A 53,788-nucleotide genomic window follows, 5' to 3' on the forward strand; every position below is an offset into this window, starting at 1 on the left:
CCAGGATCAAACTCTCCATAAAAGTGCCCCAAGACCCGAGGATCTTGAAACGTTTTAAAGAAAGAGCGATTCGCTCATTTGTTCAAACAGTTGCAATGGGTTCGAAAACCGCACTGCGCTGGCTTAATTTACTCACTCGTTGTTCAGTTTTCAAAGGGCATTGATGTTCATTTGTTTCAGCCGCCTTGTTTTACAGCGACTCTTATATCTTATCACACTCTCAAGTTCGTTGCAAGCTTTTTTTCTAGCAAGTTTGTCATGCTGATGTTAGCAGAGCTCGTTTCCTTGGAGCGAAGACTAATTTACCACATATCGTTGACCACGTCAATAGTTAGTCCAATAAATTTCTAACGGGAAGTACGATGGCGTGCATACCTAGAGATTTCCTTAGGCGATGCTAGACGAGCATACATCCGAAAAATCACTTTATAACGGGCTTCGATTGCACTCTTGAGCTCGGCGTGAAGCTGCTGATCCTTCAGCTCATACAGCATCTCGTCGAGCTCTTTGCGCAGAACGTAATCCAATTCTCTGCATTCCCTCTCGTTAAACAAAAACCCGAGCATCCCACTGGCCCCTTTCCCTTGCCTCCCTGTCCTGCGACCGAAAGTGCGGGTGATTGAACAGCACGGTAAGAAATTGTTTTACTGTTATGCACAGAAACTGGGGTTTTTATGAGGGAAATGGTAAAAATTATTTCGTGACCAGCCAGAAGGTAAAAATCCCTTCTATAAGCGCAGCGACCGCCAGCAGCACGATAACCAGTCCGCACATAGGAACAGTGGACCGAAGAAAGGCGGATACTTTGGGCCGAAGCGCGAGCCTGCGTTTGCTGCTGAACAGGCTGCCGAAAGCCTCAAGCGTCAAAAAGCCGAAGCGTAGCCCGAAGGCACTGGCGGCTATCACCGTCGGAATTTCGATGATACCATGCGGCACGATCGCTTTTAAGAACGAGATCCATTGCGCTGCATTGGTGTTCGCCGAAGCCAGATAGCCCAGCATTAACCCATTGGACATAAGGAAGTACAACGGCAGCAGGCCAAAGGCCGCACCCAAATAGATCATGAGGATGGACAAAAGCGTATTATTGAGAAAAATAAAGCCGACCAGCTTCCAATGCTGCGTCTGCCCGCCCAGCATGGGTGCTATTACTTCCTTCAGTTGGTCCATCTTATCCCGCATAATGGCTTCGAAACCGTCCGGATTCAGATACCCAAGCATTGCACCGGCCAAGAATACCAACGCGGAGGCAACAAAATAATGCTTCATCGTCCCCATTTGACGCCATAGTGCCCGAAATGACATGTTTGTTTCTCCTTTTTTCCCATAGAAGGTTTATTAGATTACAAGCATATCCCCCTTGTCCACGCATACATTAGGAAGTAGACAAGGAAACCAAGCCCTTCCCCGGTGGAGGGGCGAGTATAGGAGGATGTGCGGTGAATTATTTTTATGTGCTAAACGGTAAACGCATCAAGCAATATCTCACCATCGCGGTGGCCGTCCTGTTCGCCGGGGGAATTGTGTACGCCGAGAAGGACAATGTATCGGTATTCGCTCCCAAAGAGCCGTCCGCCATCTACAGTGTGCAGACGGAGAAAAAGCTGATCGCCCTCACCTTCGATATCAGCTGGGGAGAAAAGCGTCCCGACCCGATCCTCAAGGTACTTGAGGATAAAAAGGTGGACAAAGCCACATTCTTTCTCTCTTCTCCCTGGAGCAAAACGCATCCCGAAATTGTCAACAGCATTGTCAAAGCCGGATATGAAATTGGCAGTCATGGCCATAAGCATGTCAACTACAGCAGTCTGAGCGACGAGGAAATCCGCAAGCAAATTTCCACCGCGCATACCATTCTTACCGAGGAAACAGGCAAGGCCCCCAATTTGATCCGGATGCCGAACGGTGACTTCGACAAGCGGGTGCTGCGCATTGCTAACGAGCTCAATTATACGGTCGTTCAGTGGGACACGGATTCTCTCGACTGGAAGAACCCGGGTGTGGACACGATTATCAACCGGGTTGTGAAAAAGGCGCATCCCGGCGATATTGTCCTTCTGCACGCCAGCGACTCCTGCAAGCAGACCCATGAGGCGCTGCCCGCAATCATTGACCAATTAAGAGCACAGGGCTATGAATTCGTCACGGTTAGCGAGCTGATCGAGCAAAGCCAGGTATCCAAAAAGCCCGTCGGCGATCAAGCATTGTCTATTTCGCTCTGATCGCCAAACTTGCCCCGCCCCACTCCTATATAGCTAGCCGAATATGAGAAGAAAAAAGAGCGCTACCCGGCGGTAGGCTCTTTTTTGTTGCCCACGATGCGATGGAGCAGCATGATTTGCCAGGCATTGCAAACGAAAAGCGGAGTCAGCATAAACAAGTCGGACGATATACTGTTCAGCTTGAGCGCAGGCACCGCCTCAATGGTTGTCGCTACGAACAGGAAGAACAGAGTCGAGATAAAGGCCGATTTGTTCGTTTCCTTGACCTTCCAATAGGTAACGGCCAGAGACAGGAACAGCAGAACGACCGGAACAAGCGAGAAGTCGATCACGTTCTGTCCCTCTACCTTGAAATTGGTGTATCGCAGATAAATAAAATCAAAGAACGTAATCAGGATGAGCATCACTTGCAGAATATCCCACAATAAACGGGATTTGAAAATTCCGATGGCAATATAGCGTAACACCAGGTATGAAAAAAAGCCCATCTGGCTGAGGACACTAATGGTGGCCCCTCCCAAGATGACAAAAATGATGGTCTCTACATTGAATCCCGCGGCCGACACCTCGAGGAAGCTGAATTCCTCGGAATAAGCGATCAGAAAGATTCCAAGCACCAGCGAAGCCAGCGTTCCGATCGCAAGCGTCGTCCAAATCCAATGCAGCAGTTTCTTGAGCGTCAACGTTCTTGTACCCCTTTCCCATTAAGCATGCGCACCGTTCATAATTGTACCAACGTTGACAGCAAAAAGCTATTTGGTTCGGACATATTCGGTGGGGAAGACAGGCAAATTAATGTTAATCATCCTCGGAAGGGAGCATGCAGCGCGATGAAGCTTAACCGGTTGTCCCTTATCTCCAGTGTTGGACTGATTCTCGCCCTCCTTACGTCATGCGGACAGCAGCAGCAATCCGGGCAGCAATCCCAAAGCTACAAGGATATGAAAACTATGGTACTCGACGTATTGAATACAGAAGATGGCCATAAGGCGATATCCGAGGCGCAGAAAAAAAATACCGATAAGACGACCCAGTTATTGTCCACTGGAGAAGGACAAAAGCTCCAAATGGCGGTCAAAGAAGTTCTGACCGACCCGAATCAGTCGAAGCTGCTTGAGCAAACGATGAAGGACCCTAAGTTTGCCGGCGCTTTCGCCAAAGCGATTCAGAAGGAGAATGCTCAACTGCATAAGGAGCTAATGAAGGATCCCGATTATCAAAAGCAGATGCTGGAGCTGATGAAGAATCAGGAATTCGAGAATTTGCTCCTCGATACGATGCGCAGCCAGCAATACCGGCAGCAGGCCGCTCGCATTATGCAGGAATCTATGCAGAGCCCGCTCATCCGGATGCAGATCGTCGAGATGCTGCAAAAGGTCGTAGAAGAAGAATCCGCCAAGCAAAAGCCGCGATCCGACCAACAGGGACAGGGGAAAAAAGGCGGCGGCGGTGGTGGAGAAGGCGGCGGGGAAGGCGGAGAAGGCGGCGGCGGTGGTGGTGGTGAAGGCGGCGGTGGTGGCGGAAGCGGCGGAGGCCAAAGCTAACTACGCTTACCAAAAGTGGTTCGGCTATCCTTTCCCAGCCCCTTGCGAGCTCCCAGCTTCCACCGGGAACCCGATAAACAAAAAAAAGGACTGGGCTTCCCAGTCCTTTTTGTTACAAACCTACTGCAGTCCGTCCTGCAGAGACACTAGCTCAGTTTATCGATCACCCGGTCCGCCACTTCGAGGTACATGCGGCCAGTCTCCGTGTCTTCCTTATAGACGGAAGGAGAGAAGTCCGGCTCGGCAATGTGATTCTCCGGCGCGCGAAGCGGAATCTGTGCGAGCAGCTCGGTATGCAGCTCCTCGGCAAGTTTGGCTCCTCCACCGCGTCCAAATACGTAATCTTTCTCTCCGTCCCGGGTTTGGTAGTACGACATGTTCTCTACGATCCCGAGAATTTCATGATTGGTATGGAGCGCCATGGCGCCCGCCCGCGCCGCGACGAAAGCAGCTGTCGCATGCGGCGTCGTCACGATGATCTCCTTGCTCTGCGGGATCATCTGATGGACGTCCAGCGCCACGTCCCCTGTCCCCGGAGGCAGGTCCAGTAGGAGGTAATCCAGCTCGCCCCATTCCACTTCGGAGAAGAAGTTGCGCAGCATCTTGCCCAGCATCGGGCCGCGCCAGATGATCGGGGCGTTGTCTTCTACAAAAAAGCCCATGGAGATGACCTGTACGCCAAATCGCTCGACCGGAATGATCCGCTCGTTGACCAGCTGCGGACGCTCCTCGATTCCCATCATATCCGGCACACTGAAGCCATAAATATCGGCGTCAATGATCCCCACCTTCTTGCCTCGGCGAGCCAGCGCAACGGCCAGGTTGACGGTTACCGTGGATTTGCCCACCCCGCCCTTGCCGCTTGCTACAGCAATGAATTTGACCCGGGATTCAGCCGATAGAAGCGGGGCCTGTCCCTGCTTCGGGGCGTGCGTCGTCTGCGGCTTGTCCTGCGGAGCTCCGGAAGCTGAAGCTACGGCCTTACCCGCTTCCTCGCGCTCATGCTCGCTCGCCATCCGGAACCGGATATGTACATCGGGAATACCGAGCGCTCCCAGCGCTTCCTTCACATCTTGACGATATTGCCCCCGCAGCTCCTCTTTATCTTCCGACAGGAGAAGCGTAAGGGCAACTTGGTTCTCTTTTACCATAATATCCTTAACGAATTGCAAGTCGGTAATCGGCTTATGAAAGGCCGGATCGTGAATATGCTTCAACGCGTCGCGAACTTCGTCTCTTGTAACCATGAGTCACCTCAACTATTGGGTTATAACCATTACTCCTTATTATAAACAAGTTCATTGCGGAGTACCAATCTTTTCACCCGTGCTATATTTGAGGATCCCCTGGTAGATCGATGCGGCAAGCTTTTGCTGATAGCTCTTTTGCCCAAGCAGCCTAGCCTCTTCGGAATTGGACAGGAAGCCTACTTCGACAAGAGCGCTCGGCATGGTCGCTTCTTTGAGGAGGAATACTTTGTTATCGGTCTTGGCGACACGGTCGGTATTTTCCAGGTTGCGCTTCATCTCCTGCTGAATCCATGCAGCGAGCTGCTTGTTATCGGGATGGGAAGACGGATTGTAGAAGGTTTGCGCCCCTCTCCACTGATCGGACGGAATGCTGTTTAGATGAATGCTGATCATTAGATCGCCGCGCTCGTTTGCAATCCTCTCGGCCCGCTTGTTCAAATCCTCGGTTTTCCGGCGGCTGTACCCTTTAGTTCCGGCTTCGGCCAAATCGGTATCCGTCTCCCTGGTCAGCTTAACCACCGCTCCCGCTTCCTGCAAATAATCGCGCAGGAACATGGTAATGGCCAGGGTCACTTCCTTTTCGACGAGCCCCGCCTTGCTTTTGGCTCCTCCATCCGGTCCTCCATGTCCCGCGTCCAGAACGATGACCTTGCCGGACAACGGCATCGTCCAATAGGTCCAGGTTTTGGCGGCAGGGAGCTGGTACGTAAACAGGTAGACCATCATCATCGCGACCAGCGCCGACAGGCCGATCTTCAGTCCGCCCTGCAGGTTCATCCAGACAACGACTCGCTTCGGAAATTTGCTGCGCATAACCATCCACCTCATGTCCCAGACTGTTACATCCTATGGACAAAGGCGGATGATTATGACAAGCTTTCCTCGCCGGCGACGGATCGATCTAGGAAGACTGGGAGACGAGTCCGCCCATTCCGCGGATCAGCACCTCCGCTACTTCCGGTCTTGTAAACTCGGGAGGCGGACATATGCCTTCGCGCAGCAGCCCCCTTACCTTGGTTCCGGAGAGGTGTAGATGGGCGCTCTTGTCGTGGGGACACGTCTTGCTGGAGGCCATATTGCCGCATTGCGTGCAGTAGAAGCTGTGTTCGAAGAACAGCGGAGTAATGCCGAGCTCCTCTGAGGTAAAGTTGCCGAATATCTGTTGGGCCTCATAGGTGCCGTAATAATCGCCAACACCGGCATGATCTCTACCTACGATAAAATGGGTGCAGCCATAATTTTTGCGTACGAGCGCATGAAAGACAGCCTCCCGGGGACCGGCATACCGCATGGCCGCGGGGAATACACCAAGAGCTACCCGGCTCTCCGGATAATATTGGCGAAGCAGCACTTGATAGCTTTCCATCCTAACATCGGCTGCTATATCGTCAGCCTTGGTCTCCCCCACGAGAGGGTTAAGAAACAGGCCGTCGACAATCTCCAACGCACTCTTCTGGATATATTCATGCGCCCGGTGAACCGGGTTGCGCGTCTGGAAGCCGACAACCGTTCTCCATCCTTTGGCGGCGAACAGAGCTCTCGTCTCCTCGGGGGTATAATAAAATTGCTGGAATTGGTCCGGAGTCGGACGGTTAAGTACCGTGACGGTGCCGCCCAGATAGACATTCGACCTAGCGTAAAGCTTAGCGACGCCCGGATGCTCCTCGCTGTCCGTTTTGAAGACCTGCAGCGCCTCTCTGCGCAGGTCTGTCTCATAGATGCTCTCTATCTGCATAACGGCATACAAAATCCCGTCCGCCTCACCGACAAGAGCGACCCGCTGCCCTGCCTTCAGCTCCTTGCTGCGGACCGGATCGACCGGAAGCGTGACCGGAATGCTCCATACGACCCCATTTGCCAGCCGCATCGAATCGACGACAGTTCGGTAGTCCTCCTCGTTCAAAAAGCCGGTTAACGGCGAAAAGGCACCCACTGCGATCAAATCGAGGTCGGATATACTCCAACTGCTAATCGGCAGCTTCTCAAGTTCGGCGGCCTGCCTCAGCAGTTGCTCCCGTTCGACGCCGTATGCAAGCCGGTTAACCAGCGGTCCGCCATGCGCATCCTTGTTTATGCTCATATTGAGTAGCCCCCTCATCATTTGTGCAGGCCGCACTCGGTTTTCTCAAACCCGCTCCAGCGGCCGGCACGCGGGTCTTGGCCGGCCAGAACCGGTTTGGTGCACTTTTCGCAGCCGATGCTTGGATAATTCTGGTCATGAAGCGGATTATAGATCAGATTGTTCTCCCGGATGTAATGCCACACTCGCTCACTCGTCCAGTCCGCTAACGGATTGAATTTGACCAGCCCAAATTTGACGTCATATTCTACTTTTCGGGCATTGGCTCTCGTCGGTGCCTGATCTCGGCGAATGCCGGTGAGCCAGGCATCGTATTTGCCAAGGATGTCGGTGAGCGGATCCACCTTGCGGATGCCGCAGCATTGGTTTGGATTGCTAGCCCACAGCTCCTCCCCATGCTGCACCGCTTGCTCTGCCAGCGTCAGCTTGGGCAGCACCTGCAGGAAGGAGCGCCCATATCTGGCTTCCAGTTTGTCTCGCGTCTCATAGGTTTCCGGGAAGTGAAGATTCGTATCGAGGTAAAAAATATCAGTCGATGGGCTGATTCGATGCAGCATATCCACCAGTACGACGTCTTCCGCACCAAAGCTGCACGCAAGAGTCAGCTTGGGATACGTCTCGACGGCCAGGCGGATCACCGCTTCGGGGGAGTCGTTCTCTAGTTGGTCGGCGGCAGTTTGAATCCATTGTTCCTTCTCCAGCAGATTCATGGTAATTCTCCTTTCGCCTAATCCTAAGTATTCTTATGGGAATTATTACATAAGGTCATTATGCGGCTTGGCATTCTATCTGTCAATCCAGCTAGAACTCCTTTCCTCACAGTATGAGGGCATTTGCCGGGTGGTGCCTGCCTTCCCTTCCCCTGCCCTTCGTCTTGCTTTCTCTCGCTCTCGGCTTCGCTTTGTTCTCGTTCGTCTGTCGGCTTTCTCCCTTCTACTGTTGCTGTCCAAACAAAAAAAGACCTTTCCTGGCATTTCTGCCAAAAAAGGTCTTTTGCAGGTCGTCGATTAACGCTTCGAGAATTGAGGCGCGCGACGAGCGGCTTTCAAGCCGTATTTCTTCCGTTCCTTCATCCGCGGGTCGCGGGTCAGGAAGCCAGCTTTTTTCAGTTGGCCGCGCAGTTCCGGATCTGCTTTAAGCAGAGCGCGGGAAATGCCGTGACGGATCGCGCCGGCTTGGCCGGTGGTTCCGCCGCCGTGAGCGAGAACAAGCACGTCGTATTGGCCGATGGTTTCGGTCAAATTGAGCGGTTGTTTCACGATCAGCTTCAGTGTTTCCAGACCGAAGTACTCGTCCAGTTCCCGTTTGTTGATCATTATGCGTCCTTCACCCGGTACGAGACGTACACGTGCTACCGAGTGTTTCCGACGGCCAGTTCCATAGTATTGTACTTGTGCCACGAAACAGTCCTCCCTTTCTTAACCGCGAAGTTCCCAGACTTGAGGTTGTTGTGCTTGATGCGGATGCTCGGATCCGGCATATGCTTTCAGTCTCAGCTTCATGCTGTTGCCAAGACGAGTCTTCGGAATCATGCCATGAACGGCCAGTTCGATCATACGCTCCGGCTTGTTCTTAAGCATATCGCCTGCAGACGTTACTTTCAGACCACCCGGATGGAGCGAGTGACGGTAGTACTTCTTGTTTTCCATTTTCTTGCCGGTCAGCACGATCTTGTCGGCATTGATTACGATGACGAAATCGCCTGTATCAACATGAGGCGTGAATTGCGGCTTGTGCTTGCCACGGATGAGGCTGGCAACTTCGCTCGCAAGACGGCCCAGGGTTTGGCCTGCTGCGTCAACGATGTACCAATTGCGTTCTACTTCGTTAGGCTTCGCCATATATGTGGTACGCATCTGCTTAATCCTCCTAAGCGTTCAAAAATTGCTATCTTACTTGTTTGTTCATTTCATTGATTTCAACGGTTCAGTGGTTCGTTCATGACTCGGGGCTGTGGGATAGCCAGACATGAAACACCAACTAATATCTTACTATATCCGGCCCCGTTTGGCAACAGCTTTCGTCTACTTTCAAGTCCGTGCTGTCATACTCTACATTCCAGAGCATAAGACCCCGGGCTACTGCCGTAGGCCCTGCCTGTCTTCTGTCCTTGGCCTCTATGATCGTCTTCATCTGCTTCGGTTCCCGTTTGCCCGTTCCGACTTCCAACAGCGTCCCGACAATGATTCGGACCATATTATACAAAAACCCGCTGCCGGTCATGTAGATATGGATCACACCTGCCTCACCATCATCCGGAGCAGGCTCCGGCAGGAGTTCAATGCCAGTTTCGAATATGGTGCGCACGTGTGATTCAACCGATGAGCCCGTGGAACAGAAGGAAGAAAAGTCATGCTCCCCTTCCAGAAACCGAAGCGCCTCCCGCATCGCTTCCACATCAAGCTGCGCCGGATGATGAAAGCGGGTCGAGCGGTGAAAGACATCTCTCCACTTCGTCCGTTGGATGGAGTACCGGTAGGTCTTACGCTTGGCCGATCTTCTCGCATGAAAAGACAGTGGAACGAGCTCTGCCCGCTGCACCACGATATCGTTCGGGAGGCGGGTATTCATCGCGAGCGCCCACCGCTCGATTGGAATGGAGGATTCCGTCACGAAGTTGACGACTTGCTTGCGGGCATGAACGGCAGCATCGGTTCGGCCCGATGCTGTGATCTTGACGCGTTCTCCCGTGAGCTGACGAACCGCCTCTTCCAGCTCCCCCTGCACCGTAGGCAGATTGGGCTGGATCTGAAACCCCGCGTACGCTGTGCCGTCGTAGCTCACGTCCAGCATAATGTTCCTCACTAGCATTCTCCCGTCCTTCGGTACCAGAACCGCGTAACTCTCCGGGAGGCGAAACAGCCAAGCCGGCAAGAATCTCTTCCGTGCCTGGCGCTCTCCTCTCCTGCATACAAAAAAAGGGCTTCAGCAGAATCAGAAGATTCTGTCCACCCTTTCCCTATCCCGTCGTTAAGCCCGATCTACCAGTTCCAGATAAACCATAGGAGCTGCATCTCCGCGGCGAGGTCCCAGCTTCAGGATACGAGTGTATCCGCCCGGACGCTCGGAGTAACGAGGTGCCAGCTCAGCAAACAGCTTCTGGATTGCATCCTGCTCTCCGTTAGCTGCTTCACGACGAACATAAGCGGCAACTTGACGACGAGCGTGAAGATCTCCGCGCTTTGCGAGAGTGATCAGCTTCTCGGCAATGGATCTCACTTCTTTCGCCTTAGCTTCCGTTGTTTGAATACGTTCTTGAATGAACAAGTCAGTGACCAGGTCACGGAAAAGAGCCTTCCGTGCGCTGGAATCACGACCCAGCTTTTGGTATGCCATGGTGTGAATCCCTCCTTCTAAGTCGGATCTTTAGTCTTCCGCGCGGAGGCCCAATCCGAGTTCTTCGAGCTTCTCTTGAACTTCCTCGAGAGACTTGCGGCCCAGGTTGCGGACCTTCATCATGTCTTCCTCGGTTTTCGTGATCAGCTCTTGTACCGTGTTGATGCCAGCACGTTTCAAGCAGTTGTAGGACCGTACGGAAAGATCCAGTTCCTCGATGGTCATTTCCAGTACTTTTTCCTTTTTATCTTCTTCTTTTTCGATCATGATCTCGGCATCTTTGGCCTCGTCGGTCAAGCCGACGAACAGCATCAGATGCTCCGTCAAGATTTTTGCCCCGAGACTTACCGCTTCTTCCGGACGAATGCTGCCGTCGGTCCAAACTTCGAGGGTAAGTTTGTCGTAGTTGGTAACTTGACCAACACGGGTATTCTCAATACTGTAGTTGACGCGTGTAATCGGAGTGTAGATGGAGTCAATCGGAATGACGCCGATCGGCTGGTCTTCTTTCTTGTTCTTGTCCGCACGCACATACCCTCTGCCACGATTGGCATGGATCCGCATGCTGAGGCGTGCGTCATCAGACAAGGTGGCGATATGAAGGTCCGGATTGAGGATCTCAACGTCACTGTCGGCGCGAATATCGCCGGCCGTGATTGCTCCTCCCCCGTCTGCGTCAATTTCCAGTATTTTTTCTTCGTCGGAATGAATCTTTAACGATAGGCCCTTAAGGTTAAGGATAATCTCCGTAACGTCTTCCATCACACCTGGGATGGTCGAGAACTCATGGAGGACCCCTTCGATATGAACGGAGTTAACGGCCGCTCCCGGTAAGGAAGAGAGTAAGATACGACGAAGCGAATTACCGAGTGTCGTGCCGTAACCGCGCTCCAGAGGTTCGACTACAAACTTGCCGTAGCTGCCTTCTTCGTTCACCGTTACGGTTTCAATTTTAGGTTTTTCGATCTCTATCATTAAATTACCCTCCTTCGAAAACGTCGCTCCACAGGATACCAATTACAAAAAACATGTAGTATGCCTATCCTTCAACTCCATTATTCACAAGTTTGGGATAAATATACTACGGGTACGATCCTAATTAGACACGACGGCGTTTCGGAGGACGGCAACCATTGTGAGGAATCGGAGTTACGTCTTTGATCAGGTTAACTTCCAGACCAGCTGCTTGCAGGGAACGAATCGCTGCTTCACGGCCGGCGCCAGGTCCTTTAACCATAACCTCGACAGCTCTCATGCCATGCTCCATTGCTGCTTTCGCTGCAGATTCGGCAGCCATTTGAGCAGCGAACGGAGTGCTCTTACGGGATCCTTTGAAACCGAGGTTTCCGGAGCTAGCCCAGGAAATCGCGTTTCCATGCGGGTCCGTAATGGTCACGATCGTATTGTTGAAAGTAGAACGGATGTGTGCTACTCCCGATTCAATATTCTTCCGGTCACGACGTTTGGTGCGGACTACTTTTTTTGGTTTAGCCATTGTGCGTTATCCCCCCTTATTATTTCTTCTTGTTAGCTACAGTACGACGAGGACCTTTGCGAGTACGGGCATTCGTCTTGGTGCGTTGTCCACGAACCGGCAGACCGCGACGATGGCGCAGGCCACGGTAGGAACCGATCTCGATCAGACGCTTGATGTTCAGGGAGATTTCACGACGCAGGTCGCCTTCTACCTTTACATTCTTGTCGATCGCTTCACGCAGTTTGCTTACTTCGTCTTCCGTCAGATCGCGAACACGGGTACTAGCGGATACGCCAGTCATGCTCAGGATCTTTTGGGCAGTTGTTTTGCCGATTCCGAAAATGTACGTCAGGGCAATTTCCACGCGCTTGTCGCGGGGCAAGTCAACTCCAGCAATACGTGCCATGTTAAGACAGCACCTCCTTAACCTTGTTTTTGTTTATGTTTCGGGTTTTCGCAAATGACCATTACATTGCCTTTGCGCTTGATCACTTTGCACTTTTCGCAAATAGGTTTAACCGACGGTCTAACCTTCATGATTGGTTACCTCCTAAAATGTCTGCAGAGCAAACCTACTGTTGTCAGGTTTAGCTGGGTTTGCGGAGCAAACCTAGTTCGTATGCATCCCAGCTTGCCATGCAAACTGAGAGTAAGCCAGTTATTCTTGCGAGCACGCTAAGCGTCAGATCTACTTAAAGCGATAGGTGATTCTTCCGCGTGTCAGGTCGTAAGGCGAGAGTTCTACCGTCACTTTGTCCCCAGGCAGGATACGGATAAAGTGCATCCGGATCTTCCCCGATACATGGGCGAGGATTTTATGACCGTTCTCGAGCTCTACCTTAAACATGGCATTGGGAAGAGGTTCGATAACCGTGCCTTCCACTTCAATGACATCTTCTTTGGCCACAGTCATTCTCCTTTCTCTTGTGCTTCCGTCTGCCGGCTGGCGGCAAACTTAGTGAGCGCGTACCGCAGCTTGCCGTTGGTTACGCGGCCGGTTTCCGTCAAACTAGAGACAACCTCGCTGCTGACGGCGTCCTCCAATTGAAGATGAAGCAGATTCTTCTTCTTCGGCTGGTCGGCTTTGCGCTTGTCGCCGTCTGCGATAAGTACGAAACGCTCATCCGCCACGGCCAGGATGACCGCGTATTGGCCGGTTTCGCGCCCTCGCAGAATTTTGACAATCTGTCCGATGCGGGGAGATCGGCTACTGCCCATCGGTCCCACGCTCCAGCTTGGTCAGAATTTCATACCCATCCGCAGTAATCGCGATCGTGTGCTCGAAGTGCGAGCAGTACGAGCCGTCCACCGTCACTACGGTCCAATTGTCCGTCAGCGTCTTGACATATCGTTCGCCGGCGTTCACCATCGGCTCGATCGCCAGAACCATGCCGGGCTTCAAGCGAGGCCCGCGGTCCGGAGGTCCGTAGTTCGGAATCTGAGGGTCTTCGTGGAGATCTCTCCCCACTCCGTGTCCTACATATTCGCGTACGATCGAGAATCCGGCTTCTTCCACTGTACGTTGAATGGCATGCGAGATTGAAAATAAGCGCACATCCGGCCCGGCTTTCGCCAGTCCGTCATAGAGAGCCTGCTCCGATACCTTCAAAAGCCTGGCGGCTTCCTCCGAGATCTGTCCGACCGGATAGGTCCAGGCGGAGTCTCCATGAAATCCTTGATATTGAGCGCCAATATCGAGGCTGATGATATCGCCCTCTTTCAGTTTTCGGGGTCCCGGTATCCCGTGAACCAATTCTTCGTTAACCGAAGCACATATACTTCCAGGAAAACCGTTGTAACCTTTGAAAGATGGAACTGCGCCTTGGCTGCGAATATACTGTTCCGCAATCTGGTCCAACTCTTGAGTTGTGACGCCGGGCCGTATGGCCTGAGCCAGCAACCGATGCGTCTCCGCCACGATGCGGCCGGCTTCCCTCATCAGGGTGAGTTCGGACTCCGACTTACAGATAATCATCAAGCTTGCCCTCTCAGCAGGGAATGGATTTCATTCGTCACTTCATCGATTTCCTGTTCCCCGTCCACCTGGCGAAGGATTCCCTTAGCGCGGTAGTAGTCGAGAAGCGGAGCTGTCTTCGTTACATATTCATCCAGACGGGTTCCGACACTTTCTTCGTTATCGTCCGAACGCTGGTACAACTCTCCTCCGCATTTGTCGCAAACACCTTCGACATGCGGCGGATTGAAAAGGACGTGGTATGTGGATCCGCAGGATCTGCAGATTCGCCGTCCCGTCAGTCTTGCCAACAACCGATCCCGATCCACCTGAAGGTTGATCACATGATCGATTTGTTTTCCCATGGAAGCCAGAATTTCGTCAAGCGCTTCGGCCTGAGAGAGCGTCCGCGGAAAACCGTCGAGCAGGAAGCCTTTGTTGCAATCATCTTGTTGCAGCCTCTCCCTGACAATGCCGATCATAAGATCGTCAGGAACCAAGTGCCCCTGATCCATGAACGTCTTCGCTTTCAGACCGAGCTCGGTGCCGAGCTTGACTGCAAGGCGAAGCGCATCGCCTGTCGAGATGTGAGGAATCTGGAACTCATCGACGATCCGTTCCGCCTGAGTTCCTTTTCCCGCACCGGGAGGACCCATAAAAAGAATATTCACTACGTGCTACCCCCCTGAAGGTGACCGACAAAGCCGTTTCCATCCGGTCAACTTTCGTTTCCCGTCCGAATCATGGTCCGACTGGGATTACTTATTGATAAAGCCCTTGTAATGGCGCTTGATCAATTGGCTCTCGATCTGCTTCATCGTTTCCAAGCCTACCCCAATTACAATCAGGATCGAAGTTCCTCCGATTTGAACCGAAGTCGGCAGTCCGGCCAGCTTTCCGAAGATCATGGGGAGAATCGAAATCAAGGCCAGGAAAAGGGCACCCGATAATGTAATTCTCGACATTACTCTCGTCAAATAAACCGAAGTGGTCTTCCCGGGACGAATCCCCGGAATGTAACCGCCGTTCTTCTTCATCTGATCCGCCATTTGCACAGGATTAATCTGTACGAAGGTGTAGAAATAGGTGAAACCGATGATGAGCAGAATATACAAAACCATACCCAGCGGTGCCGAATAGTTCAAGTTGTTGATAATCCAGTCCGCCACCATGTTACCGCGCCAGAACTGCGCGATGGTCGCCGGGAACAAAAGAAGGGACATGGCAAAGATGACCGGAATAACGCCCGCCGCGTTAACCTTGAGCGGGATATGGGTCGATTGCCCTCCATACATTTTGCGTCCGACTACACGCTTGGCATACTGCACGGGAATCTTCCGGACGCCCTGCTGGACGAAGATGACCCCGGCAATAATCAGGACGATCGCAACAACGATCAAGACCGCTTTAACAATATTCAAGAACAAGGCGCCGCCGGCATCTACAAACAGTGTCATGTAGATTTGCCGGGCATGCGTCGGAATGGCAGCAACGATACCGGCAAAGATGATAATCGAGATGCCGTTTCCGATTCCATTCTCGGTAATTTGTTCACCAAGCCACATCAAGAAAGCAGTACCGGCTGTCAAGACTATAGCGATCAACGCGTACGTAGCGAAGCTCGGGTCAACCACGAGATTCCCATAGTACCGGTTGAAGCCGATCGAGAGGCCGAACGCCTGAATCACTCCAAGTACGATGGTTCCGTATCTTGTTATCTGCGTCATCTTCTTTCTTCCTGCTTCCCCTTCCTTCGCCCATTGGGCAAAGCGCGGAATAACATCCATGGAGAGCAGCTGCACAATGATGGAGGCCGTAATGTACGGCATAATCCCCATTGCGAAGATAGAGAATTGGAAGAGCGCACCACCGGAGAATGTGTTCAACAAACCGAATACATCCGATTGCTGCTGGTCCGTCGCTTTCAGAATGTCGGTATCGATGTTGGGCACCGGAATAAAAGCACCGACTCTGTAGACGATCAGCACAAGAAGAGTGAAGATGATTCTTTTGCGCAGATCGGCTACCTTCATGATGTTGGATATGGTTTTAAACATTAAATCACCTCGGTTTGACCGCCGGCAGCTTGAATTTTTTCTACAGCAGACTGCGAGAATTTATTGGCTTTTACCGTAAGTTTAACCGAGAGCTCGCCTACGCCCAGGATCTTGATGCCGCTCTTCGGGTTCTTAACGATCCCAGAAGTCAGAAGCAGTTCCGGGGTCACTTCCGTGCCTTCAGCGAAATCATTCAAGCGGTCGAGGTTAACCACCGCATACTCTTTACGCGAAATGTTGGTGAATCCGCGCTTCGGAAGACGACGGTACAACGGGTTCTGGCCGCCCTCGAAACCGGGACGAACGCCGCCGCCGGAACGAGCTTTTTGACCTTTGTGACCTTTACCCGAAGTCTTGCCGGTTCCGCTGGCGATCCCCCGACCAACACGTTTGCGTACATGACGGGATCCTTCCGCTGGAGTAAGTTCATGCAATTTCATCGTGCGCACCTCCTTATAGATTTTGCAATGCTATCTAGCATCCGAACAACGCCCAGACGCCTATCTTACGCTTCGATTTCTTTTACGTCAACCAAGTGGCTGACCTTCGTAACCATTCCCCGAATGGCTGCATTGTCAGGTTGAACGACGCTTTGATGCAGCTTACGCAGACCCAGTGTCCGAACGGTGAGGCGTTGATCCTCCGGACGACCGATCAAGCTGCGCTTGAGGGTGATTTGAATTTGCTTAGACATGGTTTCCCTCCTAACCTAAGAGCTCTTCTACTGTTTTGCCACGGAGCTTAGCAACATCTTCAGCACGCTTCAGACGCTGCAAGCCTTCCAGGGTAGCGTTGACCATATTGATCGAGTTGGAAGAACCCAGGGATTTCGTCAGGATATCGCCTACGCCAGCCAGCTCGAGTACAGCACGAACCGGACCACCGGCGATAACACCAGTACCTTCGGAAGCCGGCTTCAACAGAACACGGCCAGCGCCGAAACGGCCTGTGACCAGGTGAGGGATCGTAGTGCCGACCAGCGGAACATGAATCAGGTTCTTCTTCGCATCTTCGATGCCCTTACGAATGGCATCGCCGACTTCGGAAGCTTTTCCGATTCCTGCGCCAACCCAACCGTTGCCGTCGCCGACTACTACAAGTGCGCTGAAGCTGAACCGGCGTCCGCCTTTAACGACTTTCGCGACACGGTTGATGTGTACTGTTTTGTCTTTCAGATCTAAAGTATTCGGATCTACACGCAAGTCCTTTTACCTCCTTGTTGAGTATTGGCTATTAGAATTCAAGACCTTCTTCGCGAGCGGCATCAGCCAGTGCCTTCACGCGTCCGTGGTACAGGTAGCCACTGCGGTCGAAAACGATTTGTTGTACGCCTTTTTCCTTAGCGCGCTTAGCGATCAGGGCGCCGACTTGACGAGCAGCTTCAACGTTGCCGCCGTTCTCAACCTTCAGCTCTTTGTCTACCGTCGAAGCCGATACAATCGTTACGCCTTTTACATCGTCGATCAGCTGAGCATACATGTGCTTCTCGGAACGGAAGATGTTCAGACGAGGACGCTCGGTCGTACCTTGGATTTTCTTGCGAACCCGCAGGTGTCTTTTCAGACGGGCTTGGTTTTTATCGCCTTTGGTAATCATGCGGTTATTCACTCCTTTCCGATCTACTGGAGGACTTTAAGCGATCTTACTTCTTCTTACCGGCCTTGCCTTCCTTGCGGATAATCCGTTCGTTTTCGTATTTAATCCCTTTGCCTTTGTACGGCTCAGGCTCGCGTACGGAGCGGACTTTCGCGGCAGTAGCGCCAACGAGTTCCTTGTCGATTCCCTTGACGATGATCTTGGTGTTCGACGGTACTTCGAATTCAATGCCCTCTTCCGGTTGAATTTCTACCGGGTGGGAGTAGCCCACGTTCAGAACGAGCTTGTTGCCGTTCTTGTTCGCACGGTAACCGACACCGACCAGGTCAAGTGTCTTGGCATACCCTTCTGTAACTCCGTTCACCATATTGGCGACTACAGTACGGGTGGTGCCGTGCAGAGAGCGATGCAGTTTATTGTCGGAAGGACGCTCGACCAGAATCGAGCTTTCTTCTACATTGACTTTCATATCTTTATGAAGTTCCCGGGACAGAGTGCCCTTCGGACCTTTGACTGTGATCAGCGTGTTGTCCAAAGTAACGGAGACTCCGTTTGGAACGGTAATTGGTTTGCGGCCAATTCGAGACATGGTTACACCTCCATTCGTTTGCCTATTGCATTACCAAACGTAGCAGAGAACTTCTCCGCCTGTTTTGGATTGACGAGCTTCTTTGTCCGTGACCAGACCACGGGATGTCGAAAGAATCGCGAGACCGAGGCCTCCGAGCACTTTCGGGATTTCTTGGGACTTCGTGTAGACGCGCAGTCCCGGCTTGCTGATGCGCTTCAGGCCGGTAATAACGCGCTCGTTATTCGGGCCGTACTTCAGGAATACACGAATGATCCCTTGTTTGTTGTCCTGCACGTATTCCGCATCGCGGATGAAACCTTCACGTTTGAGGATTTCAGCAATTTCTTTCTTGATCGTCGATGCAGGAATTTCAACAGTTTCATGACGAACTGTATTGGCATTGCGAATGCGTGTCAGCATATCAGCAATTGGATCAGACATTACCATATTGCGAACCTCCTTCCCGAACTAGGGTGATTACCAGCTTGCTTTTCTTACGCCAGGGATCTGGCCTTTATAGGCTAATTCACGGAAACAAATTCTGCAGATTTTGAACTTCCGCAGAACGGAATGCGGACGACCACAGCGCTCGCAGCGAGTGTAGGCTTGCACCTTAAACTTCGGCTTGCGTTGCTGTTTGACGATCATCGAAGTTTTTGCCACTACCTTTCCACCTCCAATAAGTTATGTCGCACTTATTTCGTGAAAGGCATACCCAGTTGAGTAAGCAATTCACGGGACTCTTCATCCGTTTGAGCGGTTGTCACAATAACGATGTCCATACCGCGAATCTTGTCCACCTTGTCGTACTCAATCTCAGGGAAGATCAGTTGCTCTTTCAGTCCGAGCGTGTAGTTGCCGCGTCCGTCGAATGCTTTGGAGGATACTCCGCGGAAGTCACGAACACGAGGCAGAGCCACATTAAAGAGTTTATCCAAGAAATGGTACATGCGCTCGCCGCGCAGCGTCACTTTCGCACCGATCGGCATGCCTTCACGAAGCTTGAAGCCTGCGATCGATTTTTTAGCACGGGTAACAACTGGCTTTTGGCCGGCGATGGTTTGCAGATCTTCCACAGCGCTATCCAGCACCTTGGAGTTTGCAACGGCGTCGCCTACCCCCATGTTGATAACCACTTTCTCGATTTTCGGCACCTGCATAACGGTGTTGTAGCTGAATTTTTGCATCAGCGAAGGGGTGATTTCGTTCAGATAACGATCTTTCATTCTAGCAGTCATGCAACTTGGACCTCCTTTCCGGTTTTATCGTTTAGTCGATTACTTCGCCAGACGCTTTCGCGATCCGTACTTTAGTTCCATTGTCCAGCACTTTGTAGCCTACGCGAGTCGGCTTGCCGCTCTTCGGATCGATGAGCATGACGTTCGATACGTGGATCGAAGCTTCTTGCTCGATGATTCCGCCTTGCGGGTTTTGCTGAGAAGGCTTGGAGTGCTTCTTCACCATGTTGATCCCTTCGACCAAAACGCGGTTTTGACGCGGGTACGCAGCGATGACGCGGCCTTTTTTGCCTTTATCTTTACCAGTGATAACAAAGACAGTGTCGTCTTTTTTCACGTGCAGTTTGTTATTATGCGTTTCAAGCTTTTTCTTTGGATTCGGCATGTTCGAGTACACCTCCTAAGTAACGGATGGGACATCCGCTTGTCTCGACCTTGGTGCCTGCCGGGAGATTAGATAACCTCGGGAGCCAAGGAAACGATTTTCATGAAATCTTTATCGCGAAGTTCACGAGCAACCGGCCCGAAGATACGGGTACCGCGCGGGCTCCTGTCGTCCTTTACGATAACAGCAGCATTCTCGTCAAATGTGATGTAGGAACCGTCTTTCCGGCGTGCACCACGCTTGGTGCGAACGATAACGGCCTTCACTACGTCGCCTTTTTTGACAACGCCGCCTGGTGTTGCTTCTTTAACGGAACAAATGATCAGGTCTCCGATGTTAGCTGCGCGACGACCGGTTCCCCCAAGAACACGAATACACATCAGTTGCTTGGCGCCAGAGTTGTCGGCTACATGCAGACGGGATAGAGGTTGAATCATTTGGGTGACCTCCTTTCAGGCTTCACTGGATCTATAGTTTCTTTTAGTTAGCGTTCTGGTTAAATGATTACAGCTTCTTCTACAATTTCAACCAGTCTCCACCGCTTGTCTTTGGACAGCGGACGAGTTTCCATGATCCGTACGACGTCGCCGATTTTGGCTTGGTTGTTCTCGTCATGCGCTTTGAACTTCTTCGTATATTTGATCCGCTTGTGATACAGATCGTGCTTTTTGTAGGTTTCAACAGCTACGACGATGGTTTTGTCCATCTTGTCGCTGACTACTTTGCCGATTTGCTCTTTACGATCGTTACGCTCGCTCATGAAATAGCCTCCTTTCTTATATCTGGTTCGACTTAGCTAATGCCCAGTTCCCGTTCACGCAAAATGGTTTTGGCACGCGCGATTTCTTTCCGTACAGTGCGGATTTGAGTCGGGTTATCCAGCTGGCCGGTAGCCAGTTGAAAGCGGAGGTTAAAGAGCTCTTCTTTAAATCCGGCGATCTTTTGCTCGATCTCAGCAGTGGTTAAGTTGCGAATATCACTAGCCTTCATTTGCTTCACCACCCACTTCTTCACGTTTCACAAATTTCGTTTTAATCGGCAGTTTGTGTGCAGCAAGACGCATAGCTTCACGAGCAACCTCTTCGCTTACACCAGCCAGCTCAAACAAAATTTTTCCGGGTTTTACGACCGAAACCCATTTTTCCACGTTACCTTTACCGCTACCCATCCGTACCTCGAGAGGCTTTTGAGTGATCGGCTTGGAAGGGAAAATCTTGATCCATACTTTACCGCCACGCTTGATGTAACGGGTCATGGCAATACGGGCAGCTTCAATTTGACGGTTCGTAATCCACGACGGCTCCAGAGCTTGGAGACCGTATTCGCCGAATGCGACTTCCGTGCCGCCTTTTGCGTTGCCTTTCATGCTACCGCGATGCTCTTTGCGGTGTTTTACACGCTTAGGTACTAACATGATTAGTTGCCTCCTTCCTTGTCAGCTTTCTTCTTAGCTGTCGGAAGAACCTCTCCGCGATAAATCCATACTTTCACGCCGATCCGGCCGTAAGTGGTATGTGCTTCAGCCGTACCGTAGTCGATGTCCGCACGCAGGGTGTGAAGAGGAACGGTTCCTTCGCTATAACCTTCCGTACGAGCGATTTCCGCTCCGCCGAGACGACCGCTAACCGATGTCTTGATCCCTTTTGCACCGGATCTGAGCGAACGTTGAATCGCTTGTTTCATCGCGCGACGGAACGATACGCGACGCTCCAGCTGCTGAGCGATGCTCTCTGCTACGAGAACGGCATCAAGGTCAGGGTTTTTGATCTCGGAAATGTTGATGTGTACTTTCTTGTTGGACAGGTTGGCAATGTGCTGGCGGATGATTTCTACTTCGGAACCGCCTTTGCCGATAACCATACCGGGCTTCGCAGTGTGGATAGTTACATTCACACGGTTAGCCGCACGCTCGATATCGATATGGGAAACGGAAGCGTCTTTCAGTTTCCCTTTCAGGTACTCACGGATTTTGACGTCCTCGAGGAGCAGATCTCCATAATCCTTGTCTGCGTACCACTTGGATTCCCAGTCGCGGATAACACCAATTCTCAATCCGATTGGACTTACTTTTTGACCCACACGTTATCCCTCCTTATTTTTCAGATACCACCAAGGTGATGTGGCTGGTACGTTTGTTGATCCGGCTTGCACGGCCTTGTGCACGGGGGCGGAACCGTTTGATCGTCGGCCCTTGGTTCACGTAAGCCTGGGTGACCACCAGCTTGTTCGGATCGAGCTGATGATTGTGCTCCGCATTCGCGATGGCTGCGTTCAGAATCTTCTCCACAACCGGCGACGCCGAACGGGGAGTGTGACGCAGGATAGCGATCGCTTCTCCCACTTCCTTGCCGCGGATCAAGTCGATCACGAGCTGCACTTTGCGGGGTGCGAGACGGATATATCTTGCATTAGCAGTTGCTTGCATGTGTGTACCTCCTCTCAACTGTCTAAATTACGTTCCGACGCAATTAGCGTCTGCCGGTCTTCTTGTCGTCGTCCGTATGTCCTCTGTAGCTACGAGTAGGAGCGAATTCGCCAAGCTTATGTCCGACCATATCTTCCGTTACATATACCGGCACGTGCTTACGGCCGTCATATACGCCGAACGTGTGTCCAACGAATTGCGGGAAAATAGTGGAGCGGCGCGACCAAGTTTTGATGACGATTTTCTTGTTGGACTGATCCGCCTCTTCTACTTTCTTGAACAGGTAGCTGTCGACGAAAGGTCCTTTTTTCAAACTGCGACCCATGGATGTTCCTCCCTTCCAACCTTACGATAATGTGTATTACTTCGTGCGACGACGAACAATATACTTGTCGGAAGCTTTGTTCTTTTTCCGGGTTTTGTAGCCCAGTGTCGGCTTGCCCCAAGGAGACATCGGGGATTTACGGCCGATCGGAGCGCGACCTTCACCACCGCCGTGCGGGTGATCATTCGGGTTCATGACGACACCGCGAACTTCCGGACGCTTGCCGAGCCAGCGGGAACGGCCTGCTTTACCGATTTTGATAAGTTCGTGGTCCTGGTTGCCTACGGAACCGATCGTAGCGCGGCAAACTTTGAGAACGCGGCGCACTTCACCGGAAGACAAACGGATGGTCACGTACTGCTCTTCTTTACCGAGAAGCTGAGCTTCGGTACCAGCTGCACGAACAAGTTGTCCGCCTTTGCCAGGCTTCAGCTCGATGTTGTGGATAACCGTACCGACCGGGATGTTCTCCAGCGGAAGCGCGTTTCCGATCTTGATGTCAGCGCCTGTGCCAGATACGATCACGTCGTTCACCTTCAGCCCTTGCGGAGCGAGGATGTAACGCTTCTCACCGTCAGCATAGTGGATCAGAGCGATGTTAGCTGTCCGGTTCGGATCGTATTCAATCGTAGCAACGCGGCCAGGTATTCCATCTTTGTTCCGCTTGAAGTCGATGATCCGGTACTTGCGCTTGTGTCCGCCGCCATGGTGACGTACGGTGATTTTGCCTTGGTTGTTACGGCCTGCCGTTTTGCTCAGAGGTGCGAGCAGCGATTTCTCCGGCTGGTTCGTAGTGATTTCTTCAAAAGTCGAAACGGACATACCGCGTCTTGCCGGCGATGTCGGTTTGTATTTTTTTATTGGCACGTGGTTTCCCTCCTAACTTTGCGAAATGGCTTAAACCGATTCAAAGAACTCCAGTTCTTTGCTTTCCGGGCTTAAGGATACGATGGCTTTCTTCCATTCGGAAGTGTAGCCGTTATAACGGCCGTAGCGCTTCGGCTTAGCCGGCATTCTCATCGTGTTTACTTGCAGAACTTTTACTTTGAAGATCTGCTCTACGGCTTGCTTGATTTCCGTCTTGTTGGCGCGAAGATCGACTTCGAAGACGTACTTCTTGTCAGCCATCATCTCGCTCGAACGTTCGGTAATCAGCGGACGCTTGATAATGTCACGAGGATTTTTCATTACGCAAGAACCTCCTCTACTTTCTCTACAGCTTCCTTCGTAATGATGAGCTTATCGTGAACCAGTACGTCCAGTACGTTGATTCCTTCAGCCGTAACAAACTTGATTCCCGGAATGTTACGAGCGGACAATGCCACGTTTTCGTCAAAGCTCGGCGCAACCACGAGGGCTTTGCGGTCAACTTTGAGGTTTTTGAGAATCGCAACGATTTCTTTCGTCTTCGGCTGAGTCAGTTGGAGTTGATCCAACACGATAATTTCGTTCTCTACGACTTTGGAAGAGAGAGCGGATTTGATCGCCAGACGGCGAACTTTCTTAGGCAGTTTGTAAGCGTAGCTGCGAGGAGTCGGTCCGAAGACAATCCCGCCGCCTTTCCATTGAGGAGCACGAATGCTACCCTGACGGGCACGTCCGGTTCCTTTTTGTTTCCAAGGCTTGCGGCCGCCGCCACGAACTTCAGAGCGCCCTTTTACCTTGTGCGTCCCTTGGCGCTGGGAAGCTTGCTGCATCAGAACAGCATCGCTCAGCACATGCTTGTTCGGCTCAATTCCGAATACGGAATCGTTCAGCTCGATCTCGCCCACTTGTGCTCCGCTAACGTTGTACAATGCTACTTTTGGCATGGTTATCCTCCTTTCTGTTCCTTATTGTTTTACTGTCGAAAGTACGCTGACGAAGCTGTTCTTCGGTCCAGGAATCGATCCTTTTACGAGGATAACATTGCGCTCAGCATCAACTTTGACAACTTGCAGGTTTTGCAGGGTAACCGTCTCGTTGCCCATGTGTCCCGGAAGGTTCTTGCCCTTCGGTACGCGGTTCGCTTGGATCGAACCCATCGAACCCGGTCCACGGTGGTAACGCGAGCCGTGAGACATCGGTCCACGGGATTGGTTGTGGCGCTTGATAACACCTGCGAAGCCTTTACCCTTGGAAGTGCCAGTCACATCGACAAATTCGCCTTCGCTGAACACGTCAGCTTTGAGCTCTTGGCCAACTTCAAAATCTGCCAACTGAACTCCGCGAATTTCTTTAATGTAGCGCTTAGGTGTGGTCCCTGCTTTTTTGGCATGACCAGCTTCCGGCTTGTTAGCACGGTTTTCTTTCTTATCGGCGAAACCAAGTTGAATGGCTTCGTAGCCGTCGTTCTCCACGTCTTTCTTCTGCAGAACCACGCAAGGCCCAGCTTGGATGACCGTTACGGGAACAACGTTACCTTCAGGTGTAAAAACTTGAGTCATTCCCAGTTTTTTACCTAAGATACCTTTAGTCATGTTGACACCTCTTTTCCTTTTCGCTTTGCTTCATCTATTACAACTTGATTTCAATGTCTACGCCAGACGGCAGATCCAAACGCATCAGCGCATCTACAGTTTGCGGCGTCGGGCTAACAATGTCGATCAGGCGCTTGTGTGTGCGCATTTCGAATTGTTCCCGCGAATCCTTGTACTTGTGAACCGCGCGCAAAATGGTGATCACTTGCTTCTCAGTCGGAAGCGGGATCGGCCCGGATACTCCTGCGCCAGAACGCTTTGCCGTTTCCACAATTTTTTCTGCGGATTGATCAAGAATTCTGTGGTCGTATGCTTTCAAACGGATACGAATTTTTTGCTTTGCCATATAAGTCCCTCCTTCTATCGCCCAAATTATGTTCGGACATACTCCGCGAAAATCTCCAGACCACCGACCCATGGCAAAGGGCCCGGGTGTGTCAGCAACCTCTCGCATCATCGCAACGTCACAGACCAACGTTCACTATTATAGTAAATGTGCGGAGGAAAAGCAAGGATAATTGAAAAAAACTTCAACTCCGAGGAGTTGAAGTTTTTTGGAAGCCGCAAGGGCTATTACTTGCTGATGGAAGCAACGGCGCCAGCGCCTACTGTACGGCCGCCTTCGCGGATAGCGAAGCGAGTTCCTTCTTCGATAGCGATCGGAGCGATCAGCTCAACCGTAACCGTGATGTTGTCGCCAGGCATAACCATCTCAGTGCCTTCCGGCAGCGTGATAACACCAGTTACGTCAGTTGTCCGGAAGTAGAACTGCGGACGGTAGCCAGTGAAGAACGGCTTGTGACGGCCACCCTCTTCTTTGGTCAGGACGTAAACTTGAGCGGTGAAGTTCGTGTGCGGCTTAACCGAACCCGGCTTAGCCAGTACTTGTCCACGCTCGATGTCTTTACGGTCAACGCCACGGAGCAGAGCACCGATGTTGTCGCCCGCTTGAGCGGAGTCGAGGAGCTTACGGAACATCTCAACGCCGGTTACAACCGACTTGCGAGTTTCTTCCGCGATCCCTACGATCTCGATTTCGTCGCCAACTTTAACAGTTCCACGCTCTACACGGCCCGTAGCAACGGTACCGCGGCCTGTGATCGAGAATACGTCCTCGACCGGCATCAGGAACGGCTTTTCGGTTTCGCGCTCAGGAGTCGGGATGTAGCTGTCGATTTGCTCGAACAGCTCAACGATCTTGTTAGCCCACTCGCCGTCCGGGTTCATCAGCGCTTCACGAGCGGAACCTTGGATGATCGGAGTGTCGTCGCCCGGGAACTCATATTCGTTGAGCAGGTCGCGAACTTCCATTTCAACGAGCTCGAGCAGCTCAGCGTCTTCAACCATGTCGCACTTGTTGAGGAATACGACGATGTAAGGTACGCCTACCTGACGGGAGAGCAGGATGTGCTCGCGCGTTTGCGGCATAGGGCCGTCAGCAGCGGATACAACCAGGATCGCGCCGTCCATTTGAGCCGCGCCGGTGATCATGTTTTTAACATAGTCGGCGTGACCAGGGCAGTCTACGTGAGCGTAGTGGCGGTTCGGAGTCTCGTATTCCACGTGGGAAGTCGAGATGGTGATTCCGCGCTCGCGCTCTTCCGGAGCTTTGTCAATTTGGTCGAATGCGAAAGCTGTGCCGCCGTATTTCTTAGCAAGAACGGTAGTGATAGCTGCAGTCAGGGTTGTTTTACCATGGTCGACGTGACCGATGGTACCGATGTTAACGTGCGGTTTATTACGCTCGAATTTAGCCTTAGCCATGACAAGCGATTCCTCCTTAATAGTAGCTGATTTTTATATTAAGCGCCTTTAGCCTTCGCAATGATCTCTTCAGCGATCGACTTCGGCACTTCTTCATAATGCGAGAGTTCCATCGAGAATACGCCACGACCCTGGGTTCCAGAGCGGAGGACAGTGGAAAATCCGAACATCTCGGACAACGGAACCTTCGCACGAACGATTTGCGAACCGGAGCGGCTGTCCATGCCCTCGATCCGACCGCGACGGGAGTTGAGCATTCCCATTGCATCGCCCATGTACTCTTCCGGAACCGTAACTTCCACTTTCATGATCGGCTCGAGGATGACAGGATTACACTTGTCTTTGGCTGCTTTGAGCGCCATCGAACCGGCAATCTTAAACGCCATCTCGCTGGAGTCGACATCGTGGTAGGATCCGTCGAAGATGGTTGCTTTGATATCGACGAGTGGGAAGCCGGCAAGTACGCCGTTCTTCATGGACTCTTCGATACCAGCTTGTACCGGAGCAATGTATTCTCTCGGTACGACACCGCCGACAATCTTGTTCTCGAACTGGAATCCGGTACCGGCTTCCAGCGGCTCGAACTCGATCCAAACGTGCCCGTATTGGCCGCGTCCGCCGGACTGGCGAACGAACTTGCCTTCCACCTTCGCAGGTGTGCGGAACGTCTCGCGGTAAGCAACTTGCGGTTTGCCAACGTTGGTTTCTACGCGGAATTCGCGAAGCAGACGGTCAACGATGATTTCAAGGTGGAGCTCGCCCATCCCTTGGATAATCGTTTGGCCGGTTTCTTCATCCGTGTAGTAACGGAACGTCGGGTCTTCTTCTGCCAGCTTCGAGAGGCCTACGCCCATCTTGTCCTGGTCAGCTTTGGTTTTCGGTTCAACGGCGATCTCGATAACCGGTGCCGGGAAGTTCATGGACTCCAGGATAACCGGGCTCTTCTCGTCGCACAGTGTGTCGCCTGTAGTCGTATCCTTCAGACCGACAGCTGCTGCGATATCACCGGAATAAACTTCGCTGATCTCTTGACGGCTGTTGGCATGCATCTGCAGAATGCGGCCTACGCGCTCGCGCTTGCCTTTGGTTGCGTTCAGCACGTACGAACCGGATTGCAGAATACCGGAGTATACGCGGAAGAACGTCAGGCGGCCGACGTAAGGGTCGGTTGCGATTTTGAAAGCGAGTGCCGAGAACGGCTGGTCGTCGGCGGATTTACGAGTAACTTCCGTCCCGTCTTCCAGAACACCTTTGATGTCCGGTACGTCAACAGGAGCCGGCAGGTAGCTGACAACGGCATCCAGCATAAGCTGAATCCCTTTGTTCTTATAGGAAGAACCAGCAATTACCGGGAAGATCTTAACATCGATCGTTCCTTTGCGAAGAGCGGCCTTGATTTCCTCTTTGGTGATTTCTTCGCCTTCGAGGTATTTCATGGTCAGATCTTCGTCCAGCTCAGCGACTTTTTCAATCAGCTCAGTTCTGAGCTCAGCCGCTTTTTCCTTGTATTCGTCCGGAATCTCGGTTTCTTCGATTTCCTTGCCCAGATCGTCCTTGTAAATGTAAGCTTTCTCTTCGATCAGGTCGATGAGACCGGTAAAGTCGCTCTCTGCACCGATCGGAAGCTGAATAGCTACCGCATTTGCTTGGAGTCTGTCACGCATCGTTTCGATAACGTGGAGGAAGTCGGCACCAATGATGTCCATCTTGTTTACGTATGCAATCCGAGGTACCGAGTAACGGTCCGCTTGTCTCCAAACGGTCTCAGATTGAGGCTCAACGCCTTCTTTCGCGCTGAAAACCCCTACAGCCCCATCCAGTACACGCAGGGAGCGTTCCACTTCGACGGTAAAGTCTACGTGGCCGGGTGTGTCGATAACGTTGATGCGGTGACCTTTCCACTGAGCGGTCGTCGCGGCAGACGTAATCGTAATGCCGCGCTCCTGCTCTTGCTCCATCCAGTCCATCGTAGCTGCACCTTCGTGAACTTCCCCGATTTTGTGGGTACGTCCGGTGTAGAACAGGATCCGTTCGGTCGTGGTGGTCTTACCGGCGTCAATGTGCGCCATAATCCCGATGTTGCGTGTATCTTTTAAGGAGAACTCTCTTGCCATGGTTATGTCTCCTTTCGTAAGCTCCACTCAATCCTACCAGCGGTAGTGAGCAAACGCCTTGTTGGCTTCCGCCATTTTGTGCGTATCTTCGCGCTTCTTCACGGAAGCGCCGGTGGCGTTGCTGGCGTCGATGATTTCAGCAGCCAAACGCTCTTGCATCGTCTTCTCTCCGCGGAGGCGGGAGTAGTTGACGAGCCAGCGCAATCCAAGAGAAACACGGCGTTCCGGTTTCACTTCGATCGGTACTTGGTAGTTAGCACCGCCGACACGGCGAGCCTTTACTTCCAAGACAGGCATAATGTTCTTGATTGCTTGTTCAAATACTTCCATAGGATCCTTGCCAGTGCGTTCTTGAATCGCTTTGAAAGCATCATACAGGATCGTTTGGGCAGTACCGCGTTTGCCGTCGATCATGATGCGGTTGATCAGACGAGTGACCAGCTTGCTGTTGTAGATCGGATCCGGCAATACGTCTCTGCGAGTAACGGGACCTTTGCGTGGCATAGTTATCCCCCTTTCTTTCGTTGTGGGTTACGATCTAGGATCGATTATTTTTTCTCCTTCGGACGCTTCGTTCCGTACTTGGAGCGAGCTTGCTTCCGGTTGTTCACGCCAGCCGTATCGAGCGCACCGCGCACGATGTGGTAACGAACACCAGGAAGGTCCTTGACACGGCCTCCGCGAACCAGCACGACGCTGTGTTCTTGCAGGTTGTGGCCGATCCCCGGAATGTAGGCAGTAACCTCTACGCGGTTGGTCAGACGAACACGCGCGTATTTCCGAAGAGCCGAGTTAGGTTTCTTAGGAGTCATAGTCCCTACACGAGTGCAGACACCGCGCTTCTGAGGAGCGCTCAAATCCGTTTCTTCTCTTTTCAGTGCGTTGAAGCCTTTTTGAAGAGCAGGGGATTTGGACTTGTAAACCTTAGCTTGACGTCCCTTACGAACCAATTGGTTGATTGTTGGCATTCTGGCACCTCCTTCCCATATTCGTGACAAGAGTCATCTTGCACTGTTTCCGCCGCAAGCCCACAGAGCCAGGTGAGTCATAAAAACACACGAGAAAAGTTTTTGCTAACGGGAGTACGGCATGAAATATCTTTCATGAAGTACCCCCGAAAACAAAAACACGGTTATCCTTCAGCCCTTATCGCAACCATGGCCGCGCCAACTTCGATTCCGCATGCTTTGCCAAGCTGCTTCATCGAATCCACATAAGTGATCTGCACGCCCATCTTCTTGCAAAGGTTGACCATTTTCATCGTGATTCTCGGATCCGCATCTTCGGCGATAAACACCTCGGACGCTTCGCCAAGCTCCACCATTCTTGTTGCCTGCTTTGTGCCAACGCTTAATTGTACCGCCTGTTTCACTTTATCATAAGACATTCTAGAATATCCTCCAAAGCACAGGAATCCAATATGAAACGGCACACTTCGATATATTAGCAAATGCTATATGCTGTGTCAAGAAGGTTTCCCGACTTTTTATCGGGAGACCTTCTTGCTTGCAGCAGCTTTACTTCTGATTCAGTACCGCTTCGCTTTCGCTCGCTTCGCCGTCCGTAGCTTGCTCCGCATCCAGCACTTCTTCTTCCGGAGCGTTCGGATCGGTGATCTTGACATTCCGATAGCGGGCCATCCCCGTTCCTGCCGGGATGAGCTTACCGATAATGACGTTCTCCTTGAGGCCGAGCAATTGGTCGACCTTGCCCTTGATCGCGGCATCGGTCAGGACACGAGTGGTCTCCTGGAACGACGCAGCCGACAGGAAGGAGTCGGTTTCGAGAGAAGCCTTGGTAATACCGAGCAATACCGGCTTCGCCACAGCGGGCTCTTCACCTGCAACCAGCGCAACACGGTTAGCGGCCTCGTATTCATGAAGGTCAACAAACGCGCCAGGCAGGAGCGTCGTATTGCCGCTGTCGACAACACGGATCTTCCGCAGCATCTGACGAACCATGACTTCGATGTGCTTGTCGTTGATCTCAACGCCCTGGTTCCGGTAAACGCGCTGAACCTCTTGCAGAATGTAGTTCTGCACGCCGCGAATGCCTTTGATGCGCAGCATGTCTTTGGGGTCGATAGAGCCGTCCGTCAGCTCGTCGCCTGCTTCGATATGCTGGCCTTTGGTTACGCGGATACGGGAGCCGAAGGTGACCGAATAGACCTTAGTCTCGGCCTCGCCTTGCACTTCGATCTCGCGGCGGTCTTTGGCTTCGCGGATGTCCTTGACGATCCCGTCCACTTCGGTGATGATCGCCTGGCCTTTCGGGTTCCGGGCTTCGAACAGCTCCTGAATACGCGGCAGACCTTGGGTGATATCGTCGCCGGCTACGCCGCCGGTATGGAACGTACGCATCGTGAGCTGGGTTCCCGGCTCGCCGATGGATTGGGCAGCGATGATGCCGACTGCTTCACCGATTTCGACGTGCTGGCCGGTGGCCAGGTTCCGTCCGTAGCACTTCTTGCAGACACCGTGACGAGCGCGGCAGCTGAGCACGGAGCGGATCTGAAGCTTCTCGATGCCCGCGTCAATGATGGCGTCCGCGATATTGGATTCGATCAGCTCGTTGCGATTCACGATGATCTCGCCGGTTTCCGGATGGCGGATGGTCTCGAACGAGTACCGGCCTTCGATCCGGTCGAAGAGATCCTCGATCACCTCTTTGCCGTCCTGGATCTTGCTGACTACGAAGCCTTTGTCCGTGCCGCAATCCTCTTCGCGGACGATAACGTCCTGTGCGACGTCGACGAGACGACGGGTCAGGTAACCCGAGTCCGCGGTCCGCAGAGCCGTATCGGCCAGACCTTTCCGCGCACCGTGCGTGGAGATAAAGTACTCCAAGACGGTCAGGCCTTCGCGGAAGTTCGACTTGATCGGCAGCTCGATGATCCGGCCGGACGGGTTCGCCATCAGACCGCGCATGCCGCCGAGCTGGGTAATCTGCGATTTGTTACCCCGCGCTTTGGAGTCGACCATCATCATGATGGAGTTGTACTTGTCGAGGGACTTCATCAAGATATCGGTGATTTCGTCCTTCGCCTTGCTCCAGATCGCGATGACGCGGTCGTACCGCTCTTCGTCGGTGATGAGACCGCGGCGGTACTGGTTGGTGACGACGCGTACCTTCTCCTCAGATTCCTCGAGGATCCGGTTTTTCTCAGGCGGTACGGTAACGTCCGCAACTGCAATTGTGACGCCCGCCTTCGTCGAATAGGTGAAGCCCAGCTCCTTGATCCGGTCAAGGATGATGGATGTTTGAGTCGTATGATAACGGCGGAAGCACTCGGCGATAATGGTCCCGAGGTATTCCTTGCCGATCGCCATCTTGTCTTGGGATTCCCGAATCCGCTCTGCCAGGTCGGCCCCTTTGTCGACAACGAAGTATTCGTCCGGTGTGCCGAGCAGCAGGTTCTTCTTGCTGGCTTCGTTAATGTAAGGGAATTCCGCAGGGAAGATCTCGTTGAAGATGATCTTGCCGATGGTCGTAATGAGCATGCTCTGCTGCTGCTGCTCCGTAAAGCAGGTCTTGTTCAGCTTCTTGGCTGGAATGGCCACGACTGCATGCAGCGAAGCAATGCCGCGCTGGTACAGCGAGACGGCTTCCTGGATCGAGCCGATAATCATGCCGCTGCCTTTGGCTTCCTTGTTGGACATGGTCAGGTAATACGAACCCAGAACCATATCCTGCGAAGGCGTAACGACCGGCTTGCCGTCCTTCGGGTTCAGGATGTTGCCGGCTGCGAGCATCAGCAGACGGGCTTCCGCCTGCGCTTCAGCGGACAGCGGAACGTGAACCGCCATCTGGTCGCCGTCAAAGTCGGCGTTATACGCCGTACAGACGAGCGGATGGAGCTTTATGGCGCGGCCTTCCACTAGGATCGGCTCGAACGCCTGGATCCCCAGTCTGTGTAGCGTGGGGGCACGGTTCAGCAGAACCGGGTGTTCCTTGATCACTTCTTCAAGAACATCCCATACATCCGCACTGCTGCGCTCGACTTTGCGCTTTGCGCTCTTGATGTTATGAGCCAGGCCCTTGTTGACCAGCTCTTTCATCACGAACGGCTTGAACAGCTCAAGCGCCATTTCCTTCGGCAGTCCGCACTGGTACATCTTCAGGTTCGGGCCTACGACGATTACGGAACGGCCGGAATAGTCAACCCGCTTCCCGAGCAGGTTTTGACGGAAACGTCCCTGCTTTCCTTTGAGCATATGGCTGAGCGATTTGAGCGGACGGTTACCGGGACCGGTAACCGGACGGCCGCGGCGGCCGTTGTCGATCAGGGCGTCGACGGCCTCCTGCAGCATCCGCTTCTCGTTCTGCACGATGATGTCCGGCGCCCCCAGATCAAGCAGACGCTTGAGCCGGTTGTTCCGGTTGATAACGCGGCGGTACAGATCGTTTAGGTCGGACGTAGCGAAGCGTCCGCCGTCCAGCTGAACCATCGGGCGAAGCTCCGGCGGGATGACGGGCAGAACGTCCAACACCATCCACTCCGGCAGGTTTTTCGAGTTGCGGAACGCCTCGATGACCTCGAGACGCTTGATCGCGCGGTTGCGGCGCTGGCCTTGCGCGGTCTTGAGCTCTTCCTTGAGGGTTTCCAGCTCCTTCTCGATGTCCAGATCTTGAAGAAGCTTCTTGACGGCCTCGGCACCCATGCCGGCCTGGAAGGCGTACCCGTACTTCTCACGGTAGCTGCGATATTCCTTCTCGGACAGGAGCTGCTTCTTCTCGAGCGGTGTATCGCCAGGGTCGGTCACCACGTAAGATGCAAAATAGATGACCTCTTCCAAGGAACGGGGAGACATGTCGAGGGCCAGGCCCATCCGGCTCGGAATGCCTTTGAAATACCAGATATGCGAGACAGGAGCGGCCAGCTCGATGTGGCCCATGCGCTCCCTCCGCACCTTCTGGCGGGTTACCTCGACGCCGCAGCGATCGCAGACGACGCCTTTGTAACGAACCCGCTTATATTTGCCGCAGTGACATTCCCAGTCCTTCGTCGGCCCGAAAATCTTCTCGCAGAACAAGCCTTCCTTCTCCGGCTTGAGCGTTCTGTAGTTGATCGTCTCCGGTTTTTTGACCTCGCCTCTCGACCAAGACCGGATCTTCTCCGGCGATGCCAATCCGATCTTCATGTATTCAAAGTTGTTCACGTCGATCAAGGAGCAACCCTCCTTAAAATATACTTGCTATACCTTGCGCATGATCGTGTCTATAGAAGGTGGAAGGTTATTCCATACCCATTTCTTCGCCTTCGAGATTCAGGTTCAGCTTGTCGCTTCCCGTTTCGTCTTCGTCGTCGATTTCTTTCATCTCGATCTCTTCCTCGTTCTCGGAGAGGATCTTGACGTCCATCCCCAGACTCTGCAGCTCTTTAATGAGAACCTTGAACGATTCCGGAACGCCAGGTTCCGGCACATTCTCTCCCTTGACGATCGATTCGTACGTCTTCACGCGGCCGACCACGTCGTCCGACTTGACGGTGAGAATCTCTTGCAGGGTATAGGCCGCGCCGTAGGCCTCGAGAGCCCAGACCTCCATCTCCCCGAACCGCTGGCCGCCGAACTGGGCTTTTCCGCCGAGTGGCTGCTGCGTAACGAGAGAGTACGGACCGGTAGAACGGGCGTGGATTTTGTCGTCAACCATGTGCGCGAGCTTGATCATGTACATGACGCCGACGGTGACTTCCCGCTCGAACGGTTCTCCCGTCCGGCCGTCATACAGCACGGTCTTGCCGTTGCGCTGCATACCCGCTTCTTCCATCGTATCGAAGACGTCGGTCTCGTGCGCCCCGTCGAAGACCGGCGTGGCGACGTGAATGCCGAGATACTTGGCGGCCATGCCGAGATGGACCTCGAGCACCTGCCCGATGTTCATCCGGGAAGGAACGCCGAGCGGGTTAAGCACGATTTCGACCGGTGTACCGTCCGGCAGGAACGGCATATCTTCTTCCGGCAGCACGCGGGAGATAACCCCTTTGTTTCCGTGACGTCCCGCCATCTTGTCGCCCTCGGAGATCTTCCGCTTCTGGGCGATATAGACGCGGACCAGCTGGTTAACGCCGGGAGGAAGCTCGTCGCCGTTCTCGCGGGTGAAGACCTTCACGTCGACGACAATGCCGTCGGTACCGTGCGGAACGCGCAGGGACGTGTCGCGAACCTCGCGCGCCTTCTCGCCGAAGATCGCATGCAGCAGGCGCTCTTCCGCCGTCAGCTCGGTTACGCCCTTCGGCGTCACCTTGCCGACCAGAATGTCGCCGGCGCCGATCTCGGCCCCGATGCGAATGATGCCGCGCTCGTCGAGATTGCGGAGCGCTTCTTCCCCGACGTTCGGGATGTCGCGTGTAATCTCTTCCGGACCAAGCTTGGTATCGCGAGCTTCGGATTCGTATTCTTCAATGTGGATCGACGTGTACACGTCTTCCTTGACGAGCTTCTCGCTCAGCAGGATAGCATCCTCGTAGTTGTAGCCTTCCCAGGTCATGAACGCTACGACGACGTTACGACCGAGCGCCAATTCGCCCTGCTCGGTCGAAGGACCGTCCGCCAGAATGTCGCCTTTCTTGACGATATCGCCTTTCTTGGCGAGCGGACGCTGGTTGATGCACGTGCCCTGGTTGGAGCGCATGAACTTGTGCAGCTTGTATTTCACGAGATCGCCGTTCACGACCTTGCCGTCGACCGTCTCCTGACGGCGCAGCCAGATCTCGTTCGCCGACGACTTCTCGATGACGCCGTCATACTTGGACACAATGCAGACGCCCGAGTCCTTAGCCGACTTGTGCTCCATGCCGGTTCCGACGAGCGGAGCCTTCGGCACGAGAAGCGGAACGGCCTGACGCTGCATGTTCGAACCCATGAGCGCACGGTTGGAGTCGTCGTTCTCGAGGAACGGAATCAGCGCCGTCGCGACCGAAACGACTTGCTTAGGCGAAACGTCCATATAGTCGATGCGTTCTTTGGGCAACGTAAGGATGTCGTCCTTGAAACGCACGATGACGCTATCGTTGACGAATGTGCCGTCTTCGGCCAGCTCGGCGTTCGCCTGGGCAACGACGTAGTTGTCCTCTTCATCGGCGGTCAGATAAGAAATTTTATCGGTCACCTTGCCGGTGTTCGGATCCACCCAGCGGTACGGAGCTTCGATGAAGCCGTACTCGTTGATGCGCGCGAACGTAGACAGGGAGTTGATCAGACCGATGTTCGGACCTTCCGGAGTCTCGATCGGACACATCCGGCCGTAGTGGGAGTGGTGAACGTCGCGAACCTCGAAGCCTGCGCGCTCCCGAGTCAGACCACCCGGTCCAAGTGCCGAAAGACGGCGCTTGTGCGTCAGCTCGGCGAGCGGGTTCGTCTGGTCCATAAACTGGGACAGCTGGGAGCTGCCGAAGAACTCCTTGATCGACGCAATGACCGGACGAATGTTGATCAGCGCCTGAGGCGTGATAACGTTGGCGTCCTGAATGGACATCCGTTCGCGCACGACGCGCTCCATCCGGGACAGACCGATCCGGAACTGGTTCTGCAGCAGCTCGCCTACGGAGCGCAGGCGGCGGTTGCCCAGGTGGTCGATGTCGTCGGTGTTTCCGATGCCGTGCAGCAAGTTTATAAAGTAGTTAATCGACGAGATAATATCAGCCGCCGTAATATGCTTGACGGATTTGTCGATTACACCGTTCGAGATGACCTTGATCACCTTGCCGTCTTCGATCGGCGAGAACACGTCTACGCACTGGAGCGGAATATTCGCATTCTCGGTGACGCCTCCGGCAACCTGAAAATCGGACAGGCCGACGCCGTTCTCGAGGTGAGGCAGAATTTGATCGAGCAGACGGCGGTCGAGCACTTGACCGGTCTCGGCCAGAATCTCGCCCGTCTCCGGATCGAACAGCGTCTCTGCGAGTCGCTGGTTGAACAGACGGTTCTTGATGTGAAGCTTCTTGTTTATTTTGTAACGGCCGACATTGGCCAGATCGTAACGCTTTGGATCAAAGAAACGGGCTACAAGCAGACTTCTCGCGTTGTCGAGAGTCGGCGGCTCGCCCGGACGCAGGCGCTCGTAGATCTCGATGAGAGCTTTGTCCGTGGAATCCGTATTGTCTTTGTCGAGCGTATTGCGGATGTACTCGTCGTCGCCGAGGAGGTCAAGAATCTCCGCATCCGTCCCGAAGCCAAGCGCGCGAAGCAGCACGGTTACCGGGATTTTTCTTGTACGGTCGATCCGGACATAGATGATGTCCTTCGCGTCCGTCTCCAGCTCGAGCCAAGCACCGCGGTTCGGGATGACCGTCGCGGTATACGTCTTCTTACCGTTTTTATCTATCTTGGTGCTGTAATAGACACTAGGGGAGCGAACTAGCTGACTGACGATAACCCGTTCCGCACCGTTGATAATGAAAGTGCCGGTTTCCGTCATGAGAGGGAAATCTCCCATGAATACTTCCTGCTCTTTCACTTCCCCCGTTTCCTTGTTGATCAGGCGAACCTTCACACGCAAGGGAGCTGCGTACGTTACGTCGCGCTCTTTGCAGTCATCGACCGTATACTTAGGCTCGCCTAAGCTGTAATCGATGAACTCCAACACTAGATTCCCCGTGAAATCCTGAATCGGCGAGATATCCTGGAACATCTCCCGAAGTCCTTCTTCCAAAAACCATTCATATGATTTTTGTTGAATTTCAATCAGGTTAGGGATCTCCAGCACTTCGTTAATGCGAGCGTACGATCTGCGACTGCGCCGACCAAACTGAACTTGATGACCCGCCAACTTTCTTCACCCCTCGTGACTACTTGAAATGTCTTGCAAATGAGAAAACATCCATCACGGCCCCTTTCTTGCGAAAGCGACCGTAGGAAGGAATTCTCTCATTCAAGCGTCCCCCGCTGGACAAGCCGACGGTTCCGCTTTATAATCTGAGAAAAACCATCGAACGAATTTTTCCTCAGACACAGCCGCCATGGGCGACCGCTTGTATTGGACTTAAGAAGCTCAGCGATAGGCAAAGCTTCCTTCACACAGAAAGCTTCGTGCAGCAACGGTTCCTGGCATATCCTAAAAATCAGTATACCCCGGCAGCCATTCCATAATCTCCCTCCGGTATATTCTCCGAAAATTTCAATCTGTGAGAAGTTCTCTCCTCTTAGATCAACGTCCTCGTGAACCTGCATCCGAAAAAAGACTTGACATTTTAACCAACTAAAGACACAAAGCCCATTTTATACTGACATTTTATAATAATACCACGTACAAAGTCCAGAGTCAAGGAAGACCTGGTATTACGGGCGACGGCACCGAAAGATCCGGAACCCCTTCGCCTTATTCGCCTCCTGCACGGATGCAAAGAGACTTTCCAGCTTGGCGAACGCCGAGGGTGCTCCCTGTTTCTTCTGGATGACTACCCATAGTTCCCCTCCCGGCTCCAGGCACTCTCTCGCCTGCTCGAAGATGCCGTGGACGACCTCTTTGCCTGCCCGAATGGGAGGATTCGTCAAAATGCAATGGAACCGTTCCTCTTTCACGGCCTCCAGCATATTGCTTTGCAGTACCCGTACATTGGAAATCTCGTTCCTTCTTGCATTCTCACGAGCCAGCTCAACCGCGCGTTCATTGATGTCCACCATGGTTACGCTCCCCGCCTCCGCTAGGTGGGCAGCGGTAAGGCCGATCGGTCCATAGCCGCACCCGACATCAAGCACCTTGGCATCCTGCGGGATCTCCATTGTGTCGATCAGCAGCTTGCTTCCGAAATCGACTCCTTTTTTGGCGAATACGCCGGCGTCTGTCCAGAAGGTGAACGTCCTTCCTCGCAGCGTCTCCCGGATTTGCTGACGGTCATGGCCCGATGCCGGGCGCGCACTGTAGTAATGATCGCTCATCGCGCTGCCTCCTGATGGAAGTTTGGCTTGCTTGCTCTCCTGGCCCGCGGCGGAGCAGGAGCTATAAGAAAACCCCTTGAAGGCTTCTTCAAGGGGTTTCGTCTATTCGGAAACCGAATTACTTCACTTCTACAGTTGCGCCAGCATCGGTCAGCTTCGCTTTTACTGCTTCTGCGTCTTCTTTGCTTACTTTTTCTTTGATCGGCTTCGGTGCGCCGTCTACCAGGTCTTTTGCTTCTTTCAGGCCAAGACCAGTGATTTCGCGAACCACTTTGATGACGTTGATTTTCGACGCGCCAGCGTTGGTCAGGATTACGTCGAATTCGGATTGCTCTTCTGCTTCTGCAGCGGCACCTGCGCCACCCATAACTGCTACCGGAGCAGCTGCGGTTACGCCGAATTCTTCTTCGATTGCTTTAACCAGGTCGTTCAGTTCAAGTACAGTCATGCCTTTAATGGCTTCGAGGATTTGCTCTTTGCTCATTGTATGAACCTCCAAATTTAGTAATGGTTAGGATATGGCTATTCGTTAGCCGGCGGCTAACTTACGCTTCTGCAGCTTCCGCTCCGCCTTCTTGCTTCTCGGATACGGCTTTGACAGCCAGCGCGAAGTTGCGCATCGGAGCTTGCAGCACGCTGAGGAGCATGGAGAGCAGACCTTCTCTGGACGGCAGATCAGCCAGTGCCTTGATTTGGTTTACGTCTACCACTTTTCCTTCTACAACGCCAGCTTTCACGCTCAGCTTGTCGTTCTTCTTAGCGAAGTCGGACAGGATCTTGGCAGGAGCGACAACGTCGTCCTTGCTGAATGCGATGGCGGTCGGACCGGTCAGAGCCGAGTCCAGTTCTGTCAATTCGGCTTCCGCGGTAGCGCGACGAACCAAAGTGTTCTTCAGAACTTGGAATTCTACACCAGCTTCGCGCAGTTGCTTGCGGAGCTCGGTTACTTGCTTCACGTTCAACCCGCGGTAGTCGGCGACGATCGTGCAAGAGCTCTCTTTGAGCTTCGCCGTTACGTCGGACACGAGTTGAGCTTTTTCCTCACGAACTTGTGCGTTTCCCATCGATTACACCTCCTAGACGTTAACTTATGGACCGCGTTCTGATTCCTGGCAAAAAGAAAAGCCTTCGCAGACAGTACGAAGGCATGATGGTCGGCATTTCAAATGAAACACGATTCTATCAAGACACCTCGGCAGGAAATTAAGCTATTGCTAGCACCTGCTGTCTACGGTAGCATATTCGATTTTAGAACATCATCTAGATTAGCATGCTTGACCGTCTAAGTCAAGGCTTATCTATACGATTGCAGGTTCAGTTTGACGCTCGGGCCCATGGTGGAAGAAATCGCAGCACCCTTCAGGTAAATACCCTTAGCTGCAGCCGGCTTGCTTCTAACAAGCGCTTCGACCAATGCGCGAAGGTTCTCGCTGAGCTGCTGCTCATTGAAGGATACCTTGCCGATCGGAGCGTGGATCTGTCCCGCTCTGTCGAGACGGTACTCGATCTTACCAGCTTTGATTTCTTGAACGGCTTTCGCTACGTCGAACGTAACGGTGCCGGCTTTCGGGTTCGGCATCAGGCCTTTGCCGCCGAGAAGGCGACCCAGCTTACCGACTTCACTCATCATGTCCGGAGTGGCAACGCACACGTCGAACTCGAACCAGCCTTGCTGGATCTTGTTGATCATGTCCTGATCGCCTACAAAATCAGCGCCCGCTTGCTCGGCTTCTTTTGCTTTTTCTCCTTTGGCAAACACAAGCACGCGCTTGGTTTTACCCGTACCGTGCGGCATTACGACAACGCCGCGAACTGCTTGGTCTTGTTTCTTCGGGTCTACGCCCAGACGAACAGCGACTTCTACAGTCTCGTCGAATTTGGCCGAAGCCGCTTGCTTCACGAGGGAAACAGCTTCTTGCGGCTCGTACAGAGCGTCCGCGTTGATTGTCTTAGCGGCCTCTACATACTTCTTGCCATGTTTCGGCATTGATGATTCCTCCATTCGTGGTAGTAGCGGATAATCCTCCCACTAGACGGCCCGGGGGCCGCTCGCTTAAAGCTTGAAATGATTCCTCATTCCGGGAAGCGTCTATCGCTTATAAATTAGTCTTCGATGGTGATGCCCATGCTGCGAGCAGTACCTTCGACCATACGCATAGCCGCTTCAACGGAAGCTGCGTTCAGGTCGGGCATTTTTTGCTCGGCAATTTCTTGTACCTTCGCACGTTTAACCGTAGCAACCTTTTTCTTGTTCGGTTCGCCGGAACCTTTTTCGATTCCTGCTGCAACGCGAAGCAGAACGGCTGCCGGAGGCGTTTTGGTGACGAACGTAAACGAACGGTCCTCAAACACCGAAATTTCAACCGGGATGATCAGGCCAGCCTGGTCGGCGGTACGAGCGTTAAATTCCTTACAGAATGCCATGATGTTCACGCCTGCTTGTCCGAGTGCCGGACCTACTGGCGGAGCCGGGTTGGCTTTTCCTGCGGGAATTTGCAGTTTTACCATTTTGATAACCTTTTTTGCCATGTGAGACACCTCCTTGCACGTAGTGTGGTCTAACGGGTTTCCCCTCCCACGGACGAAGGCCTATCCGTCCGAATAGACCGTGGTCTAGAAACCATTATAGCGTATCGGAATGCCGCTGTCGCGACAAAATCCGACGCAATTATAATTTCTCCACTTGATGGAAATCGAGTTCCAGTGGGGTTTCTCTTCCGAACATGTTCACATGAACCTTCAGCTTGCTCTTCTCCGGCAGGATCTCCTCCACGGAACCGACGAAGTCGGCGAACGGGCCTACTTTCACGCGAACCGTTTCTTTCAGATCGAAATCGATCTTCGGCTTCGGTTCTTCCATTCCCATATGCCGCAGAATGGCTTCTACTTCTTCAGGCAGAAGAGCGGTTGGCTTGGAGCCGGAACCGGTGGAACCGACAAATCCGGTCACTCCGGGTGTATTGCGGACTACGTACCAGGAGTCGTCCGTCTGGATCATCTCGACGAGAACGTATCCCGGATAGACTTTGCGCATGACGGTTTTCTTCTTGCCGTCTTTGTTCACGATCTCTTCTTCCATCGGAACGAGTACGCGGAAAATCTTATCCTGCATGTTCATGGACTCGACCCGTTTTTCCAGGTTCGCCTTGACCTTATTCTCGTACCCTGAGTAAGTATGGACGACATACCATCGTTTTTCCATCACATTCACCCTAATTTCTTATTCCGTTATCCAACGGACAATACTGGAGATCCCGAGGTCAAGCAGGGTAAAATAAATTGTCACGAAGACAACGGTGACCACTACAACAATGGTATAGCTCACCAGTTCCTTGCGATTGGGCCACTTGACCTTCTTCAGTTCTGCCCAGCTCTCGCCGAAGAACGAAAAAGTTGAGCTAAATCCCCGCTTCAAACTACCCAAGAATGCCACTGCTGCACCCCCACTTGTTAGCGAGTCTCGCGATGAAGCGTCTGCTCATTGCAAAACTTGCAATACTTCTTCATCTCCATGCGGTCAGGATTGTTCCGTTTGTTCTTATTGGACGTATAGTTGCGTTGTTTGCAATTCAGGCACGCCAATGTAATAATAACCCGCATGATCACACCTCCTGGACAATCTAGCATTAATTAAAGAAACCCGATTGTCTTAGGAAGTACCACGACAAAGGGTTACCTAAACTAACTTATCATACCCGGAAAGCTCTGTCAAGGAATCTGATCCCTACCAGTATGTTCCGCAGCATCTTATTGTAAACCCGGCCGGCCAAATTCTCGTCCGCCGGCACAAAAATAGCTTTTCGCTCGCGAGCGAAAAGCTACATGTTGTCTCGCACTTCCAAATACCGCTCCAGCTTGCGTTTCACTCTCTGCAGCGCGTTGTCGATCGATTTCACATGACGGTCCAGATCGACGGCGATCTCCTGATACGAACGTCCGTCCAGGTACAACATCAGCACCCGGCGCTCAAGCTCGCTCAGAATCTCTCCCATCTTGTCTTCCAGACCAAAAAATTCCTCCTGGTTAATAATAAGTTCTTCGGGATCGGTTACCCGGGAACCGCAAATCACGTCGAGCAGCGTTCGGTCCGAATCCTCGTCGTAAATAGGCTTGTCCAACGACACATACGAGTTCAGCGGAATATGCTTCTGCCTGGTCGCCGTCTTAATGGCCGTGATGATCTGTCTTGTTATGCAGATTTCGGCGAATGCCTTGAACGAAGCGAGCCTGTCCCCGCGAAAGTCGCGGATGGCTTTGTACAGGCCGATCATCCCTTCCTGGACGATATCTTCCCGGTCTGCGCCGATTAAAAAATAGGATCGGGCCTTCGCCCTCACGAAATTCTTGTATTTATTGATTAGGTATTCCAATGCGCCGCTGTTGCCTTCACGAACCGCTTCGACGTTGTCCTCGTCGGTCTTGAGTTCATAGACATCGTTTCTCAACTCATTGAGGTCAACATTCACAGACAATCCCTCCGGGCCTGGCCATTTAGGCAACTACCTCAGCTTCCAAGCTGAGTCCTAGTATACATGAACGATTCAACGAGCGTCAACAGATGTTGGCAGAATTGCTGGGGGATTTTTACAATTGCCGACTTGTTAGCTTTGCCCTCTCCGCCATTTTTCGAACAGCTGTTTCACCTCGTCGGACAGCCGCGCGTCCAGCCGGTTCGCCTTTTCCTGCCGTTCCGTCTCGAGACGTCGGCCAATCTCCCTTTGGCTCTCCTTCACCTTGGTGAACAGCTCCCGGGCCGGCAGCCGGAGCGCCCCCCGCCCGAAGATGACGTGCTGCTCGGTCATGTCCGACGTGGCGACATACACCTGGCGCCGCCGGCCCTGAAGGTCGCTGACCAGCCGTTCGATCAGCTCGTCGGCCGTCTCCTTCTCGCGGGTGAAGAGGACATGCACCTGGCGCTGCTCCTCCTTGACCGCCTGTCCCGGCACCTGGTGGGCGTCGAACACGACATAGACCTGCATGCCGGAATAGGCACGGTAGTCGGCGAGGATGTCGATCAGCCGTTCCCTCGCCTCCTCGAGTCGAATATCCCGCAGCTTCTTCAGCTCGGGCCACGCGCCGATGATGTTATAGCCGTCGACGATGAGCACTTCCTTCATAACGGCCTACCGAGCCGTTTCCCGGAACCGTCTCTGCCGAAGTCCTTCGTACAAAATAACGGAAGCCGCAACCGAGGCGTTCAGGGAATTGATGCTCCCGACCATAGGCAGCTTCACCAGAAAATCGCAATTGTCGCGGACAAGCCGCCCCATGCCTTTGGCTTCGTTGCCGATCACGACGGCGAGCGGCATCGTGAGATCGCTCTCGTAAACGGTCTGATCCGCTGCCCCGTCCGCCCCTGCGATCCAGATCCCTCTTTCTTTGAGCTTGTCCATTGTCTGCACGAGGTTGGTCACTTTGGCAACGGGCACGTATTCGATGGCGCCTACCGAGATTTTGGACACGGTAGCCGTCAGGCCGACGGACCTGCGCTTCGGGATAATGATTCCATGCAGTCCCGTGCATTCCGCCGTCCGCAGAATCGCTCCCAGGTTGTGGGGGTCCTCGATCTCGTCGAGGATGAGAAGGAACGGCACCTCTCCCCGGCTCTCCGCCTTCGCGAGGATATCCTCCACGCTCGCATAATCGTATGCGGCCACCTGAGCGACCACGCCCTGGTTCTGTACGCCCTCGACCATTTGGTCCAGCTTGCGGCGGTCGGTCTGCTGTACGACGATGCCGCTTGCCTTGGCTTCGACCAGAATCGGGTGAATGTAATGCTTCTGCGCATTGTCCGCGACCCAGATCTTGTGGATGGTCCGCCCCGACTTCAGCGCCTCCAGCACGGAGTGCTTGCCGGCAATGTATTCTTCCATGGCTCTAGTCTCCTTCGCTTGGTTGATCTGAGGCCGGGTCCGGTTCCGCCACATGCTGAGGGCCGGCTCCGCTCGCCTCCCCGGCGAGCGGCTTGCCCAGAATGAGATCCATCAACTCGCGCAGCCGCCCGAACCGTCTCGCGCAATACAAATAGCCGATCAGGCATTCGAACCCGGTAGCCAGCCGATAAATGACGATGTCGGTATTGCGCGGCGCGCTGCCCGACTTGGCGTTGCGGCCTCTGCGGACAATGTCCAGCTCCTCCTCGTCCAGTAGCGGCGTCCAGATGTCGAGCGCCTTGGCCTGAGACTTGGCGGAGACGTAGGACGTTGCCTCTTGATGGAGATGATGGACCCGCTGGTTCGGCTGGGCGATGAGGTATTGGCGGATCATCAGCTCATAGACGGCGTCTCCGATGTACGCGAGGACGAGCGGCTGCATGAGTCGCGGATCCTTGCCCGGCGCGGCATAGAGCAGTCCTTCTTCTTCCATCCCGTCCCTCACTTCCGGCGCCACCGGATGCCCTGCGGCGTATCCTCCAATAGAATCCCCTGATCCGTCAGCAACTGCCGGATTTCGTCGGCGCGCGCCCAGTTCTTAGTCGCTCTGGCCTCGGTCCGCTCGGCGATCAGCCGCTCGACCTCCTCGTCGAGGAGCTCTTCTTCCTTGGCGCTCCAAATACCGAGAATTTCGTTCATCTCAGCGAAAAGCGCCTGGATGCGCTCGAGCGACATCCGGCTCACCTCCGCGTTCTTCAAATACCGGTTCGTCTCGGCCACGAGATCGAAGACAGCGGTGATGGCGTCGGCCGTATTGAAGTCGTCGTCCATCTTGGCGAAGAAGAAGTCGCGGATACGCGCCAGTGCCGCTTCCAGCTCTTCGTCCTCCGGCAGATCGGCCGCGCTCTTGAGCCGGTACTCGAGATTCGCCAGACTGTTCTGGATGCGCTCAAGACTGTTCTCTGCCTGCCGTACCGTCTCCTCGCTGAAGTTAAGCGGACTACGGTAGTGCGCCGCCAGCATGAAGTATCGGATCACCTCGGGGCGGAATGTCTTCAGGATCTCGCGGACGTTCAGCCCGTTGCCGAGCGACTTGGACATCTTCTCGTTGTTAATGTTCAAATATCCGTTATGGAGCCAGTAGTTCGCCAGCGGATGGCCGTGGAGCGCCTCCGACTGGGCAACCTCGCATTCGTGGTGAGGGAACTGCAGATCCTGCCCGCCTCCGTGGATGTCGATCGTCTCGCCGAGGTATTTTTTGGCCATGGCGGAGCATTCGATATGCCAACCCGGACGGCCTTCTCCCCACGGGCTCGGCCAGGAAATCTCGCCCGGCTTCGCCGCCTTCCAGAGTACAAAATCCTGCGGATGCTCCTTACGCTGGTCGACCTCCACGCGGATGCCGAACTGCAGCTCCTCGATATTCTGGTGCGAGATCTTGCCGTATTCCGGGAATTTGAGCGTCCGGAAATAGACGTCGCCTCCGCTTTCATAGGCGAAGCCCTTGGCTACCAACTCTTCAATGAAGACGATGATCTCCGGTATGTTCTCGGTCACCCGCGGGTGGATTGCACCGTCCACGCCAAGCGTGCGGGTATCCTCCAGATACGCTTCGATATACTTGGCCGCAAGCTCCGGCACAGTGCTGCCGGTTTCCTCGGCTTTGCGGATCAGCTTGTCGTCAACGTCGGTGAAGTTCACCACATAGCGGACGTCATAGCCCTGTTGGGTCAAATACCGCTTCACGACGTCGAACACGATCAGCGGCCGCGCGTTGCCGATATGGATATAGTCATAGACTGTAGGGCCGCACACGTACATCGTGACGCGGCCGGGCTCCTGGGACTGGAACGTTTCCTTCGTCCGGGTAACCGTATTATAGACTTTTAATGCCATTGGGGTTTGCTCCCTCCGTTCTTTTGGCGTTCCTCTTCGAGCAGAATGCGCAGCTCGTCGATCTGCTGCTGCATGTTTTTGCATAGATCAATAACAGGATCGGGAAGGTTGCCGTGGTCGAGCTTGTTTTTGATCCGGACGCCGTCCTGCTTGACGACCTTGCCCGGAATGCCCACTACCGTACAGTTCGGCGGCACCTCGCGAAGCACGACGGCATTAGCCCCGATGATCGAATGCTCACCCACCGTGAAGGAGCCGAGCACCTTCGCCCCCGACGAAATAACGACATGGTTGCCGATCGTCGGATGCCGCTTTCCTTTTTCTTTCCCCGTCCCGCCCAGGGTCACTCCCTGGTAGAGAACGACGTCGTCGCCGATCTCGCACGTCTCCCCGATCACGACTCCCATGCCGTGGTCGATGAACAGGCGTTGGCCGATGCGGGCGCCGGGATGGATCTCGATGCCCGTCATAAACCGGCTGAACTGCGAGAGGGTACGGGCGACGGTATACCAGCGGCGCCGGAAAAACCAATGCGCAATCCGGTGCCACCAGACGGCGTGCAGTCCCGAGTAGGTGAAGACGACCTCAAAGACGCTGCGCGCCGCCGGGTCGTTGTCAAAAACCGCCTGCACGTCGGATTTCATCGTACGGAACACTCTGTTTCACCTTCTTACTGTCCGGCATGGCCCTGCCGCACAATTAAAATTAGTCTTTCCCCAAGCAGCGCCTTCTCTTCCGGCCAAAGCCGTCTGCCATTCCGGCACCAAACAAAAACGCCTCTGCAGCCGCAAGGCTGCAGAGGCGTGTCATCACGCGGTTCCACTCTGCTTGGGCTCCCGCAGGAGCCCGCTCGGACGGTTGGTATCGGGAACCACCCGGCGGTCTCTACCCTGCTCGTCGCAGATCGAAGCCGCTGCTCCCGGGTGCACTTCGGCCCGGCGGAATGCAGGCGTCTTCCACCAAGCCGCTTCCGCGAGCCTGACGCCCTCTCTGGTCATTCCGTCCCGTGCTTACTTTCCCGGTCATCGCTTTGCTCTATGGCAGGCCGCCGCAGGCGGCTTCTGTCTATGCTGTAGTATAGCAACTGGAGTTCGCCCTTGACAATAGCTTATGCTTCCAGCAGGTTGCGCAGTCTCTTCTGGACCGTCTCACGGCCGAGCAGATACAGCGTCTGGTTCAGGTCGCGGCCGTGCATCTGACCGGTCAGGGCGACCCTAACGGGCATGAACAGCTGCTTACCCTTAAAGCCGGTACTCTTTTGAACCTGCTTCAGCATCGCCTGGACCGCTTCCGGCGAATACTCATCGGTCTGCTCCAGCTGCTCCAGCAGAGCTCTCAGCACGACGGGCACCTGCTCCTCCGCCAGTATCGCCGCTCCCTCTTCGTCCACCTCTACCTCGTCGCGGAAGAACAGCTCCGTCAACTCCACGATCTCCGCTACATGGGTCAGCTGCTCCTGGTAGAGGCGTATGAGTCTGCTCGCCCATTCCCTCTGTTCGTCCGACAGCTGCTCGGGCAGCCGGCCGGCTTTCTGCAGATAGGGAATGCCAAGCGCAACGATCCGCTCAGGATCGGCCTTCTTGATGTAGGCGTTGTTCATCCAGGCGAGCTTGGTCGGATCGAACACGGCCGGGCTCTTGGACAGCCGGTCCGTATCGAAGATCTTGATCAGCTCGTCGCGGAGATATAGCTCCTCTTCCCCGACCGGCGACCAGCCGAGCAGAGAAATATAGTTGAACAGCGCTTCGGGAAGGTAGCCAAGCTGGTCGTACTGCTCGATGAACTGGACGATCGACTCGTCGCGCTTGCTCAGCTTCTTGCGGCTCTCGTTCACGATCAGCGTCATATGCCCGAAGACGGGCGGCTCCCAGCCGAGCGCCTCATAGATCATCAGCTGACGAGGGGTGTTCGAGATATGGTCCTCGCCCCGCAGCACGTGAGTAATCTTCATGAGGTAATCATCGATGACGACCGCGAAGTTATAGGTCGGGATGCCGTCCTTCTTCACAATGACGAAGTCGCCGCTGCCTTCCGATTCGAAGGTGATCGTTCCCTTCACCATGTCGTCGAACGTGTACGTGCGGTTGTCCGGCACGCGGAACCGGATGCTCGGCACGCGGCCCTCGGCCTCGAATGCCTGACACTGCTCCTCCGTCAGGCTGCGGTGCTTGCCGGAATACCGGGGCGTCTCGCCGCGGGCGATCTGCTCCTCCCGCTCCCGCTCCAGCTCCTCCTCGGTGCAGTAGCAGCGGTAGGCCAGCCCCTTGTCGAGCAGCTCCTGCCAGTAGTTCTTATAGATGTCCAGACGCTCGGTTTGCCGGTAAGGACCGTACTCGCCGCCTACGTCGATGCTCTCGTCCCAATCCATCCCGAGCCATTTCAGATACGTCAGCTGGCTCTCCTCGCCGCCCTTGACGTTCCGTTTGACGTCGGTATCCTCAATCCGGATGACGAAGGTTCCCCCGTGGTGCCGGGCGAACAAGTAGTTGAACAAAGCCGTTCTGGCATTGCCGATATGCAGATGTCCCGTAGGACTGGGTGCATAACGGACGCGTATGTCGGAAGCCATAGCAATCCCTCTCAATCGTTAACGTTGCAAAGTTTATCTTATCATCATAGCACACGCTTCGTCAGGCAAACAACCGCTTGGGAGGCGATGCCTTCGCCGCGTCCCGCAAAGCCGAGCTGCTCGGTCGTGGTCGCCTTCACGTTGATCTGTCCGGCCTCCGCCTCAAGCAGATCCGCAATCACTTCGACCATAGCCGGAATATACGGCGCCATCTTCGGCTTCTGCGCGATGATCGTGCAGTCCAGGTTGCCGAGCGCATAGCCGCGCTCCTTGGCCATCGCCCATACGTCCGCAAGCAGCTTGCGGCTGTCCGCGTCCTTGTAGGCCGGGTCCGTATCCGGAAAATGCCGTCCGATGTCGCCGAGCGCCAGCGCGCCAAGAACCGCATCGGCGACCGTATGCAGGAGAACGTCGGCATCCGAATGGCCGAGCAGCCCTTTCTCGTAAGGGATAGTCACCCCCCCGATGATGCAAGGCCTCCCTTCGACCAATTGATGCACGTCAAACCCCTGTCCGATTCGAATCACGCTTCGCCCTCTCCCTTCTCTCTCTCCACATGCCACTGCGCCCAAGCCAAATCCTCGGGCGTCGTAATTTTAATATTGGTGTAGCTTCCTTCCGCCACATGGACGGGCACCCCCGCCCGCTCCATCAGCATGGCGTCGTCGGTACCGAGGAAGCCCTCCTCCTCGGCCGCCCGGTGGGCCGCCTCCAGCTCCGCGCGGCGGAACGCCTGCGGCGTCTGGACCGCCCATAGCGACCGGCGGTCCGGCGTCGCTTCCACCCGGCCCTCGGCGCCGACGATCTTGATCGTATCCTTCACGGGCACCGCCAGCACGGCAGCCCCCGTCTCGCGCGCGGTCCGCAGACAGCCGCTAAGCTCCCTTAACGTGACAAAAGGGCGCACGGCATCATGCACCAGCACCCACTCCACCTCGTCCGGCAGAGCCTTGATTCCTTCGTGGACCGACGCCTGGCGCTCCGCCCCCCCGCTTACGACGGCGGTCACCTTGGTCAATCCGTATGTCTCGACATAAGCTCGGCAGCGCGGCACGTCCGCTTCTCCTGTGACGAGGACGATCGCATCGGCCTCGTCCCACTCCTCGAACCGCATCAGCGTGCGGACCAGGATGGGGATGCCGGCGACGGGAAGATACTGCTTGCTCTCCGAGGTTCCCATTCGGGACCCCTTCCCTCCAGCCACGACGACCACGCCCACCTGCTTCGTCATCTTCTGCTCCTTCATAGCTGTTACCCCTGCCCGTCGACGATGAAATCAGGAAGGCTCCCTTCCATTCCTTTCATCATAATCGTTTTATTGGGCTTTTTCCAACAATTTCGGCTTGGCGAAGATCATCCGGCCCGCAGAGGTCTGAAGAACGCTCGTGACCATAACCTCCATCGTCATGCCAATGTAATCCCGTCCGCCCTCCACGACGATCATCGTGCCGTCGTCGAGATAAGCGACACCCTGGCCATATTCCTTGCCGTCCTTAATAATTTGGATCATTATTTCTTCACCCGGCAAAACAACCGGCTTCACCGCGTTAGCCAAATCATTGATGTTCAGCACCGACACGCCCTGCAGCTCGCACACCTTGTTGAGGTTGAAGTCGTTGGTGATGACCTTGCCGCGCAGCAGCTTGGCCAGACGGACCAGCTTGCTGTCGACCTCCGAGATTTCCTCGAAGTCTCCTTCGTAGATCAGCACCTTCACGTCGAGCTCTTTCTGAATCTTGTTCAAAATATCGAGTCCCCGGCGGCCGCGGTTGCGCTTCAGCAGATCCGACGAATCAGCGATGTGCTGGAGCTCCTCGAGCACGAATTCCGGGATAACCAGCGTTCCTTCGATAAAGCCCGTTTTGCAAATATCAGCGATGCGGCCGTCGATAATGACGCTCGTATCGAGAATCTTATGCTCCTCGCTCAGCTTCTGCCCGTTTGCACCGTCCTTCGCCTGCAGGGCGGGGAACAGCGCGGCCAGCTCGTCGCGCTTTGCGTAGCCGAAGCGCGATCCGGCCACGCCCAGGAGCAGCGTGACCGCCACGGGCAGCAGCGCACCGCCCAGCGCCCATTTGTTCAGCGCCGGGAACAGCAGCGCTGCCACGACGAGCCCCGCGACCAGGCCGAGCAGGCTGCTCAGCAGGTCCTGCGCCGGCACGTTCGCGAGCTCCTCCTCGCCCTTGCGCAGCAAGAGCCGCGCCGCCCAGACGATTGCGAAGCCGGCTGCATACCCGAGTACCGCGCCGCCCGCGATGAGCCAGAACAGCGAGCTGCCGTCAGACCATTCCCCGAGCCGGCTGCCGAGCGTTGTCGCTCCTGCCGCTTCCGCGTATTGCTGGGCCTGTGCCCCCATAATCCCACCAATTATTGCAAAGATCCATTGCCAACCTTGCTTACCCATACGTCCACCTCCGTAATCTTGGCGTCGCCATTACTCAGTATGTGCCAAATGCTGGAACGCTAAACGTCGCCAGCCGATTCCAGAAATTGAATATACCAGTGGAATCCGATATAATGAGGGCACAAGATTATAACGTTCCGAGGTGGATGGCATGAGCACTCCAGATCTGAAAGAGTTCCAGGAACAAGTGTCCGAATTGTTGCTCCGTCACCGCAGTGTGCTTGACGTCCTGTCCAAATTCCAGCAATCGAATGCGGCCGTTCATCGATCCACGGTTAAAGCCGTTACGGAATGCGGCTGCATAGAGGTCAATGCCGGCAAGCAGCATTTCACTCAAGACATGACGCTTAGCGATGCCCGGCAAGTACTGGACAGCCATATGTCCGGACGACTGTGCGAGAACTGCCGGGAGATCGTTGGCGCCGAGATCGGCAAGAACCTGTTCTATCTGGCGTCGCTGTGCAATTTGCTGGAGCTCGACCTGCAGCAGATCGTCTCCGACGAATCCCGGAAGTGCTCGACGCTCGGCCTGTTCAATCTGTCCTAGCCGCCCTACGCCAATTAAAAAAAGCATTTATTTTCTATCACTAGAAAATAAATGCTTTTTCTTATGCGCTGAGACGTCCGGGCAGCTTAGCGCTTGCGGCGGAAGCCTTGGAACGTGCCGTACAGCGCGTACAGCACGAGCGGAACGAAAATCAGCTTGGACAGCCAGTTAAGCTTGATCAAAGAGCTGGAAAACGCGAAAGCGATGCCGGCGGCCAGCAAGACGACGATCGGCGTCAGCCAGATTGCGGGCTTAGGCAGTCCGATTTTTTTGAAGCTTGGGTATTTGATCGTACTGACCATCAGATAGGACAGCAAGAGAGAGCTTGCCACAAGGACATACACGTTCAATTCCTGGTGGAACAATGCAAGCGTACACAGAACGCCGCCCGCCGCCGGGATAGGAAGACCTATAAAATAGCCGGGGATGCCTTCAATGACGTTGAATCGAGCGAGCCGCAGCGCTCCGCAGATCGGGAAGAGCGCAGTGGTGATCCAGGCGGTCGCCGGATTCAGCTCGGTAAACGCTACGACGTATAGAATGAAGGCGGGAGCCACACCGAAAGAGATGACATCCGATAACGAATCGAGTTCCTTGCCAAATTCGCTCTGCACATTAAGCGCTCTTGCCACCCGTCCATCCAATCCGTCGAGCAGCATAGCCAGAATGATCATGACGGCTGCCAACGCCGGTTTTTCGGTATAGACCAAGATAATGGCGATAACCCCGAGAAACAGGTTCCCTACCGTGAACAGGTTGGGAAGCGATTTGCGTATCATGCCTCAACCACCTTTAAGTTATGCTTTCCTGTACTTCTAACCACATAATTCTATTGGAATTAAATATGCCTGTCAACCAACAATTGGCCCTGGATCCGTTTCAGACCTTCCTTGATGGTGCGGGCACGGACCTCTCCGATGCCGTCTACCTCATCTAGGTCTTCGATGGTAGCGGTCATGACGTGAGGAAAATACTCGAACTTGTCGACAAGGTTATTGATGATCACGGTCGGCAGACGAGGAATCTTGTTGAGCACGCGGAAGCCCCGCGGGGATACCTGCTCTTCGAGTACCGCATTGGTAATCGGATAGCCGAGGATGCGTGCGACATGATTGTGGTCGAGGAGTTCTTCGGAGCTGAGGCGGCGCAGCGCCTGCCGGATCTCCTTGACCTTCTCCTCTTCGAGTTCGCGGCTGTAGTCCTTGATCAGCTGCACGAGCTCCATCTCCGTCATGCCGACGAGCTCCTCCAGCTGCATGCTGATGAGCCGGCCTTCGGTGCCGAGCTCCGTAATGTAGCGCTTGATCTCGGTCCGGATGCGTAGCACCATCTCCACGCGCTGCAGCACATTCGTCACGTCGTGGAGCGTAACCATCTCTTCGAACTCCGACGCGCCCAGGTTGATCATCGCTTGATCGAGCACCGCTTTGTACTTCTCCAGCGTCTGCATCGCTTGGTTCGCTTTGGTCAGAATGACGCCGATATCCTTGAGCGAGTAACGCAGATTCCCTTGATACAGCGTGATGACATTGCGCCGCTGCGAGATGGACACGACCAGCTTGCCCGTCTGCTTGGCCACCCGTTCGGCCGTCCGGTGCCGAATCCCCGTCTCCGTGGAGGGGATGGAGGAATCCGGGATCAACTGCGTGTTCGCGTACAGAATCCGTTTCAAATCCTCGCTCAGGATGATCGCCCCGTCCATCTTGGCCAGCTCATACAGATAGTTGGGTGAAAAATCACAGTTGATGGAGAAGCCGCCGTCGACGATCTCCATCACTTCCGGACTGTAGCCGACGACCAGCAGTCCCCCGGTCTTCGCCC

The 53,788-nt window shown here is 54.0% G+C and carries 72 protein-coding genes and 1 other annotated feature (1 of these 73 cut by a window edge); of the genes, 3 read left to right on the top strand and 69 right to left on the bottom strand.

Translation table 11 applies throughout. The features are described 5' to 3' along the window. Nucleotides 1-347: 347 nt before the first annotated feature. A complete protein-coding gene (locus KJS47_RS23285) occupies nt 348-566 on the bottom strand; it encodes a regulator of G-protein signaling domain-containing protein (protein WP_213528240.1) in 219 nt (72 codons plus the stop codon). A 127-nt stretch (nt 567-693) separates the two neighbouring features. Then, on the bottom strand, nt 694-1,305 hold the full coding sequence (locus KJS47_RS23290; protein WP_213528242.1) for a stage II sporulation protein M: 612 nt from the start codon (nt 1,303-1,305) through the stop codon (nt 694-696). A gap of 134 nt (nt 1,306-1,439) precedes the next feature. Here KJS47_RS23290 and pdaB point away from each other — a divergent pair, with 134 nt between their 5' ends. Beyond that, on the top strand, nt 1,440-2,222 hold the full coding sequence (gene pdaB / locus KJS47_RS23295; protein WP_213528244.1) for a polysaccharide deacetylase family sporulation protein PdaB: 783 nt from the start codon (nt 1,440-1,442) through the stop codon (nt 2,220-2,222). A gap of 62 nt (nt 2,223-2,284) precedes the next feature. On the opposite strand, the gene KJS47_RS23300 is transcribed toward pdaB, so the two are convergent. Next, nucleotides 2,285-2,905, bottom strand: a complete 621-nt coding sequence (locus KJS47_RS23300; protein WP_213528246.1) for a KinB-signaling pathway activation protein — start codon at nt 2,903-2,905, stop codon at nt 2,285-2,287. Here KJS47_RS23300 and gerD point away from each other — a divergent pair. Further along, on the top strand, nt 2,882-3,766 hold the full coding sequence (gerD, locus tag KJS47_RS23305) for a spore germination lipoprotein GerD (protein WP_249716694.1): 885 nt from the start codon (nt 2,882-2,884) through the stop codon (nt 3,764-3,766). The two genes, KJS47_RS23300 and gerD, sit on opposite strands and share 24 nt — an antisense overlap. A gap of 146 nt (nt 3,767-3,912) precedes the next feature. On the opposite strand, the gene KJS47_RS23310 is transcribed toward gerD, so the two are convergent. The 64 genes from KJS47_RS23310 to KJS47_RS23625 form a co-directional block, all read right to left on the bottom strand. Then, the gene (locus KJS47_RS23310; protein ID WP_213528248.1) at nt 3,913-5,013 is read right to left on the bottom strand and encodes an Mrp/NBP35 family ATP-binding protein; all 1,101 of its coding nucleotides are present in this window, start codon (nt 5,011-5,013) and stop codon (nt 3,913-3,915) included. Nucleotides 5,014-5,064: 51 nt separating this feature from the next. Further along, a complete protein-coding gene (gene cwlD, locus KJS47_RS23315) occupies nt 5,065-5,829 on the bottom strand; it encodes an N-acetylmuramoyl-L-alanine amidase CwlD (protein ID WP_213528250.1) in 765 nt (254 codons plus the stop codon). 88 nt (nt 5,830-5,917) lie between these two features. Continuing rightward, nucleotides 5,918-7,096, bottom strand: coding sequence for a sulfate adenylyltransferase (gene sat, locus KJS47_RS23320; protein ID WP_213528252.1), 1,179 nt, complete (start codon nt 7,094-7,096; stop codon nt 5,918-5,920). Nucleotides 7,097-7,113: 17 nt separating this feature from the next. Beyond that, nucleotides 7,114-7,806, bottom strand: coding sequence for a phosphoadenylyl-sulfate reductase (locus tag KJS47_RS23325; RefSeq protein ID WP_213528254.1), 693 nt, complete (start codon nt 7,804-7,806; stop codon nt 7,114-7,116). 297 nt (nt 7,807-8,103) lie between these two features. Further along, nucleotides 8,104-8,496, bottom strand: a complete 393-nt coding sequence (rpsI, locus tag KJS47_RS23330) for a 30S ribosomal protein S9 (protein WP_213528256.1) — start codon at nt 8,494-8,496, stop codon at nt 8,104-8,106. An 18-nt stretch (nt 8,497-8,514) separates the two neighbouring features. Next, nucleotides 8,515-8,952 carry a 50S ribosomal protein L13 gene (gene rplM, locus KJS47_RS23335; protein WP_213528258.1) on the bottom strand — a complete coding sequence of 146 codons (438 nt, stop codon included), beginning with the start codon at nt 8,950-8,952 and terminating at the stop codon, nt 8,515-8,517. A gap of 124 nt (nt 8,953-9,076) precedes the next feature. Continuing rightward, nucleotides 9,077-9,901: a tRNA pseudouridine(38-40) synthase TruA gene (truA, locus tag KJS47_RS23340; RefSeq protein ID WP_213528260.1), complete on the bottom strand. Its 825-nt coding sequence runs from the start codon at nt 9,899-9,901 to the stop codon at nt 9,077-9,079. Between the two features lie 165 nt (nt 9,902-10,066). Continuing rightward, nucleotides 10,067-10,432: a 50S ribosomal protein L17 gene (gene rplQ, locus KJS47_RS23345; protein WP_213528262.1), complete on the bottom strand. Its 366-nt coding sequence runs from the start codon at nt 10,430-10,432 to the stop codon at nt 10,067-10,069. A gap of 30 nt (nt 10,433-10,462) precedes the next feature. Beyond that, nucleotides 10,463-11,407, bottom strand: coding sequence for a DNA-directed RNA polymerase subunit alpha (locus KJS47_RS23350; protein WP_213528264.1), 945 nt, complete (start codon nt 11,405-11,407; stop codon nt 10,463-10,465). Nucleotides 11,408-11,531: 124 nt separating this feature from the next. After that, on the bottom strand, nt 11,532-11,927 hold the full coding sequence (gene rpsK, locus KJS47_RS23355) for a 30S ribosomal protein S11 (RefSeq protein WP_213528266.1): 396 nt from the start codon (nt 11,925-11,927) through the stop codon (nt 11,532-11,534). A gap of 19 nt (nt 11,928-11,946) precedes the next feature. After that, a complete protein-coding gene (rpsM, locus tag KJS47_RS23360) occupies nt 11,947-12,315 on the bottom strand; it encodes a 30S ribosomal protein S13 (RefSeq protein WP_213528268.1) in 369 nt (122 codons plus the stop codon). A 17-nt stretch (nt 12,316-12,332) separates the two neighbouring features. Then, complete coding sequence (gene rpmJ / locus KJS47_RS23365; protein ID WP_023388342.1) at nt 12,333-12,446, bottom strand: 50S ribosomal protein L36; 114 nt, start codon at nt 12,444-12,446, stop codon at nt 12,333-12,335. Between the two features lie 151 nt (nt 12,447-12,597). Further along, nucleotides 12,598-12,816 carry a translation initiation factor IF-1 gene (gene infA, locus KJS47_RS23370; protein WP_009676800.1) on the bottom strand — a complete coding sequence of 73 codons (219 nt, stop codon included), beginning with the start codon at nt 12,814-12,816 and terminating at the stop codon, nt 12,598-12,600. Nucleotides 12,817-12,818: 2 nt separating this feature from the next. After that, nucleotides 12,819-13,127: a KOW domain-containing RNA-binding protein gene (locus KJS47_RS23375; RefSeq protein WP_213528270.1), complete on the bottom strand. Its 309-nt coding sequence runs from the start codon at nt 13,125-13,127 to the stop codon at nt 12,819-12,821. After that, nucleotides 13,117-13,884, bottom strand: coding sequence for a type I methionyl aminopeptidase (map, locus tag KJS47_RS23380; RefSeq protein ID WP_213528382.1), 768 nt, complete (start codon nt 13,882-13,884; stop codon nt 13,117-13,119). Before map ends, KJS47_RS23375 begins: the two co-directional genes overlap by 11 nt. Beyond that, entirely contained in the window at nt 13,884-14,534 is a 651-nt protein-coding gene (locus tag KJS47_RS23385; RefSeq protein ID WP_213528272.1) for an adenylate kinase, read from the bottom strand. The genes map and KJS47_RS23385 overlap by 1 nt, the downstream gene beginning before the upstream one ends. Before the next feature lie 87 nt (nt 14,535-14,621). Further along, a complete protein-coding gene (gene secY / locus KJS47_RS23390) occupies nt 14,622-15,920 on the bottom strand; it encodes a preprotein translocase subunit SecY (RefSeq protein WP_213528274.1) in 1,299 nt (432 codons plus the stop codon). Continuing rightward, complete coding sequence (gene rplO, locus KJS47_RS23395; RefSeq protein WP_213528276.1) at nt 15,920-16,360, bottom strand: 50S ribosomal protein L15; 441 nt, start codon at nt 16,358-16,360, stop codon at nt 15,920-15,922. Before rplO ends, secY begins: the two co-directional genes overlap by 1 nt. Before the next feature lie 65 nt (nt 16,361-16,425). Beyond that, nucleotides 16,426-16,614, bottom strand: a complete 189-nt coding sequence (gene rpmD, locus KJS47_RS23400; protein WP_213528278.1) for a 50S ribosomal protein L30 — start codon at nt 16,612-16,614, stop codon at nt 16,426-16,428. A gap of 10 nt (nt 16,615-16,624) precedes the next feature. Then, nucleotides 16,625-17,122 carry a 30S ribosomal protein S5 gene (gene rpsE, locus KJS47_RS23405; protein ID WP_213528280.1) on the bottom strand — a complete coding sequence of 166 codons (498 nt, stop codon included), beginning with the start codon at nt 17,120-17,122 and terminating at the stop codon, nt 16,625-16,627. A gap of 31 nt (nt 17,123-17,153) precedes the next feature. Further along, nucleotides 17,154-17,516 (bottom strand): 50S ribosomal protein L18, encoded by a 363-nt coding sequence (gene rplR / locus KJS47_RS23410; RefSeq protein WP_213528282.1) that lies wholly within the window; start codon nt 17,514-17,516, stop codon nt 17,154-17,156. Between the two features lie 46 nt (nt 17,517-17,562). Then, nucleotides 17,563-18,105, bottom strand: coding sequence for a 50S ribosomal protein L6 (gene rplF, locus KJS47_RS23415; RefSeq protein WP_213528284.1), 543 nt, complete (start codon nt 18,103-18,105; stop codon nt 17,563-17,565). A 30-nt stretch (nt 18,106-18,135) separates the two neighbouring features. After that, entirely contained in the window at nt 18,136-18,534 is a 399-nt protein-coding gene (gene rpsH, locus KJS47_RS23420) for a 30S ribosomal protein S8 (RefSeq protein ID WP_213528286.1), read from the bottom strand. 30 nt (nt 18,535-18,564) lie between these two features. Then, complete coding sequence (locus KJS47_RS23425; RefSeq protein WP_113036287.1) at nt 18,565-18,750, bottom strand: type Z 30S ribosomal protein S14; 186 nt, start codon at nt 18,748-18,750, stop codon at nt 18,565-18,567. A 32-nt stretch (nt 18,751-18,782) separates the two neighbouring features. After that, nucleotides 18,783-19,325 (bottom strand): 50S ribosomal protein L5, encoded by a 543-nt coding sequence (gene rplE / locus KJS47_RS23430; RefSeq protein WP_213528288.1) that lies wholly within the window; start codon nt 19,323-19,325, stop codon nt 18,783-18,785. A gap of 31 nt (nt 19,326-19,356) precedes the next feature. After that, nucleotides 19,357-19,710 carry a 50S ribosomal protein L24 gene (gene rplX, locus KJS47_RS23435; RefSeq protein WP_213528290.1) on the bottom strand — a complete coding sequence of 118 codons (354 nt, stop codon included), beginning with the start codon at nt 19,708-19,710 and terminating at the stop codon, nt 19,357-19,359. A 68-nt stretch (nt 19,711-19,778) separates the two neighbouring features. Then, on the bottom strand, nt 19,779-20,147 hold the full coding sequence (gene rplN, locus KJS47_RS23440) for a 50S ribosomal protein L14 (RefSeq protein ID WP_213528292.1): 369 nt from the start codon (nt 20,145-20,147) through the stop codon (nt 19,779-19,781). A gap of 59 nt (nt 20,148-20,206) precedes the next feature. Then, nucleotides 20,207-20,470: a 30S ribosomal protein S17 gene (gene rpsQ, locus KJS47_RS23445; protein ID WP_213528294.1), complete on the bottom strand. Its 264-nt coding sequence runs from the start codon at nt 20,468-20,470 to the stop codon at nt 20,207-20,209. Nucleotides 20,471-20,502: 32 nt separating this feature from the next. After that, a complete protein-coding gene (gene rpmC, locus KJS47_RS23450; protein WP_213528296.1) occupies nt 20,503-20,700 on the bottom strand; it encodes a 50S ribosomal protein L29 in 198 nt (65 codons plus the stop codon). Next, nucleotides 20,690-21,124, bottom strand: coding sequence for a 50S ribosomal protein L16 (gene rplP, locus KJS47_RS23455; RefSeq protein WP_213528298.1), 435 nt, complete (start codon nt 21,122-21,124; stop codon nt 20,690-20,692). Before rplP ends, rpmC begins: the two co-directional genes overlap by 11 nt. Before the next feature lie 2 nt (nt 21,125-21,126). Beyond that, nucleotides 21,127-21,789 carry a 30S ribosomal protein S3 gene (gene rpsC / locus KJS47_RS23460; RefSeq protein WP_213528300.1) on the bottom strand — a complete coding sequence of 221 codons (663 nt, stop codon included), beginning with the start codon at nt 21,787-21,789 and terminating at the stop codon, nt 21,127-21,129. 13 nt (nt 21,790-21,802) lie between these two features. Next, nucleotides 21,803-22,135: a 50S ribosomal protein L22 gene (gene rplV / locus KJS47_RS23465; RefSeq protein WP_213528302.1), complete on the bottom strand. Its 333-nt coding sequence runs from the start codon at nt 22,133-22,135 to the stop codon at nt 21,803-21,805. Between the two features lie 43 nt (nt 22,136-22,178). Then, nucleotides 22,179-22,460 carry a 30S ribosomal protein S19 gene (gene rpsS, locus KJS47_RS23470; protein ID WP_213528304.1) on the bottom strand — a complete coding sequence of 94 codons (282 nt, stop codon included), beginning with the start codon at nt 22,458-22,460 and terminating at the stop codon, nt 22,179-22,181. A gap of 36 nt (nt 22,461-22,496) precedes the next feature. Further along, nucleotides 22,497-23,327: a 50S ribosomal protein L2 gene (gene rplB, locus KJS47_RS23475; RefSeq protein WP_213528306.1), complete on the bottom strand. Its 831-nt coding sequence runs from the start codon at nt 23,325-23,327 to the stop codon at nt 22,497-22,499. A 30-nt stretch (nt 23,328-23,357) separates the two neighbouring features. Next, on the bottom strand, nt 23,358-23,648 hold the full coding sequence (rplW, locus tag KJS47_RS23480) for a 50S ribosomal protein L23 (protein WP_213528308.1): 291 nt from the start codon (nt 23,646-23,648) through the stop codon (nt 23,358-23,360). Continuing rightward, nucleotides 23,648-24,271, bottom strand: coding sequence for a 50S ribosomal protein L4 (gene rplD / locus KJS47_RS23485; protein ID WP_213528310.1), 624 nt, complete (start codon nt 24,269-24,271; stop codon nt 23,648-23,650). The genes rplW and rplD overlap by 1 nt, the downstream gene beginning before the upstream one ends. 21 nt (nt 24,272-24,292) lie before the next feature. Continuing rightward, nucleotides 24,293-24,919: a 50S ribosomal protein L3 gene (gene rplC, locus KJS47_RS23490; RefSeq protein WP_213528312.1), complete on the bottom strand. Its 627-nt coding sequence runs from the start codon at nt 24,917-24,919 to the stop codon at nt 24,293-24,295. Nucleotides 24,920-24,956: 37 nt separating this feature from the next. Continuing rightward, nucleotides 24,957-25,265 carry a 30S ribosomal protein S10 gene (rpsJ, locus tag KJS47_RS23495; RefSeq protein ID WP_213528314.1) on the bottom strand — a complete coding sequence of 103 codons (309 nt, stop codon included), beginning with the start codon at nt 25,263-25,265 and terminating at the stop codon, nt 24,957-24,959. 227 nt (nt 25,266-25,492) lie between these two features. Continuing rightward, nucleotides 25,493-26,683, bottom strand: coding sequence for an elongation factor Tu (gene tuf / locus KJS47_RS23500; protein WP_213528316.1), 1,191 nt, complete (start codon nt 26,681-26,683; stop codon nt 25,493-25,495). A 38-nt stretch (nt 26,684-26,721) separates the two neighbouring features. Further along, nucleotides 26,722-28,797 carry an elongation factor G gene (gene fusA, locus KJS47_RS23505; protein ID WP_213528318.1) on the bottom strand — a complete coding sequence of 692 codons (2,076 nt, stop codon included), beginning with the start codon at nt 28,795-28,797 and terminating at the stop codon, nt 26,722-26,724. Between the two features lie 33 nt (nt 28,798-28,830). Further along, entirely contained in the window at nt 28,831-29,301 is a 471-nt protein-coding gene (rpsG, locus tag KJS47_RS23510) for a 30S ribosomal protein S7 (protein WP_213528320.1), read from the bottom strand. A gap of 44 nt (nt 29,302-29,345) precedes the next feature. Beyond that, a complete protein-coding gene (gene rpsL / locus KJS47_RS23515; RefSeq protein ID WP_213528322.1) occupies nt 29,346-29,765 on the bottom strand; it encodes a 30S ribosomal protein S12 in 420 nt (139 codons plus the stop codon). Between the two features lie 164 nt (nt 29,766-29,929). Beyond that, nucleotides 29,930-30,184 (bottom strand): 50S ribosomal protein L7ae-like protein, encoded by a 255-nt coding sequence (locus tag KJS47_RS23520; RefSeq protein WP_213528324.1) that lies wholly within the window; start codon nt 30,182-30,184, stop codon nt 29,930-29,932. A gap of 130 nt (nt 30,185-30,314) precedes the next feature. Beyond that, a complete protein-coding gene (rpoC, locus tag KJS47_RS23525) occupies nt 30,315-33,965 on the bottom strand; it encodes a DNA-directed RNA polymerase subunit beta' (RefSeq protein WP_213528326.1) in 3,651 nt (1,216 codons plus the stop codon). A gap of 67 nt (nt 33,966-34,032) precedes the next feature. Further along, on the bottom strand, nt 34,033-37,569 hold the full coding sequence (gene rpoB / locus KJS47_RS23530; protein WP_213528328.1) for a DNA-directed RNA polymerase subunit beta: 3,537 nt from the start codon (nt 37,567-37,569) through the stop codon (nt 34,033-34,035). A 509-nt stretch (nt 37,570-38,078) separates the two neighbouring features. Then, on the bottom strand, nt 38,079-38,678 hold the full coding sequence (locus tag KJS47_RS23535) for a class I SAM-dependent methyltransferase (protein ID WP_213528330.1): 600 nt from the start codon (nt 38,676-38,678) through the stop codon (nt 38,079-38,081). Between the two features lie 118 nt (nt 38,679-38,796). Further along, nucleotides 38,797-39,162: a 50S ribosomal protein L7/L12 gene (gene rplL / locus KJS47_RS23540; protein WP_213528332.1), complete on the bottom strand. Its 366-nt coding sequence runs from the start codon at nt 39,160-39,162 to the stop codon at nt 38,797-38,799. Between the two features lie 61 nt (nt 39,163-39,223). Beyond that, the gene (rplJ, locus tag KJS47_RS23545) at nt 39,224-39,742 is read right to left on the bottom strand and encodes a 50S ribosomal protein L10 (RefSeq protein ID WP_213528334.1); all 519 of its coding nucleotides are present in this window, start codon (nt 39,740-39,742) and stop codon (nt 39,224-39,226) included. Nucleotides 39,743-39,787: 45 nt separating this feature from the next. Continuing rightward, nucleotides 39,788-39,930, bottom strand: a sequence feature (ribosomal protein L10 leader region). A gap of 42 nt (nt 39,931-39,972) precedes the next feature. Further along, nucleotides 39,973-40,665 (bottom strand): 50S ribosomal protein L1, encoded by a 693-nt coding sequence (gene rplA / locus KJS47_RS23550; protein WP_213528336.1) that lies wholly within the window; start codon nt 40,663-40,665, stop codon nt 39,973-39,975. Between the two features lie 116 nt (nt 40,666-40,781). Next, complete coding sequence (gene rplK / locus KJS47_RS23555; RefSeq protein ID WP_213528338.1) at nt 40,782-41,207, bottom strand: 50S ribosomal protein L11; 426 nt, start codon at nt 41,205-41,207, stop codon at nt 40,782-40,784. Between the two features lie 139 nt (nt 41,208-41,346). After that, nucleotides 41,347-41,880 (bottom strand): transcription termination/antitermination protein NusG, encoded by a 534-nt coding sequence (nusG, locus tag KJS47_RS23560; RefSeq protein WP_213528340.1) that lies wholly within the window; start codon nt 41,878-41,880, stop codon nt 41,347-41,349. An 18-nt stretch (nt 41,881-41,898) separates the two neighbouring features. Continuing rightward, complete coding sequence (gene secE / locus KJS47_RS23565; protein WP_213528342.1) at nt 41,899-42,111, bottom strand: preprotein translocase subunit SecE; 213 nt, start codon at nt 42,109-42,111, stop codon at nt 41,899-41,901. A 17-nt stretch (nt 42,112-42,128) separates the two neighbouring features. Next, a complete protein-coding gene (rpmG, locus tag KJS47_RS23570) occupies nt 42,129-42,278 on the bottom strand; it encodes a 50S ribosomal protein L33 (RefSeq protein ID WP_213528344.1) in 150 nt (49 codons plus the stop codon). A gap of 218 nt (nt 42,279-42,496) precedes the next feature. Next, nucleotides 42,497-43,144 (bottom strand): RNA polymerase sporulation sigma factor SigH, encoded by a 648-nt coding sequence (gene sigH, locus KJS47_RS23575; RefSeq protein WP_213528346.1) that lies wholly within the window; start codon nt 43,142-43,144, stop codon nt 42,497-42,499. Between the two features lie 135 nt (nt 43,145-43,279). Then, on the bottom strand, nt 43,280-43,795 hold the full coding sequence (locus tag KJS47_RS23580; protein ID WP_213528347.1) for an NYN domain-containing protein: 516 nt from the start codon (nt 43,793-43,795) through the stop codon (nt 43,280-43,282). Nucleotides 43,796-43,801: 6 nt separating this feature from the next. Continuing rightward, complete coding sequence (gene rlmB, locus KJS47_RS23585) at nt 43,802-44,551, bottom strand: 23S rRNA (guanosine(2251)-2'-O)-methyltransferase RlmB (protein WP_213528349.1); 750 nt, start codon at nt 44,549-44,551, stop codon at nt 43,802-43,804. Between the two features lie 4 nt (nt 44,552-44,555). After that, entirely contained in the window at nt 44,556-45,044 is a 489-nt protein-coding gene (locus KJS47_RS23590) for a Mini-ribonuclease 3 (RefSeq protein ID WP_213528351.1), read from the bottom strand. 8 nt (nt 45,045-45,052) lie between these two features. Continuing rightward, nucleotides 45,053-46,447: a cysteine--tRNA ligase gene (gene cysS, locus KJS47_RS23595; protein WP_213528353.1), complete on the bottom strand. Its 1,395-nt coding sequence runs from the start codon at nt 46,445-46,447 to the stop codon at nt 45,053-45,055. Beyond that, entirely contained in the window at nt 46,438-47,103 is a 666-nt protein-coding gene (epsC, locus tag KJS47_RS23600) for a serine O-acetyltransferase EpsC (protein WP_213528355.1), read from the bottom strand. Before epsC ends, cysS begins: the two co-directional genes overlap by 10 nt. Nucleotides 47,104-47,256: 153 nt before the next feature. After that, a complete protein-coding gene (locus KJS47_RS23605) occupies nt 47,257-47,445 on the bottom strand; it encodes a hypothetical protein (protein WP_213528357.1) in 189 nt (62 codons plus the stop codon). A 110-nt stretch (nt 47,446-47,555) separates the two neighbouring features. After that, nucleotides 47,556-49,016, bottom strand: coding sequence for a glutamate--tRNA ligase (gltX, locus tag KJS47_RS23610; protein ID WP_213528358.1), 1,461 nt, complete (start codon nt 49,014-49,016; stop codon nt 47,556-47,558). A 44-nt stretch (nt 49,017-49,060) separates the two neighbouring features. Next, nucleotides 49,061-49,543 (bottom strand): 2-C-methyl-D-erythritol 2,4-cyclodiphosphate synthase, encoded by a 483-nt coding sequence (ispF, locus tag KJS47_RS23615; protein WP_213528360.1) that lies wholly within the window; start codon nt 49,541-49,543, stop codon nt 49,061-49,063. Further along, a complete protein-coding gene (gene ispD, locus KJS47_RS23620; protein WP_213528384.1) occupies nt 49,540-50,247 on the bottom strand; it encodes a 2-C-methyl-D-erythritol 4-phosphate cytidylyltransferase in 708 nt (235 codons plus the stop codon). The genes ispF and ispD overlap by 4 nt, the downstream gene beginning before the upstream one ends. Before the next feature lie 84 nt (nt 50,248-50,331). After that, nucleotides 50,332-51,420 (bottom strand): PIN/TRAM domain-containing protein, encoded by a 1,089-nt coding sequence (locus KJS47_RS23625; RefSeq protein WP_213528362.1) that lies wholly within the window; start codon nt 51,418-51,420, stop codon nt 50,332-50,334. Nucleotides 51,421-51,571: 151 nt separating this feature from the next. Here KJS47_RS23625 and KJS47_RS23630 point away from each other — a divergent pair, with 151 nt between their 5' ends. Beyond that, nucleotides 51,572-51,967: a DUF1573 domain-containing protein gene (locus KJS47_RS23630; protein WP_213528364.1), complete on the top strand. Its 396-nt coding sequence runs from the start codon at nt 51,572-51,574 to the stop codon at nt 51,965-51,967. Nucleotides 51,968-52,053: 86 nt separating this feature from the next. On the opposite strand, the gene pssA is transcribed toward KJS47_RS23630, so the two are convergent. Both pssA and disA read right to left on the bottom strand, forming a co-directional pair. Continuing rightward, a complete protein-coding gene (pssA, locus tag KJS47_RS23635) occupies nt 52,054-52,746 on the bottom strand; it encodes a CDP-diacylglycerol--serine O-phosphatidyltransferase (protein ID WP_213528366.1) in 693 nt (230 codons plus the stop codon). 59 nt (nt 52,747-52,805) lie between these two features. Beyond that, on the bottom strand, nt 52,806-53,788 hold the 3' portion of the coding sequence (gene disA / locus KJS47_RS23640) for a DNA integrity scanning diadenylate cyclase DisA (RefSeq protein WP_213528368.1). It continues 97 nt past the right edge of the window; only the last 983 of its 1,080 coding nucleotides appear in the window; its start codon lies beyond the right edge, outside the window; the stop codon is at nt 52,806-52,808.

It is taken from the genome of Paenibacillus sp. J31TS4 (assembly GCF_018403265.1).
Classification (GTDB): Bacteria; Bacillota; Bacilli; order Paenibacillales; family NBRC-103111; genus J31TS4.

What these genes read in the sequence shown, in the direction of transcription:
- rplA (WP_213528336.1), bottom strand. Translation starts at nt 40,665, where the DNA reads ATGCCGAAACATGGCAAGAAGTATGTAGAGGCCGCTAAGACAATCAAC.
- nusG (WP_213528340.1), bottom strand. Translation starts at nt 41,880, where the DNA reads ATGGAAAAACGATGGTATGTCGTCCATACTTACTCAGGGTACGAGAAT.
- map (WP_213528382.1), bottom strand. Translation starts at nt 13,884, where the DNA reads ATGATTATCTGTAAGTCGGAGTCCGAACTCACCCTGATGAGGGAAGCC.
- rplF (WP_213528284.1), bottom strand. Translation starts at nt 18,105, where the DNA reads ATGTCTCGAATTGGCCGCAAACCAATTACCGTTCCAAACGGAGTCTCC.
- rplW (WP_213528308.1), bottom strand. Translation starts at nt 23,648, where the DNA reads ATGAAAAATCCTCGTGACATTATCAAGCGTCCGCTGATTACCGAACGT.
- KJS47_RS23580 (WP_213528347.1), bottom strand. Translation starts at nt 43,795, where the DNA reads ATGAAGGAAGTGCTCATCGTCGACGGCTATAACATCATCGGCGCGTGG.
- secY (WP_213528274.1), bottom strand. Translation starts at nt 15,920, where the DNA reads ATGTTTAAAACCATATCCAACATCATGAAGGTAGCCGATCTGCGCAAA.
- rpsJ (WP_213528314.1), bottom strand. Translation starts at nt 25,265, where the DNA reads ATGGCAAAGCAAAAAATTCGTATCCGTTTGAAAGCATACGACCACAGA.
- rpmD (WP_213528278.1), bottom strand. Translation starts at nt 16,614, where the DNA reads ATGTCTAAGCAAATTCAAATCACCCTCAAGCGCAGCTTGATCGGTCGT.
- rlmB (WP_213528349.1), bottom strand. Translation starts at nt 44,551, where the DNA reads ATGGAAGAATACATTGCCGGCAAGCACTCCGTGCTGGAGGCGCTGAAG.
- fusA (WP_213528318.1), bottom strand. Translation starts at nt 28,797, where the DNA reads ATGGCAAGAGAGTTCTCCTTAAAAGATACACGCAACATCGGGATTATG.
- rplX (WP_213528290.1), bottom strand. Translation starts at nt 19,710, where the DNA reads ATGCCGAATCCAAAGAAAAAGCTTGAAACGCATAATAACAAACTGCAC.
- KJS47_RS23535 (WP_213528330.1), bottom strand. Translation starts at nt 38,678, where the DNA reads ATGAGCGATCATTACTACAGTGCGCGCCCGGCATCGGGCCATGACCGT.
- KJS47_RS23285 (WP_213528240.1), bottom strand. Translation starts at nt 566, where the DNA reads ATGCTCGGGTTTTTGTTTAACGAGAGGGAATGCAGAGAATTGGATTAC.
- rpsM (WP_213528268.1), bottom strand. Translation starts at nt 12,315, where the DNA reads ATGGCACGTATTGCTGGAGTTGACTTGCCCCGCGACAAGCGCGTGGAA.
- rpmJ (WP_023388342.1), bottom strand. Translation starts at nt 12,446, where the DNA reads ATGAAGGTTAGACCGTCGGTTAAACCTATTTGCGAAAAGTGCAAAGTG.
- KJS47_RS23290 (WP_213528242.1), bottom strand. Translation starts at nt 1,305, where the DNA reads ATGTCATTTCGGGCACTATGGCGTCAAATGGGGACGATGAAGCATTAT.
- rpsS (WP_213528304.1), bottom strand. Translation starts at nt 22,460, where the DNA reads ATGGGTCGCAGTTTGAAAAAAGGACCTTTCGTCGACAGCTACCTGTTC.
- KJS47_RS23630 (WP_213528364.1), top strand. Translation starts at nt 51,572, where the DNA reads ATGAGCACTCCAGATCTGAAAGAGTTCCAGGAACAAGTGTCCGAATTG.
- gltX (WP_213528358.1), bottom strand. Translation starts at nt 49,016, where the DNA reads ATGGCTTCCGACATACGCGTCCGTTATGCACCCAGTCCTACGGGACAT.
- rplJ (WP_213528334.1), bottom strand. Translation starts at nt 39,742, where the DNA reads ATGGGAAACGCACAAGTTCGTGAGGAAAAAGCTCAACTCGTGTCCGAC.
- sat (WP_213528252.1), bottom strand. Translation starts at nt 7,096, where the DNA reads ATGAGCATAAACAAGGATGCGCATGGCGGACCGCTGGTTAACCGGCTT.
- rplD (WP_213528310.1), bottom strand. Translation starts at nt 24,271, where the DNA reads ATGCCAAAAGTAGCATTGTACAACGTTAGCGGAGCACAAGTGGGCGAG.
- KJS47_RS23325 (WP_213528254.1), bottom strand. Translation starts at nt 7,806, where the DNA reads ATGAATCTGCTGGAGAAGGAACAATGGATTCAAACTGCCGCCGACCAA.
- rpmG (WP_213528344.1), bottom strand. Translation starts at nt 42,278, where the DNA reads ATGCGGGTTATTATTACATTGGCGTGCCTGAATTGCAAACAACGCAAC.
- KJS47_RS23520 (WP_213528324.1), bottom strand. Translation starts at nt 30,184, where the DNA reads ATGTCTTATGATAAAGTGAAACAGGCGGTACAATTAAGCGTTGGCACA.
- rpmC (WP_213528296.1), bottom strand. Translation starts at nt 20,700, where the DNA reads ATGAAGGCTAGTGATATTCGCAACTTAACCACTGCTGAGATCGAGCAA.
- rplK (WP_213528338.1), bottom strand. Translation starts at nt 41,207, where the DNA reads ATGGCAAAAAAGGTTATCAAAATGGTAAAACTGCAAATTCCCGCAGGA.
- KJS47_RS23605 (WP_213528357.1), bottom strand. Translation starts at nt 47,445, where the DNA reads ATGACCAGAGAGGGCGTCAGGCTCGCGGAAGCGGCTTGGTGGAAGACG.
- pssA (WP_213528366.1), bottom strand. Translation starts at nt 52,746, where the DNA reads ATGATACGCAAATCGCTTCCCAACCTGTTCACGGTAGGGAACCTGTTT.
- gerD (WP_249716694.1), top strand. Translation starts at nt 2,882, where the DNA reads ATGCAGCAGTTTCTTGAGCGTCAACGTTCTTGTACCCCTTTCCCATTA.
- KJS47_RS23590 (WP_213528351.1), bottom strand. Translation starts at nt 45,044, where the DNA reads ATGGAAGAAGAAGGACTGCTCTATGCCGCGCCGGGCAAGGATCCGCGA.
- rplO (WP_213528276.1), bottom strand. Translation starts at nt 16,360, where the DNA reads ATGAAATTGCATGAACTTACTCCAGCGGAAGGATCCCGTCATGTACGC.
- rplQ (WP_213528262.1), bottom strand. Translation starts at nt 10,432, where the DNA reads ATGGCATACCAAAAGCTGGGTCGTGATTCCAGCGCACGGAAGGCTCTT.
- rpsK (WP_213528266.1), bottom strand. Translation starts at nt 11,927, where the DNA reads ATGGCTAAACCAAAAAAAGTAGTCCGCACCAAACGTCGTGACCGGAAG.
- rplP (WP_213528298.1), bottom strand. Translation starts at nt 21,124, where the DNA reads ATGTTAGTACCTAAGCGTGTAAAACACCGCAAAGAGCATCGCGGTAGC.
- rplN (WP_213528292.1), bottom strand. Translation starts at nt 20,147, where the DNA reads ATGATTCAACCTCTATCCCGTCTGCATGTAGCCGACAACTCTGGCGCC.
- rplL (WP_213528332.1), bottom strand. Translation starts at nt 39,162, where the DNA reads ATGAGCAAAGAGCAAATCCTCGAAGCCATTAAAGGCATGACTGTACTT.
- rpsH (WP_213528286.1), bottom strand. Translation starts at nt 18,534, where the DNA reads ATGGTAATGTCTGATCCAATTGCTGATATGCTGACACGCATTCGCAAT.
- tuf (WP_213528316.1), bottom strand. Translation starts at nt 26,683, where the DNA reads ATGGCTAAGGCTAAATTCGAGCGTAATAAACCGCACGTTAACATCGGT.
- rpsL (WP_213528322.1), bottom strand. Translation starts at nt 29,765, where the DNA reads ATGCCAACAATCAACCAATTGGTTCGTAAGGGACGTCAAGCTAAGGTT.
- rpsG (WP_213528320.1), bottom strand. Translation starts at nt 29,301, where the DNA reads ATGCCACGCAAAGGTCCCGTTACTCGCAGAGACGTATTGCCGGATCCG.
- ispD (WP_213528384.1), bottom strand. Translation starts at nt 50,247, where the DNA reads ATGACGAAGCAGGTGGGCGTGGTCGTCGTGGCTGGAGGGAAGGGGTCC.
- rplV (WP_213528302.1), bottom strand. Translation starts at nt 22,135, where the DNA reads ATGCAAGCAACTGCTAATGCAAGATATATCCGTCTCGCACCCCGCAAA.
- rplM (WP_213528258.1), bottom strand. Translation starts at nt 8,952, where the DNA reads ATGCGTACCACATATATGGCGAAGCCTAACGAAGTAGAACGCAATTGG.
- rplR (WP_213528282.1), bottom strand. Translation starts at nt 17,516, where the DNA reads ATGATTACCAAAGGCGATAAAAACCAAGCCCGTCTGAAAAGACACCTG.
- cwlD (WP_213528250.1), bottom strand. Translation starts at nt 5,829, where the DNA reads ATGCGCAGCAAATTTCCGAAGCGAGTCGTTGTCTGGATGAACCTGCAG.
- rplC (WP_213528312.1), bottom strand. Translation starts at nt 24,919, where the DNA reads ATGACTAAAGGTATCTTAGGTAAAAAACTGGGAATGACTCAAGTTTTT.
- rpsQ (WP_213528294.1), bottom strand. Translation starts at nt 20,470, where the DNA reads ATGAGCGAGCGTAACGATCGTAAAGAGCAAATCGGCAAAGTAGTCAGC.
- KJS47_RS23375 (WP_213528270.1), bottom strand. Translation starts at nt 13,127, where the DNA reads ATGGGCAGTAGCCGATCTCCCCGCATCGGACAGATTGTCAAAATTCTG.
- rplE (WP_213528288.1), bottom strand. Translation starts at nt 19,325, where the DNA reads ATGACTGCTAGAATGAAAGATCGTTATCTGAACGAAATCACCCCTTCG.
- cysS (WP_213528353.1), bottom strand. Translation starts at nt 46,447, where the DNA reads ATGGCATTAAAAGTCTATAATACGGTTACCCGGACGAAGGAAACGTTC.
- KJS47_RS23310 (WP_213528248.1), bottom strand. Translation starts at nt 5,013, where the DNA reads ATGGTTACAAGAGACGAAGTTCGCGACGCGTTGAAGCATATTCACGAT.
- KJS47_RS23350 (WP_213528264.1), bottom strand. Translation starts at nt 11,407, where the DNA reads ATGATAGAGATCGAAAAACCTAAAATTGAAACCGTAACGGTGAACGAA.
- KJS47_RS23625 (WP_213528362.1), bottom strand. Translation starts at nt 51,420, where the DNA reads ATGGGTAAGCAAGGTTGGCAATGGATCTTTGCAATAATTGGTGGGATT.